Consider the following 57,671-nt stretch of genomic DNA (forward strand, 5'->3'; position numbering starts at 1 on the left):
CAGGAAAATGCTCAGCAGATGCAGCAGGCATTGCCTACAGATTTTATCCAGGTGAAGTCCGGAGATGCAGACGTGTCTACAGGATATCCCGGAAGCATAGAAGGACAGGATAATGTAGATATTAAAGCACAGGTAACAGGATATCTGGAAGCAGTATATATCAAAGAAGGACAGTATGTAAGCAAAGGACAGACCCTTTTCAGAATAAATCCATCCGTGTATAATGAGCAGGTAAATACCAATGAAGCCGCCTTGAAATCTGCTATTGCAGCACAGGAAACAGCAAGACTTGAAGTGGAAAAACTAAAACCCCTTGTGGAAGGGAAAGTAGTTTCAGATATGCAGCTGAAAACAGCACAGGCAAGTTATAAAGCAGCATCAGCACAGGTAGCACAGGCACAATCATCATTAGGATCATCAAAGATCAATGCCAATTTTACCTACATCAAAGCTCCGGTTAGCGGATATATTGGGCGAATTCCGAATAGGGCAGGAAACCTTATCAGCCCGTCAGATGCCTCTCCGTTGACAACCCTTTCAAGCATCAACAGCGTGAATGTATACTTTTCAATGAATGAAGCGGATTTTATTGCCCACAGCAGAGCATCGGCATCAGGAAATACTGCAGAAAATGTTGAGCTTATTCTGGCAGACGGCTCCACTTATTCTCTTCAAGGGAAACTGGAGAATGCCAGTGGAAACTTTGACAGAAACACCGGAAGTATTCAGATGAAAGCTGTTTTTCAGAATCCTGATAAATTATTAAGAGCAGGAGGAACTGCAAAAGTTATGATTCACAATGCTCTGAATGGAGTGATTAAACTTCCGAAAACATCTGTAAAAGATATTCAGGACAGATTCTTTGTCTATAAACTGAATGGTAAGGATAAAGTAAAAATGACACAGATTACCGTTTCAGGAAGTACTTCTCAGGATTACTTTATCAAAGAAGGAGTGAATGCAGGAGATAAGATTGCCATCAACAGAATTGATGCCCTTACAGACGGAGCACAGGTGGTGGCACACACAGTTCCTTTGAAATAGTTGTATAACCATTCTTAGAAAATTCAAAAATGTTAAAAAAGATAATAGACCGTCCGGTACTGGCGACGGTAATATCCCTGATCATCGTCATTTTAGGGATTATAGGATTAAACCAGTTGGCGGTGACCAGATTCCCGGACATTTCTCCGCCTACGATTACCGTTTCAGGATCGTATCCCGGAGGAAACAGTGAAACCGTGATTCGTTCCGTGGTAACTCCGCTGGAAGAACAGATCAATGGAGTGGAAGATATGGAGTACATGAAGTCTACCGCAAGTAATGACGGTACATTTTCCATCTCCATTATATTCAAACAGGGAGTGAATGCCGATCAGGCTGCTGTGAATGTACAAAACAGAGTGCAGCAGGCCACTCCGATCCTTCCGCAGGAGGTCGTAAGAATGGGATTGACCACTTCAAAGCAGCAGAACAGTATGGTATTGATTTTCAATATTTATACTGAAGATAATAAACAGTACGATGAAACTTTCCTTCAGAACTATGCGAATATCAACCTTATCCCGCAGGTTAAAAGAGTAAAAGGAGTAGGACAGGCCATGGTATTCGGATTGAAAGATTATTCCATGAGAATATGGCTTAACCCTCAGAAAATGTCCTCGTACGGACTTGAACCGGCGGATGTTTCCAGAGCCATTGCAGACCACAGTTTGGAATCTGCTCCGGGTAAACTGGGAGAAGAATCTGATGCTGCTTTAGAATATGTAATCAGATACAAAGGAAAAAAGAACAAGCCTGAACAATATGAAAGTATTATCGTTAAAAATACAGGAAGCCAGGTTATTAGGTTAAAAGATGTAGCCCGTGTAGAATTCGGAGCCATTTCAAATACGGGAGACAACCTTTCCAATGGGAAAAATGCGGTTACTGTAGCCATCATGCAAACCACAGGATCCAATGCCAATCAGATTGAAATTGGGGTAAACAAAGCGCTTGATCAACTATCAAAATCATTCCCTCCTGGTATCAAATACACAAAGGTAATGAGTACCAAAGAAAGATTGGATGAGGCTACAGGACAGGTGAAATCTACTTTGATAGAAGCATTTATTCTGGTATTTATCGTGGTATTTATTTTCTTGCAGGATTTCAGATCAACAATTATTCCGGCAGTAGCAGTTCCGGTAGCGACTATTGGTACCTTCTTCTTCCTTCTGGTTTTAGGATTTACGATCAACGTACTGACCCTTTTTGCCCTTGTACTGGCCATCGGTATTGTAGTAGATGATGCCATTGTAGTGGTGGAAGCCGTTCATAGCAATATGGAAGGAACAGACCTTTCAGGAAGAGAAGCTACCCACAAAGCGATGAGTGAAATTACAGGAGCGGTTATTTCTATTACATTGGTGATGTCGGCAGTATTCATTCCCATCGGGTTTATGTCCGGTTCTGCAGGATTGTTTTATAAGCAGTTTGCCTATACATTAGCCATAGCAATTATTATTTCTGCAGTTAATGCCTTGACTTTAACTCCGGCTTTGTGTGCCGTGTTTTTGAAAAACAATCACTCAGGAGAAGGTAAAAAAACAAAGGGATTCGGGCAAAGATTTGCGGTAGCATTCAATGCTGGATTCAATAATATGACTAACCGTTATGCAAAAGGAGTACGCTTTTTAATAGGAAGAAAATGGATTGCAGGAGGATTAATTGTAGCCGTTATTGGTGTTGCAGGATGGCTGATGTCAAGCACGCCTAAGAGTTTTGTACCAATGGAAGACGACGGATTCTTCATGTACACTTTAAGCATGCCTCCTGGGACAGCATTAACCAAAACGACCGAAGTTTCCAACAAGATCAATGAAATCTTAAAAGGAGTAGAAGCCGTGCAGGAAAATACTTCCATTACCGGATATAACCTGCTTAGTAACAGTGCGGGACCTGCTTATGCAATGGGATTCGTTAAACTGAAACCCAAGAAAGAAAGAGGTGAGATTCAGGATATTCAGGAAGTGGTTGACATGGCGAATGCAAAACTGGGAGTGATCAAAGAAGGAAGTGTAATGACCTTCAGAATGCCTCCGGTAGAAGGATACGGAATGACGAATGATGCCGAAATCGTGCTTCAGGACCGCATGGGAAGAGATCCTCAGGTTCTTAAAGCCAAAGCAGATGAACTGATCGGTCAGCTGATGCAGGTTCCGGAAGTAGCATTTGCCTACACGATGTTCAGAGCAGATTATCCCCAGATGGAGCTTGAAGTGAATGAAGACAAAGCAAAACAACTGGGAGTAAGCATTTCAAATCTGTTGGGAACTGTTCAGACCTATTTCTCAGGAGACCAGTCTCAGAATTTCTCAAGATTCGGGAAGTTCTACAGAGTGAATATTAAAGCAGATGGAGTTTTCAGAATGGACGAGCAGGCGTTCAATGATATTTTCGTAAAGAATGAAAAGGGAGATATGGTTCCGGTGAATACATTGATTACTTTGAAAAAAGTCTACGGTCCGGAATCCGTTCAGCGATACAACCTTTACAATTCATTAAATATCAACGTGTCTCCAAAACCTGGAGTAAGTAACGGAGAATTGATGGGTAAACTGGAACAGACTTTAAGCAAATTACCATCTGATTACAGTTATGAATGGACAGGATTGAGTCTGGAAGAAAAGTCCGCAGGAAATCAAACAATTGCCATCTTCGGGCTGTGTTTACTTTTTGTATATCTGCTACTGGCAGCTCAATATGAAAGTTATATTCTTCCTCTTGCGGTAATGCTTTCTATCCCAACGGGTATTGTAGGAGCATTCTTAGGAATAAAAGCAATCGGACTGGATAATAATATCTATGTGCAGGTAGGATTGATTATGCTTATTGGTTTGCTGGCTAAAAATGCGATTCTTATTGTAGAGTTTGCCATACAAAGAAGAAAAGCAGGTCTTTCGATTCTGGATTCTGCATTGGAAGGAGCAAAGGCGAGATTACGTCCGATCATCATGACTTCATTAGCATTTATTGTAGGGATGATTCCACTGATGATTTCCACAGGAGGAATGGCTTCCGGAAACAAATCCATCAGTACAAGTGCAGCCATGGGAATGCTGAGCGGAGTGGTTTTAGGAGTTTTTGTAATTCCTGTACTATACATGTTCTTTCAGTATCTGGATGAGAAATTCTCTACCAAAAAGAAGTATAATACAATAGAAAATCAATTGACAAATGAGAATATTTAATATAAAGAATTTCCTTATTTCAGGCGCAATGGTATCACTACTGATGTCATGTGCCGTAGGGAAAAAATATACAAGAACAGATCTTCAGCTTCCTGAAACTTACAAAGAACATGTGCAGGTAACGGGAGATACTGTGGTACTGCCGTGGAAGACATTCTTCAAAGACCCAAAATTGATAGGCTTAATAGATAAAGCCCTTTCAAGAAATAATGAAGTAAATGTCGCTTTGAAAAATATAGAACAGCTGGATCTGATTTATAAACAAGCTAAGCTGGGGCTGATGCCAACATTAGATCTTACAGCAGGAGCCAACAGAAGCTGGGCTTCCACCAATACGCTTAACGGCTCTTTGAACGAACAGTTTGTCGGTACAAAATATATGGATGATTTCAGCGCTGCCCTGAGGCTTTCCTGGGAAGTAGACATTTGGGGTAAAGCTAAAATGCAGAAAGAATCTGCAGCAGCAGAATATTTTGGACAAAAAGAAAATTTAAATGCCATCAAAAGCAGAATCGTAGTCCAGGTAGCTCAGGCTTATTATAATCTGATCAGTCTTGATGAACAGCTGAAAATAGCCGAACAGAATATTGAATTGAGTGACAATACACTTAAAATGATGAATCTTCAGTTTAAAGCAGGGCAGATTAATTCATTAGCTGTTCAGCAATCGGAAGCGCAGAAAAAAACAGCCGAATTGCTGATTCCTTTAGCAAAACAGAATATTTCTATCCAGGAAAATGCTTTGAGTATTCTTTGTGGAGAATATCCTACCGGAATAGAAAGAGAAGGAGATCTGAAAACAATGATTCCTGAAAACAAATTGTCAGAAGGATTACCTGCACAATTGCTAAGCCGTAGACCAGATTTAAAAATGGCAGAGTTTAACGTAATTAGCCTCAACTCAAAAACCGGATTGGCAAAAGCCGCAATGTATCCAAGTATCAGCCTGAGCCCGCAGATAGGAGTGAATTCCAATAAATTCAGCTCGTGGTTTGATATTCCCGGATCTATTACCAAAGCAATTGCTGCCAATCTTGCTGCCCCGATTTTTCAGAAAAAACAGTTGAAAACAGCTTATGATACTGCTTTAATTGAACAGGAAAAAGCGGGCATCAACTTTAAACAGTCAGTAATGAATGCGGTGGGAGAAGTTTCCGATGCTATGGCGAAATCTAAAGGTTCTTCAGAAAGATTACACCTTTTAGAACAGAGAACAGCTATTCTTGACAAAGGAATCAATGATGCGCTGAAGCTGTATAAAAGTGGAATGGCAACCTATCTTGAAGTCATTACTGCCCAGAATAATAAACTTCAGAATGATCTGGAAGCCATCAACGTCACCCTTGAAAAATTAAATGCTGAGGTAGATCTTTACAGAGCACTTGGCGGTGGAGTACAATAAAATACAACAGGTAAATAACGAAAAGGAAGCTATATCATATAGTTTCCTTTTTTGCTGTTTATAAAAGACAGATAGAGCTTCATTTTTATAACAGGTACGGAATTTGCAATGAGATGATGAAATTTTATATTCACAAAATCAAGGTGTTATGATTTTTTTTATTCTTTTTTAAAAAAAGTACGCAAGATTTTCAGAAAACAGGATTTATATAGATGAGTACTCGAAAATAATTAATGTTTAACGAAAATGTAATGCAATGAAAAAATTGACAGTACCCCGATTTTTTATAACAGTTTTAATGGTTTTAGTAGGATTTACCCTATACTCATGTAATGATAATGAAGGACCGGATATTCCACCTGTAAAAATAGAAAACTTACCAGGTAACTATAAAGGAAAACTGATTATTGTACAGGGAAATATCAAAAGAGAAGGAGTAAAAGAGTTCAAAGTAAAGAAAGACACCATCTCATTTGCAGAATTTCCAATAAGTGAAATTGTAAAGACTGTGGTGAAAGATCCTGTAAAAGCAGAAAATGCCATAAAAACACTTGGAAAAGTGAAATATGAGGTTAAATATGCTGCAGTAATCAATACTTCGAATAATGTGATAGAGCTTACTTTGACCCCAAAAGCAATGGAACTTCAGATTCCTGTAGACGGTGTGAATAAAAAGACAGTGGTAGAATTTGTTTCTAAGCAGAAAGGATATTATGTAGGGTTGGATCAAACGCTTAGATATGCTCTCACAGCAGAAAAAATTACAGTAGATGGTACATTGATTACTCCTTATGAGGTGATTGATTATAATTTTCCATTCTGTATAAAAAATTAATTAATAGATATTATCATCAATGGATTGCGCCTTATTAAAAAGATGCAATCTATTTTTGCTTGACAGTTTAACATCCCAGTGGATACGGAGGCAGCAGCATTATATGGAAGAAAGTAAAGAACAGATTTTGGTAAAGCACCTTCTGATGAAGGAGGAAGCTGCCTGGAAAGAGCTTTTTGGAGCTTATTCCAGAAATCTGTCCTATGTATGCTCTCGTTATCTGACAGAAAAAGAAGATGTTCATGATGTGCTCCAAAACAGTTTTATTAAAATGTTCCGTTCGATAGAATCTTTTGAGTACAGAGGAAACGGTTCTCTAAAAGCCTGGATGACCCGTATCACAGTCAATGAATCGTTGAAGCATATAAAGCAGAAAGGAAACTTTAAATCTGCTGTAGAAGTAAATGACCTTCCAGATATTTCTAATGAAGAAGAACCGGATTTTGAAGAGATTCCCCGTGAAGATATTATGATGATGATCAGAGCACTTCCTGATGGCTACAGAGCTGTTTTTAATCTGTATGTGTTTGAGAAAAAAAGCCATAAAGAAATTGCCGTACTGCTGGGGATTGCAGAAAACTCTTCTGCATCTCAGTTTCACAGGGCAAAAGGAATGCTTGCTCAGAAAGTAAAAGAATTTAAAATGTCAAGAAAAGCACAATATGAATAACGAATGGCTAAATAATCTGCGAAGCAGAATGGATGACCATGAAGAGGACGTTCCGGAAGGGTTGTGGGATGACATTAAAGATGAATTATTTTCCGGAGAAGAAAATAACAGTATTCCCGGATTTATTCCTGAGGTTCATGAAGAGGGAGCAAAGAAAGAAATGAGAACAAATGCAGGAAACAGATCCATATTTTATCGCGTTGGAGGGATTGCAGCGGCCATTGCATTATTGTTTTTGCTGACCAAAATACTACCCCAGAATGATACCGGAAAAACTCTGTCTCAGAAACCGGCAGATGTGAAAGGAGAAAAGGGAAAAAGTTATGTAAAAACTACAGAAAATGAGAATATTTCAGGCAGTGAAATAAAATCAAAAATAGATGATTTTTTAGCTGAAAATATATTGAACACCAGTGCTTCGGAGAAAACGTTGACACAAAGATATGCTGATAATGGAGCAGAAAATCAGGCTGGAAGCAATCAGAAGATCCAGGATGTCTTCAAGCTTCCGACAGCATCGGAGTCTTTTGAGCAGGAAAGTAAGATCGCCCAGAAAACATCAGTTATTGATGATACCGTGAAAGAAACTATAAAAGAAAAGGTTTCTGATGAGGTTCTCTTTAATCAGGAAAAAGTAAAGGAAGCCTATGCAGAAAATACACAGCGTAAAGCCACAAAATCCAGGGATAAAAAGTCCTGGATGTTAGGTATGCTTACAGGAAATATGGGTTCCAATTCTGCAGAACAGCAGTTTCCCGGCTATGCTTCAATCACTGGAAAAGCAATGAATGTTGATCAGGTATGGGCTACTTCTGAATATCATGATGATCCTTTGACGGCCATATTACTGGCCAATCAAAGTCAGCCGGTAGAAGCGAGAATCAGACATAAAGTACCGGTGACGTTCGGACTTTCTGTTTACTATAATTGGGGAAAAAGATGGGGAATAGGAACAGGGCTGAATTATACCAAGCTGTCTTCAGAACTGCATTCGGGAAGTGACAATAATTATATTAAAGGAGATCAGACAGTTCATTATATAGGAATTCCTGTTCAGGTTAATTATAACGTCATTCAAAAAGGGAAATTCACAGGATATATTACAGCTGGAGCGCTGGTAGAAAAACCAATAGCAGGTAATATTACAACAACTTATGTTGTCGATGATCAAATTAAGGAGTCCTCAAAAGAACGTGTGGAGCCCAAACCTTTGCAATTTTCTGTCAATACAGCTGTAGGATTTCAGTTAAAACTTATTGATAAAGTCGGAATTTATGCAGAACCGGGAATAGGGTACCATTTTAAAGAAGAAAATGCTCCCAATACCATTTACAAAGAAAAACCTCTTCAATTTAATATGAAATTCGGAATCAGAGTGCTGCTGGATTAAGGCACACCATTTTTACAACACCAAACTTAATAATCTATATATATGAAAACAAAACTAATTTTTTTAGTGGCTGTACTATTCAGCATTCTGAATATTAAAGCACAATGTACACCCACAATTACCAGTGCAAGACTTGGACAAAAGTATCCGGGAACGATTTTATTCTGTAGTACTGAAGATGAGGTTCTTTCCACGACACAGATGTATACAACGTATCAGTGGTACAAACAGGAATGGACATGGCAGACACCTAATAATAACCCATGGGTAGCTATTCCGGGAGCAACATCTCAACAGTTAACTATTAGTGGGAACGATCAGTTGAATTATTTTAAAGTAGTGGTTTCTGAGGGCGACTGTACAGCAGAAAGTCCTACGGCATTTGCAGATGGTTTTGTATATGGTCTGCCGGCTATGATGACCACTTATACGCCTGGAACATATCAGGAAAATGCGGGAACAGTGAATGTCTGCAACGGAGCTTCTGTACAGTTTGATAATATTTTTCCTGTTGTATATGGTAAACATACCTGGTTCAGATGTGTGCCGAGCAGTAATCCGCCGGTAGTGGGGGATCCTTGCATTATCCCGGGAGTAGTAGGAGATACTTATGTGGCAACCAGCTCAGGCAAATACGGATTTTATGCCTGTACGGAATATTGTCCGGATCAGTGTGAGATGTTAGACCCGTTTGCATTTGTAGAACTGAATTTCGGAGATTGGGAATTCTGCAGCAATTTGGGAACAGGAGAGACAAAAATAAAAGATAATAATCTGAAAATTTATCCTAATCCTACGGCGCAGCATCTTTACATTGGGAAAGAATCGGATAAAGTCTATAAGGAAGTTATCATCATTGATATGTCTGGAAAACTTGTCCTGAAGAAAGCGGATCACAGATATAACCAGGCGATTGATGTAAGTGGTCTGGTACCAGGAAATTATATCATTGTTTCTAAAAGCACAGATGGAACAGAATATAAAAATAGATTTATAAAGAAATAATAGGATTATACAATCTGAAGAGGTTAAAAATTGATTGTGGGAAGGAAGAATGGATATCAGAGGAGGGATGTTCCTTGTATTGAAGAAGAACTGAAGTGATTTATTTTAATACTTTACGCTCATAGATACATTTCATCCTTGTTAATCTAATGACGGTCATAATTACCCCCAAAAGGAGCTTTCTCTTTCTGGCATCCGGCTTCCTGACTCACACTTATTTTTTTCAGTATTCAGACCAATAATCTTTTTCGTTAGTTTTTAATAATGGTTGAGTCGGTACAATTTTTTTTGTACCGGTTTTTTTTATTCTATGATGAGATAAATTCCTTTGTTGCAAGCTTTCCCTGAGGAATTTTCTTTTCAGGGATACATTGTGTTTCTTATAAATAATATAAACTTGCAGAAAATTTTATAAAAATTATTTCATAAAAAAAGATATAAATCATAAATGTTGTAACTTTGTTTGGTTGAAACCTTATAACAAACATATCGGCCACATTCTTATCCTGTGTCTGGTGCTTTTCTTAGTACCGAACTTAGGCTTTGCGTGCACAAAGAAAGATATCAAAAAGGATCAAACCTTAGGTTATAAGTGTCAGACCAGCAGCTTATCAGATAAATTCTGCTGTAAACCCGGTTTTTGTAAAAAAGATAAAAACCATAATGACTGCAATGGCAAATGCAAACATAATTCCTGCCGATGCGGAACTGTGATCTCATTAACAGGACTTCCTGTTATGGCCGATCTGAAAATCAAAAATCATTTCAGAGAAGAAATGAAACTTAAATTTAGTTTTACTCAAACCTATTATTCTTCAGGGTTTTCTTCTATCTGGCAACCTCCCAAAATAGGATAATTACCTGGCCGTACAGCCAGAAATAGGTCTTGTCGAAAGCAAACTTTTGTTTTCGGACAATCTGTTGTATTCCAATTATCAATTTTTAAAAATCAAAAAATGAAATCATTATCAAAAATATTGATGGTAATCACTGCATTACTATCATACACCATAGGCTTTGCACAGATAAAAAATGCAAAGACAGAGACGGTAAAAATATACGGCAACTGCGATATGTGTAAAACCAATATCGAAAAAGCCGGGAATCTAAAAAATATTTCATCTGTAGAATGGAATGAAGATACAAAAATGGCTACCCTGAATTATGATGCCCAAAAAACAAATCAGGAAGAAATACTAAAGCGAATTGCATTAGCTGGTTATGACAGTGAAAAATTCTTAGCTCCGGACGATGCTTACAGTAAGCTACCAGGCTGCTGCCAATACAAAAGAGAGCTAAAACCTGCCAGCATGAATAAAGATCAGGGAATGAATATGAATAATGAACACGCCAATCATGATCACAGCAAAATGATTCAGGCCAACACTTCTGAAAATAAAAACGAATCTCAGCTTAAAGCAGTTTTTGACAATTATTTTTCTTTAAAAGATGCACTGGTAAATACTGATGCAGGAACCTCATCTGCTAAAGCTTCCTCTCTGGTAAAGTCCATTCAGAATGTTGAAATGGGAAAACTTTCCAATGAAGAACATACCGTTTGGATGAAAGTTTTAAAAGAACTGACAGCACAGGCAGAAAAGATAGCAACTACTAAAGACATTGAAAAACAAAGAGGCACTTTTGCACTTCTGTCCGAAAATATGTATGCCCTTACCAAAATTTCAAAACAGAGCGAAACGGTGTATTACCAGCATTGCCCAATGTTTAATAATGGAAAAGGAGCAAACTGGCTTAGCAAAGAAGAAGCTATCAAAAATCCGTTTTACGGGTCCAAAATGCTTACCTGTGGCAGTGTTCAGGAAACGATTAACAATAAATAATAAAATTTTTAATAAGTAAGTATCAAAACAATGAAACATATAATAGTATCAATCATCATATTAACAGCCGTAATTTCCTGCAAAAGATCTCCAAATAAAAACACTGAGCTAAAAACACAGGACAGCGCATCCGTATCTGAAACAAAGACATCATCATTACAGGATTCAGTTGTTTCTGCTAAACCGGTAAGTGCTCAGTCTCAGAAAACTGAACCGGTTAAAACAGAGACTCAAACCCAAAACTTTAGCATTGAACCTATTGTTAAAGATTATTTAGCCCTTAAAAATGCACTTGTTGCAGACAATGACAAAGGAGCTGCCAATGCAGGAAAAAAATTGCTGGCGACTATCAAGAATGTGGATGTGAAAAGTATTCCTTCCGGGAAGCAGAAAGAATATCAGGAAATAGCAGACAACGCAAAGGAAAACGCTGAACATATCGGTGATAATGCCGGAAAAATTGATCATCAGCGTGAGCATCTGGCTTCATTAAGTAAGGATGTTTCGGATCTTATTGCCTTATTTGGCAGTTCACAAAAACTGTATCAGGATTATTGCCCAATGTATAATGACGGGAAAGGAGCGGTATGGATCAGTGAAACCAAAGCCATCAAAAATCCTTATTATGGAAATCAGATGTTGAGCTGTGGTTCTGTGAAAAAAGAGTTCTGAGAATGAAACAAATACTGAAAAGAGTTTTGGTATTTGTTCTGTCTCTTTTTATTGCAATACAACTGTATCAGCCCGCCTTTAATATGGATAAAGGAAAGGCTGTTACAAAAGATTTTACAAGAGTATATAAAATGCCGGCTGAAGTACAAACGTTGTTTCGGAATTCCTGTTATGACTGTCATAGTAATAACACCGATTATGTCTGGTACGATTATATACAGCCTGCAAGATTACTTGTAGAAAACCATATTAAAGAGGCGAAAAATGACCTGAATTTCAGTGAATGGGAAACCTATTCCAACCGGAAGCAGGAAAGATTGTTGAATTCAATAAAAGAACAGATTATAAACAGACAAATGCCATTGTCGTCTTACACTCTAATGCACAGAAAAGCAAAACTGAGTGATAACGAAATTAAAATAATGACCGAATGGTTAAAAGAGCAGAGCAAAGTTTATGAATAAAAATAATACAATGAATATACCTCAGAATATCACCATAAGATTACTTCAGGCGGTTTTGATTTTCTTTTGCTGGCAAGGGATTTTAGCACAGAAAGTAGTACGATATGAGTTGTATGTAAAAGATACACTGGTCAGCTACGCCGGAAAAGAAAAAAGAGCCATCGCTGTTAACGGACAGATACCAATGCCTACGCTTACCTTTACAGAAGGAGATACCGCAGAAGTTGTAGTCCACAATCAGCTGAAAGAAAGTACATCACTGCATTGGCATGGAGTATTTTTACCCAATAAAGAAGATGGAGTGCCTTGGCTGACGCAAAAACCTATAAAGCCAGGAGCTACTTATACCTATCGTTTCCCGATTATTCAACACGGAACACACTGGTATCATTCCCATTCCGGGCTTCAGGAGCAGATTGGAATGTATGGAAGCTTCATCATGAAAAAAAGAGAAGATGACAAGACCTTCAGAAAAGGGATTGATGATCTGCCGACCGTTCCTATTATTCTAAGCGAATGGACGAACCTGAATCCGGATAATATCAACAGAATGCTGCATAACGCAAATGACTGGGCGGCCATTAAAAAAAACGCTACACAGTCTTACGTGGAAGCCATTAAGGAAGGTCACTTTAAAACAAAATTGACTAATGAATGGAAACGCATGCTGGCCATGGATGTAAGTGATGTGTATTATGATAAAGTGTTAATCAATGGAAATAACAGTACAGATTTAAAAACTGTACACGGCAAAAAACTAAAAGCAGGAGATAAAGTACGTTTAAGAATCTCAAACGGAGGAGCCTCTTCCTATTTTTGGTTACGTTATGCAGGAGGTAAAATTACCGTTGTGGCCAATGATGGTAACGATGTGGAACCGGTAGAAGTAGACAGACTGATTATTGCTGTTTCTGAAACCTATGATGTCGTAGTAACTATTCCTCAGGATGGTGTTGCCTATGAATTTTTAGCCACTACAGAAGACAGAACCCAATCTGCAAGTTACTTCGTTGGTAATGGAATCAAACAACTCATTTCTCCTCTTCCCAAACTTAAATACTTTGAAGCAATGAAAATGATGAATGACATGATGAAAATGAATGGAGACCTGAATGATATGGGTATGAAAATGAGCCTTAATCAAATGGATATGAATGTGGTGATGTACCCTGAGATCACAGGTGAAGGGAAGAAGAAACAGGATCACAGCCAGCACAATATGAGTGCAGATAAAGGAATGGATAAGGAAATGAATATGGATAGCAACAGGTATAATGCCAATGCTTTAGGTAGTATTAAAACCCTAAATTATGCCATGCTGCAATCTCCTTATAACACAGAACTTCCTAAAGATGCTCCCGTAAAGGAATTAAAATTTACCCTCACCGGAAACATGAACCGCTATGTGTGGAGTATGGATAATAAAATCTTATCTGAAACCGATAAAATTCCTGTAAAAAAAGGAGAGATATTACGGATCACTATCTATAATAATTCCATGATGAGGCATCCGATGCATTTACATGGTTTTGACTTCAGGGTAATTAATGGCAAAGGAGAAAAGTCTCCTCTGAAAAATGTACTGGACGTTATGCCAATGGAAACCGATACAATTGAATTTCAGGCTAATGAAGAAGGAGACTGGTTCTTCCACTGCCATATCCTTTATCATATGATGGCAGGAATGAACAGGGTTTTTGCGGTAGATGATTATAAAAATCCTTATTTACCAGACAAAAAAGAAGCCTATAACATGCTTCAGAGAGAAAGCAATATGCCTCATTTTATGATTCAGAATGACTTTGCAACCAATGGAAATGACGGGGATGCAATGCTTCAGACCGCAAGATGGAACCTCTCTACAGAATGGCGTTTAGGTTATAATGATATGCACGGATATGAAGTGGAAACGCATTTGGGAAGATACATCGGGAAGATGCAGTGGTTTATGCCATTTGTAGGATTCGACTTCCGTTATAGAAAAATGGGAATTGATGAACAGGAGAAAAATATCTTTGGACAAAAGAACGAAAAAGATACCCGAAGAGCGGTCAGCTTAGGTTTTGTGTATACTCTTCCGATGCTTGTGAACTTTCAGGCAGAAGTATATCATGACGGTATTGTTCGTTTACAGTTGATGAGGGAAGACATTCCAATCTCAAAACGTTTGAGAGGAGGTTTTATGGTCAATACCGACAAAGAATACATGACCGAATTGAAGTATATTCTTAATAAAAATGTAAGTATTCGTACCCACTATGACAGTGATATGGGATGGGGAGCAGGAATTTCTTTAGCTTATTAAATGATAGAGGAAAAGAAAGATTAATAATTACTCAATTACAAGAATCAGCTATTTAATAGCTGATTCTTTCTTTTAGATCTATAGGACGAATATGCTTTAGCGGAATGTTTTGCTTTCCACATGACTTTTTTCATGCAGACAAAAATAAATTATAGAATGCTTTTATATTTATATCTGAATGTAAGCCTGTTACAATTTTAAAAAGGATTTATAAGTAAAATGATATTAATTATAATTAGAACAATTAAAAATAAAATCCTTTTTCCTTTGGGAGTTTACAAGTGAACCTTTAATTTTGCTATTTATAATAATTATAAATAATGAAATTGTATCAGCGTATTTTTATCTTTCTCATTTTTACCCTTACAATTTCCCTCATTAAAGCACAGGATGCTGATTTTACAGTTCAGGGAGCTGTACAGAATCACGCAATGCAGGGATTAAATGGAGTAAACATTTTTGTTGAAAACACAAAAATAAATACAAAAACCGATCAAGACGGAAATTTCAAGTTGAGTTACAAAAAAGGAGAAGCTACATTGGTCTTCAGCCTGGATGGCTACAAAAAACTCAAAAAGAAAATAAACTTCGGTAGCAAAGTATCTCCGGTAATTATTCAGTTAGCTGATGATCATGCGGCTGTGCAAGAAGTTGTAGTACACGGCAAAGGTAAAGTAAAAGCACTGCAAGACGGTGCTTTTACGGTTAATGCTATAGATGTTGCCAAATTGGCCAATACCACGGCAGATCTTAACCAGGTTCTGAACAGAACAACAGGGATTAAAGTTCGCCAACAGGGTGGTATAGGTTCCGATTATAACTTCTCTATCAATGGAATGTCTGGTAAAGCTGTGAAATTTTTTATCGATGGTGTTCCTTTGGAAATGCTTGGAAAAGGAGTGGATCTGAGTACGTTACCTGTAAATATGGCTGATCGTGTAGAGATCTATAAAGGCGTAGTTCCTATCCATTTAAGTACAGATGCTATGGGTGGAGCGGTCAATATCATTACGCCGTCAAGCAGCAAAAATTACCTGGATGCAAGTATAAGTCTTGGTTCTTTTAATACACAGCGTATCAATCTGAATGGACAGTTTAAAGATGACAAAACCGGAATTATCATGCGTATCAACAGTTTTTATAACCATTCGGATAACAACTATCTGATGAAAGATATGAAAATCTGGAATGCTGCTAAAAACGAATATGAGTTAAAAGACCTGAAACGTTTTAATGACAGATATCAATCTGTTTTTGGGATGGCTGAAGTAGGGTTGGAAAACAAAAGCTGGGCAGATTCTTTCTTTGTAGGAATGTCACAATCCGTTTTTGATAAACAGATTCAGACCGGTTCCAATCAGGAAGTAGTATATGGTGGGGTAAAGCAAAACGGACAGGCTCATAATTACTTTATGAAGTATAAAAAAACAGGTCTGTTCAATGATCATCTGGATGTGAATGTGTATGCCGGTTTCTCAAAAAGTGTTCAGAAAGCAACAGATACGCTTATGCGTAAATACAGCTGGGATAACACTTTTGAACCTTCAGCTACAAGTGAAAAAGGAGGAAGAACGATCATCATGCAGCATGAAGACCGTCTTTACTCACAGGTAGGAGCTACTTACAAAGTAGTTGAGCATCACAAGCTCATTTTCAATTATGTACTAGACTATCTTAAGAATACCACATTCAATCAACTTGAAGAGGAAAAAAAGAATGTACCTCCGGCAAAGATGACCAAACAGATCTTGTCTATGGCTTATCAACAGGAGTTTTTCAATAAGCATTGGACTAATATTTTCTTTGCTAAATACTATCAGGTAGGACTTCAGAAAATGATTTTCGATCCGGTAACCAGAACAGATAATCCGGCAAAAGACAATTTTAGCAGCTGGGGCTATGGTTTTGCTACCACTGTGAAAATTACAAAAGGATTAGGAATAAAAGGATCTTTTGAACGTTCTTATCGTTTGGTAGAACCACAGGAAATTTTCGGAGACGGGGTTGCTGTAACCAGTAATATGGATCTGAAGCCTGAAACCAGTAATAATGTAAACGTGGGTTTGTACTATGGCCACCATTGGGGGCAGCATGCGTTTCGTATAGAAGGGGCAGGGTATATTCGGGATACAAAGGATTTTATTTATACCGTTCCCAATTTATATAACAGTACTTTCAAATATGAAAACCTGTCTAATATCTTTACACGAGGGCTTGAAGGAGAGATCAGTTACCAATATAAAAGACTCCTGAACGTGTTAATGAATGTGAGTTACAACAAAGCTTATGACAATACAAAATTTGCCAACAATAGTGAAGATGTCGTTTCGGCTACTTATAAAAAAGATGTTCCCAACCAGCCCTGGTTATTTGGAAATGTAAATGTAAGCGTGGGTAAAGACGACTGGTTTCAGAAAGACAGCAGGATAGAGCTTTACTACGGACTGCAGATGACAGAATGGTTCTACAAAAACTGGAAATCTTATGGAAATCCACGCAACATTCCGATTATTCCAAGACAAACGCTTCATAACATAGGGATAAGCTATTCCATGAAGAACGGGAGGTATAATCTGGCGTTCGATGTAAGCAACGTTGGGGATGCACTGGCATATGACAACTTCAAACTTCAGAAGCAGGGACGTGCTTTCTATTTAAAATTCAGATACCTACTTAAGTAAAAGATCATGACAAAATATTTCAAAAACAGTATACTTTTAATGCTTGCATGTTTAACCATTTTTAGCTGCGAACGCGAACCTGGTTTCGGTGACTCTGAAAGTGGCGAAAAAGACTATAAATATTTTTTACTTTCCGCTCTCGGAAGCTGGCCCAATACTGTACATTACATGACAGCTACCAATGACCTGACAAAAGGTGAAATGGATATTACCAAAGAAGGAGATGAAATTAACTCCAAAGGAACTTACTCCTATATTGTAAAAAATGGCTTTATCTACAACTATAAAACCGATCAGGGGATCTTCAAAAAATTTAAATATACACAGGATAGGCTGACAACTGTAAAAGAAGTGCCTTATACCTATATCAGTGACATTACCAGCTATGTTTGGATAGATAATAATACTTTGGTTATTGTTGGAGATACAGGAGATGGTCAGCATATACGATATACCGTTTTCAATGCTGCTGACCTTAGTATTATCCGTCAGGGTGAGATTGAAGGATTTCAGCCTTTCCCAAATGCTTATAACTTTTATTCACTGGGCGCTATGACCTATATGGATGGACAGATCTATTTGCAATACAGCTTCCGCGATGGCAAATGGCTCACTCCTGAATATTACAATTTTGCTGTAATAGATTATAACACCTTCAAAGTAAAAAATTCCATAACGGATAACCGAAGTTCTGGAGTAGCCAATGGTTCTCCTTATTTCAAAACAACTTTTACAAAAGATAAGGAAGCTTTTTATTATACATGTTTTCCTCGTGCAGGAGCTGGGACAAGTGATATTTTCCTTTTCAGGGCTCTCAAAGGCGCAACTTCGCCGGATGCAGGATATCAGATTAATCTTACCAATCTTGTAGGGAACAAGCCCCTGGAAACAGTTATCGATTACATTGGGAACAATAAAATGGTAGTGCTGTATCGTGATCCTGCATTAGGAGGCAGCTACAATGGTCGGTATGCTATTATAGATATCGAAACGAAGCAGTTGGTAAGGGTTCTGGACGAATTGCCGGGAGACGAACCTTACGAACAAGGGATGTTTGTTCAGAATAACAAATTATACATCGCTGTAAATGCCAGTAAAGGAGGAAACTATGTCTGGATTTATGATCAGCAAACGGATAAAATAACTAAAGGAATGAAGCTTCCCAACAGTATTTCCGGATTTGCCCGTTTCGATAAATTATATGACTGATTATAGCATATAAATTTCGTAGAAAATATAGAATATTGATTTGATTAAAAGCCGGTTCTCAAAATTTTTGAGAACCGGCTTTTTGTTAAATGATTACCGATTATTCTAAGCCGTCTAAGAGGTTTTATTTCTTTTAAAGCTTATAATTGAATGACAGCGTTACCACCCGGCTGTCCAGATTGTATTTTTGTCGGATGGTAGAGCTGAAGTTATTTCCTGTTACACGGTAATTATTGGTCTTTAATAAATCCGTTACTGCAAGTTTTACGGTTGCTTTATCCTTTAATAATGTTTTAGAAACCCCTAGTGTCAGGTCAAAATAAGCATCACGGATAAACAGGCCAATATTAGATTTTGAAAAATACTGTCCATTAGCCTCTGCTTTCAATCCTTTTGCAATGCTGAAGCTATTTTGTGCGTTCAACGTAAATGCCAGTTGTGAACTGTTGACAGAGTAATTCTGATAATTACCCTTATATTCACTATTGAATACATTCAGCATAGAAGTAAGCGACCACCATTTAAAAAGCTTTGTAGTGGCTGTAATATTGGCACCATACACATAAGACTTGTTTAGATTGTCCTGTGTTTTTACAAGGATTCCTGTGTCTGGCTGATAATTGTATACTTCCGTCATGACATCATTTGTAACACTAAAATAAGCTGATGCAATAATGTATTTGCCCCAGGTATATCCCAATTCTGTTGCGTGGGTAAATTCCGGATTCAGATTCGGGTTTCCTTGCCAGTAGTTGAAAGGATCATCATAAAAACGAAACGGATTCAAATCGAAGTGGCTTGGTCTGTTGATTCTTTTACTGTATGAGGCATAAAATCCATGTTGATCATTCATCTGGTATTTGATGGATGCGCTTGGGAAAAGGTTGGTATAATCTCTTTTTCGTTGTTCCTGGGAAGTTTTCTGGTTGATATCTGTATGGGTTATTTCTGTTCTCAACCCCAGCTGAAATGTCCATTTCGTCAGATTAAGTTTGTAGTTGGCATACAATGCATGTATCTGCTCTTTGTATGCATATTCATTACTTGCTTTATCATCATTAATCCATTCATTATCCTGTTGTATAAAATACTCCGAAGGATTATTATTAGACTTTATAGTTGACTTTAATCCTGTTTCCAGATTATGCATTTCGCTGAAAGGCAACGTAAAATCTACCTTAGCATTGAAAACTTTCAGGCGGGAAGCAATGTTGCCTCTTCTGTTGTTGAATTTCTCTGTTCCCAGATTCACCAATACATCTGAAATCTGATTCTGACGGGAAGAAAAACGTGAAGTTTCGTATTCAAGATCCACATCTACCTTATAATCCTTGTCATTGAAGATATGCGTACCTTTTAAATTATAGGTATAATCGTACCAGTTTTCCTTGCTTTTATTATCTGAAAGTATATGAGCAAACAGGTTATCTGTTGGCTGAAATATTCTGTTTTCTCCCTTCGAAAAATCTTCATATCGTCCTATCTTAGCATCAAATAAAGCCCCAATAGTTGTTTTGTCACTAAAAGCATAATCAGCACCAAACTTAAAGTTATTAGAAGTTAAAGGCTCATTGGTCATGGAGTTCTGATCTGTTCTCCGGGTCATTTGCTGAGGTTGTTTTTCATCGAAGAAAATCTGACTAAAGTCCCGTTTTTCTTCTTCCCCACGAAAAGTATAGCTGTAATCTCCGTGCAGAGAGAGTTTATTGTGAGTATAGTTCAGACTTAATCCGGTATTTATCCTGTTTTTACGGCCTCTTCCTCCGTTCAGATAATAGTTGCCGCTCAGTCCTTCTGATGAGCTTTTTTTCAGTACAATATTAATGATGCCGGCATTTCCCGCAGCATCATATTTAGAGGAAGGATTGGCAATTATTTCAATATTTTTTACCAGTGTGGAATTGGTAGAACGCAACAGGTTAGCAAGTTCCTTTGCAGAGAGCGAGCTCAGCTTACCATTAATCATTACACTTACTCCTTTTTTGCCCCGTAATGACAGTTCACCTTCTTGCGAAACTACCACACCAGGGGTTTTTCCAAGCAACTCCAAAACTGTTGTACCATCAGACAATACACTATTCTCTACATTAAAAATCATTTTATCAGCTTTTTGCTGAAAAACGGCTTTACTTCCTTTTACTACAATGCCACTAATCTCTGAGATTTTATCTGTCTGTAAAGAATCGTTTTGACTTTCTGTCTGTCCGTAAGCATTCAGGCTCGCCATTAAAGGGAGCCATATATAGTGTTTCTTCATGATAATAGATTTAGGTTGTTGGTTTTTTTTTATTTTTTCTTCCCCACCAGATCATAAATCCGGTTATGGGCAATGAGGCACAGAATAAACTCATGATAAAGGCCAGAATTTTTCCGGGCATTCCGAAAAAAGCTCCTACATGAAGATCATACGTAGCATCTGTAGCTCTTTCAGCCATAGGTTTGTCTTCGTGGGGATGGTTAAATAAAAGCTTCCCGGAATGCTCATCGAAAATCATCATCGAAGACTCGGCATAAGTAAACTCTCTATCCTTGATCCAGATACTTAAATTATCGTGTTTGTGATCTGCTTCAGCATGGTCTTCCAGATCAATTCCAAAAGAATAAGCTTGAGGATAATGAGTTTTTACCTGTTCTATAATACGGTCTATAGTTGTTGCAGTCTCCACAGATTCCGGAGCGGTTGTTTTATATTGACTGTAATCTGGGGTAGCAGTGGAAAAGCCATTCAGTAATGCATATACCCAAACTTGCGTAATACGAAATGAATACATAATGCCCGTGATAGCTACAACAATCGCAAGAAAAGAGGCATAAAACCCAAGGATATTGTGTACATCGTAATTTTTACGTCGCCAGCCTTTTACCTTCTCCCAACGGAACCATAAACGCTGTTGACGCATTTTTTTATTCTTCGGCCACCATAGGATAATTCCCGTAATCAGCATTATGACAAAGATGATAGTAGATATTCCCACGATAGTACCGCCAATTTTATTGCTTAGCAGCAATGAGCGGTGCAGAGTCATGCATATGAAGAAAGGATTATTTTTTACATCATATATGGCGAGCACCTTTCCTGTGTATTGATTTACATAAACGTTTTTATAAACAATAAAGGTATTAAAGTGATTCCAACCTTCTTCATTGACTTTAATCAGTCCGAACTGATAAGAACGGGCAGGATCTATAGGAATGGTGACTTCATCTGTTTTTACGATTTCATTTTTCAGCTGGGCATTCACAATATCTTTTAACTCGCGTATAGGAATTGGCTTCTTATGCTGAATATCTTTTTCTCCATGAAAGGTCGTTTTCTTGCGCAAGGCAGCGGTAATATCTTCATTGAAAACAAAAAATGCACCTGACAGCGAAACTATTAGTACAATGATACCTGATAATAATCCGAGCCATAAATGAGCTTTCAGAATATATTTTTTGAAGGTTCCTTTGGTTTTTTTATGACCGATCTGCTGCATTTTATGTCTATTTAGTCTTATTAAAAATAAATAAGCCACAAATATAACTTTATTTATATTAATTCTAAACAGAGAGATAACTTTATTTCTCCCTTAAAACCTGATTTTTATTAGGATGTATGCTATCTGAACAACATAGACATCCTAATAGCTTTGAAGAAGATACCTCAATGCTCTTTTATTAATATGTTTTTAAATATGCTTATTCTTATAGAAAATAATTCTTGTAACTTTCAGATTTTCAAAATATTATATTGTTTATTTTTACTTCAAAAACACACCATGCTGATCAAAATTTATGGAAGTGCCATTCATGGAGTGGCTGCACAGACCATTACTATTGAAGTGAATGTAGATACCGGAGGAGTAGGATATCATCTCGTAGGGCTTCCTGATAACGCTATTAAGGAAAGCAGTTATAGAATTTCTGCAGCCCTGAAAAATGTAGGATTTAAAATTCCTGGAAAGAAAATTACCATTAATATGGCTCCTGCAGACCTTAGAAAAGAAGGCTCTGCCTACGATCTCAGTATTGCTATTGGTATTTTAACTGCTTCAGATCAAATACTCGCTGAGAATGTTAAAGACTATATTATTATGGGAGAGCTTTCACTGGACGGAAGTTTACAACCTATTAAAGGTGTTTTACCCATTGCGATCCAATCCAGAGAAGAAGGCTTTAAAGGAATCATCCTGCCCAAACAAAATGCAAGGGAAGCAGCTATTGTCAATGAACTTGAAGTGTACGGAGTTGAAAATATCAGAGAGGTTATTGATTTTTTTAACGAAGGAAAGCCTCTTGAGAAAATGATTTTGGATACCAGAAAAGAATTTCATGAAAGGATTAATGATTTTCCTTTCGACTTCTCCGAAGTTAAAGGTCAGGAAACAGCCAAAAGAGCAATGGAAGTGGCTGCAGCTGGTGGACACAATATTATTCTGATCGGTCCACCCGGAAGCGGAAAGACAATGCTGGCCAAAAGAGTTCCCAGTATTTTGCCTCCATTGACATTGAAAGAAGCTTTGGAAACAACAAAAATTCATTCTGTAGCCGGGAAAATAGGAACAGAAACATCATTGATGACAGTTCGTCCTTTCAGATCTCCACATCATACCATATCGGATGTTGCACTGGTGGGAGGAGGAAGTTATCCGCAACCAGGAGAAATCTCTCTTGCTCATAACGGGGTTTTGTTTCTGGACGAGATGCCCGAATTTAAGAGAACAGTGCTGGAAGTCATGAGACAGCCTTTGGAAGATCGGGAAGTAACGATTTCAAGAGCCAGATTTACGGTAAACTATCCCGCAAGTTTTATGTTGGTAGCTTCTATGAATCCCAGTCCAAGCGGATTCTTTCCCGATGATCCTAATAATACCTCATCTGTTTATGAAATGCAGCGGTATATGAACAAACTTTCAGGGCCGCTTTTAGATAGAATAGACATCCATATCGAAGTTCAGAAAGTAGAATTTGAGCAACTTTCCGAGAAAAGAAAAGGAGAGAAGAGCAAAGATATCAGAGAGCGGGTTTTGAAAGCAAGGGATATTCAGAATAAAAGATATCAAAGCCTCAATATCAGCAGTAATGCCCAAATAGGACCTAAGGAAATTGAAGCCTATTGTGAACTGGATGAAACCTCTTTCAGCCTCATCAAATTAGCGATGGAGAAACTCAATCTTTCAGCAAGAGCTTATGACAGGATCCTTAAAGTAGCCCGAACAATAGCAGACCTTGAAGAATCCGAAAATATTCTGTCCCATCATATTTCCGAAGCCATACAATACAGAAGTTTGGATCGTGAATTCTGGAACGCTTGATTTTTGTTCTATTTAATTGATTTAAAACTAAATACTCAGTTTTATTTTCATAAGTTTAATTCTTATATGTGAAGTTAACATAGTAATTATGTAACGCATAAGTTAAAATATTATGTTAAGTTTGATTACCAAATTATTTAAAATATTATATTATGGAAATCAAATTCATAAATACTACGTAGGAAGTGTATCCCACTTATAAAGGATAGATGAAACAAACTCTTCCTTCTTTTTCGAATAGATACATAACGTTTGAATACGGCCTGCCGTCCCTCTCATAGAGAGGTAGGTTTATACCCTATATCATTCAGTTTTGATAAACTAACAAGAAACACATTTAGTAAATAAACGGTGGTTATCCCTCATGTCTTTATTTTTTTAGATGTTTTCTATAATTGAAATCCCACTTTACAAATTTTTAACCCAAACCAAATCAAATTATTATGGCAAACACCATTCCCTCATTAGAAAGTCTGTCATCAGGTTCAACAGTATTATTGTCCTCTGAAGACAGAGAAAAATTACTCAACAGGTTCAATAAAACCGGTTGGGATTATCATCATGAAGATACTTTGGAATCTCTTTTCCGGAAACAGGCTATCTTCCATCCTGATAAGACTGCCGTGGTTTACCAGGATCAAGAGATTACTTACGGAGAGTTGGATCATAGAAGCAATCAGCTCGCCAACCTGTTATTGAGTCGTGGTATCAAAGAAGGAAAATATGTTCCCATCTGGCTGGACCGTTCTTTGGAATGGGCCATTGCGATACTTGGAGTTATCAAAACAGGTGCAGCCTATGTTCCGATAGACCCTGCTTATCCTGTGAAAAGAGTAGAATATATTCTTTCTGATACCTCTGCTGAACTTATTATTACCAATCAAATTCTTGGAGAACTTTTATCAGAAACTGAAAAGATAAAAGTATTTGATCTAAGTAATATGGAGAATCTTAATCATTTATCATCAGAATATCCAGGAATTAATATTCATCAGAATGCCCTGGCATACACAATTTATACTTCAGGCTCAACGGGTAAGCCCAAAGGTGTGATGGTGGACCATCAGGCTATACAACATCTGGTAACATGGCATAATCATCATTTTCATGTGGATCATAGCTCAAAATTAACTCTTGTTGCAGGGTTAGCATTTGATATCTCTGTATGGGAAATGTGGTCTGCTCTTGCTTCCGGAGCCACTATTTTTATTGCTGATAATGAAGACAGAACGGATGCACTTGCTTTACTTGATTATTATAGAAGAAATCAGATTACCCATGGTTTTGTACCCTCTGTTCTGGCTCCGTCTGTCGTTAATTATTCCGGTAATTATTATGATCTGAAACTGAAATATCTCTTTACTGGAGGAGAAAAGCTAAAACCAGTGCTTACTTCAGAATTAAGCTACGAGCTGGTAGATTATTATGGTCCCACAGAATGTACTGTATATGCTACTTATAAAAAAGTGAAAGATATTAGTGGGAAATATGTTTCATCTATAGGCAGGCCGATTGCCAATGCAAAAGCATTTATTTTGGGAGAAAATAAGGAATTGCTGCCTGTAGGAGCTGTAGGAGAACTCTGTATTGGAGGAAATCTTTTAGCAAAAGGATATCTTAATAATAAAGAACTTACTGATGCTAAATTCATAACTAACCCATTCAATGAAGCAGAGAAAATCTACCGTACAGGAGACTTGGCCAAATGGAATCCGGATGGTGATATTGAATTCTTGGGAAGGATTGATAATCAGGTAAAAATTCGTGGCTTCAGAGTGGAACTCGGAGAGATAGAACGTTCATTGATCCAGCATGAAAACATTAAAGAAGCTATGGTTATTGGTAAAGAAACGGAAGGAAGTACCAAATATCTGATTGCCTTTATTGTATTGGCTCCTGGAGCAATAGCAGATATTTCATCAGTCCGAAATGCGTTGAAAGAAGAGCTTCCGGGCTACATGATTCCCGCACAAATTATTTTTATAGATAAAATTCCGTTAACAGCAAATGGAAAAACAGATACGCAGGTCTTAAAAGATCTGGCCGACAAAGAAGCTAAAGAATTGATTTCATTTGAGCCACCAACCAACGAAACCGAAAGAATTATTGCAGATGTCTGGTCGTCTGCATTGGAACGCCCTGTCATCAATATCACAGATAATTTCTTTGACATTGGAGGAAACTCTCTGTTGGTTGCAACGGTAGCGGTTGCTTTACAAAGAAAGCTGGATGTAAAAGTGTATCTGCGGGATATATATCAGTATTCCGTATTGCAGCAACTGTCAGAAGTTCTTATTAACAGGTCCAAAGAGACAAGGGAATCAATCCCCATGGAAGATGTAGAACCATATGTTGAGCTCCAGAAAGATGTTTATCTTGCTCCAGGAACTGTTTTTGCAGGTGGATTTGATCCTCAGCAGGTGGAAAATCCAGCAACAATATTTTTAACAGGTGTCACAGGTTTTGTAGGAATTCACCTGTTACAGGAGCTTCTTGATACGACAAATGCTGATATTTATTGTCTCGTAAGGGCTCAGGATGAGTTTTATGCAATGGAAAAAATTGACAGGTGTTTTAAACAATATCATATTCCTCAACATGTAGAACAGAAATCAAGAATTATTCCTGTTATTGGAGATCTGGCTTTACCATCTTTAGGGCTTTCAGAAGAAACATTTACAAAACTGGCTCAACAAACTGATCTGATTTACCACTCCGGAAGCTCAGTTAACTTCATCGAACCCTATTCTTATATGAAAGCACCGAATGTAGAAGGACTAAGGGAAATCATCAAACTGGCAGGAGCAGAAAGAACAAAATGTCTCGCTTTGCTGTCAACCATTTCCGTGTACAGCTGGGGGCATGTATTTACAGGAAAAACAGTAATGTTGGAATCTGATGATATTGAACAAAACCTGATGTCTGTAAGTAAAGATATTGGTTATGTAAGAAGTAAATGGGTGATGGAAGCCGTTGCTGATTTAGCCGCAAAAGAAGGACTGCCATTGATTACTTACCGTCTCGGATATGCCATGTGTCACAGTAAAACAGGCGCAAGTGCATCTTATCAATGGTGGTCCGGATTGGTGAAAAATTGTATAGAATTCAAATCTTATCCCGCGCTCACTGAGCTTAGAGAAGGTCTTATTACCGTAGATTATATGACGAAAGCCATGGCTCATATCACGAAAAATAAAGAAGCAATAGGGAAGAAATTCAACCTGATTGCCCGTCCTGAAACCAATCTTACTTTGGAAGACTTCTTTGGACTCATGAAAAAATATTATCCTTTCACACTCAAAGACCTTCCTTATAAAGAATGGAGAAAACAATGGGAAGATGACAGTAAAAACCGTTTGTATCCGTTGACCAGTCTTTTCAGAGACAATATGCATGAAGGATTATCTACTGTAGAGCTTTACCAGAACACTTACGTATGGGATTGCTCCAATGTTATTCAATATTTGAAGGGTTCAGGCATTCAGGAACCGGTATTTGATAAAAAACTGTTGGATTCCTATTTACAATATCTGGGAATTCCGGTTGAATAGTATTTTAATAATTGAAAAGCTCAGGCAGAATATGTTTGGGCTTTTAATTTTTGGCGAGCAAATACGTCAAGTTTTGTCGTAGTGGAGAATGACATTTGTATCAGGGCAATGAGAAAGTATTGCTCAGCTTTTAATTAACCGAAAACCTGAGAAAAATAAATGAATAATATTATTGTATTGTCTAAAGATTTTGCAGCAAATGAAAGTGCAGTGGTAGATCTTAGATCCGAGGGATTTACAAACTCATTGAAAGCTCTTACATTTCACAATAAAACAGGACAGTCTGCAAAATTTCTTTGGCAGGGAGATACAATCTATAACAAAGAAAAAGCTGGATATTTTAAGGAAATAAACAATGATCTGGGTGTGAAGGTAAGCCAATATGAAGGTTTTATAACGGTTACCAATGGAGGAGGAGAACAATATTTGGAAGGCCAGCTAAAGCTATAATCAGGTATAGGTTTCTATAAAGAAAAAAGATCAGACAATAAGGTCTGATCTTTTATTTATCTGCAGATTAATTGATTGTTACTTTAATCACATTCTGTACCGCAGGAACAGGATAAAAGTTTCCTACCTTGGAAATAGTCTTATTTTCACTTTGTGGGGTTCCACCAAACAATGCCTGATGATTTCCCGCACCCGGATATTGGTCAATACCAGTCCCGGAATCAAATAATGAAGTTTTTAAGCTGAGGTCTCCTTTAGTATTAGCATCAATACTTTGTTCATTGGCATAGAACCAGTCATTGGAAAAGCCAAACATGGTTGCATAGGCAATTTTATCACCTGGCTCAGCATTAAAGTTGGTGGTTACCTTACTTCCAGGAGTTACAGGCGCATTTCCTGCAACATATACTCCTTTTACATTAGGTAAAGATTTTAAACTGTTTTGAAGTTTGGCTACATTTCCAAACTGGGCAATATCTTTCAGTCCCATTCCACTGTCTAATTTGCCTAATTCATAAATTGGATTTTTATCACCACGATAAACAACCACCAGAGCAGGAGAAAGCCCCGTCATAATTCCTGTATTGGCATTCAGTTTTGTCATCATTTTACTGATATTTCCCATTTGAGCAATATCTGTGATTTCAGGATTGGATAAAGCGTTAGGTGTAAAAAACGGAGCGTTGTTCAGCAGTTGAGATCCATTATAATTGGAAACTGCCCATACACCGGGAGAAAAAGGAGTTTCGTTGGCTGTTCCGCCGGAGGTATTGGTAATTGTCAGGGTAAATTCTGAAGTTACGTCATTGTAAGTAAGATTAAGCTTCATAAGTTGTGAAGCATTGACATTAGGAACCTGCATAATGGGCTTGCTTTCAACCTGCCCTGTGGTGTCATCTTTACTTCCGTTATCCCACAATCGGACACTTGAAGAAACATCTCCGGTAATAGCATTTCCATTAGCATCAAACAATTTGATACCCGGCTGCTGGGATGCAAAAAACCAGTCTTTTGAAGCTCCATACATCGTTGCAAACATTAAAGCCTGTGCTTTTCCTGCACTGAATTTAATAGAAACAGATTGACCGGGTAAAATAATAGGAGGCGTTCCTGTTCCCTGAAAACTTCCGCTTTCTACAAAATCTTTGGGAGTTACAACGTTTTCAAAAGTAATGGATCTTTGAAAACCGATGTCCATCATCATGTCGTTATTAGAATCACTGCATGAAGTTAAGGAAAATGCAGCTAGAGTAGCTGCAGCTAAAATTGATGTTCTGAAAATAAATTTGTTCATAAAAGTAAATTTTTATAGTTACAATTGATATCTGTAACTATAGTCGGCTACTTTTTGAGATCCTGACAAAAAATATTTTCTTAATTCAATTTTTTTTAAATGTATCGTTTTGAGAGGGAAAAGTAAAGCGGTCTATATCCCCTTTTTCCCATCCAGAATCATCTGGATCATTTTTATTTTTCTGTTCTCTCTTGTTTCCGTTTTCTTGGCTTCTTCAATCCAGCGGATGTATTCTTTTTTGTGAGTATAGCTCATCTTGTCAAATAAGGCTTTTGCTTCCGGATTTTCATTAAAAACAGAAGCGATATCATCTGCAATTTCAACCACTCTTTCCTCCTTATCTTCAGTAAGAGCAACAGAGACTTTATCTCCGAAAGTCTTACCCAACATCTTTCTTACTTTCTGAGTCAGTCCTAAAATATGACAGTCGGATTTCATTTTGACAAGGCTTCCGCGGTATTCAATCTTATCATCAAACAGGGCTTTAATTTTTACCTGTCCTTTTGTATGAAACAATTCCTCTGTAGAAAATGGAAATTCTACAAATGCAGCATTCATTTCTCCGTTCTGCTGAATAATGGCTATGAATTCAATAGGGTTAAGCTTCATGATGAAATATTTTAAGAATCAAAAATAAAAAAACCGTGAAAGTAAATTTCACGGTTTCAAAAATATATCAAATGAGATAATTATTTTTTAACTTTTTTAGGTGTTGTTGTAGTACCTGAGTTTTTAGTTTTTGTATCAGCTGGAGTGTTTGCATCTCTTACAAGCTTCAATTCGTCAACTAATCTTCTTGCACCAGCATATTTATCGATTGTCCAAAGAACAAAACGAACGTCTACGTTGATGGTTTTCTGCCATTCAGGCTCGAATACAATATCACCGCTTAATGCTTCACTGTTACCATCGAAAGCAATACCGATAAGGTTTCCGTCTCCATCAATTACCGGAGAACCAGAGTTACCTCCTGTAATATCGTTGTTAGAAAGGAAGTTTACAGGCATATATCCTGCAGCATCAGCATACTGTCCGAAATCTTTAAGGTTGTAAAGATCAATCACTCTTTGAGGAAGATCGAATTCTTCGTCACCTTTCTTGTATTTTCCAACAAGACCAGTCATATCCGTATAGTAGTTATCCGTAATACCGAAATAGTTTCTGTCATTTCTGATAGGTAATTTATCTACTGTACCGTAAGTTAATCTCATAGTAGAGTTAGCATCCGGATAGAATTTTTTCTCAGGCATAGCCTTCATTAGACCTGCTAAGAACATACGGTTGTTTTTTGCAAAATTATCATCTATTTTAACAAATCTTTCCATGCTTATTTTTTGATCAGCAACAATTCCGTTAGCTGCTTTCCAAAGTGGATCAGCATCAAGTTTCAAAGCATCCGGGTTCAATAAGAAGTTTGTAGCAGAAGTCTTATTAGCAAAGATTGAAGAGTAAGCTAAATTTGAAACTGTTTTAGCATCTAACCCTAAAATAGTAGCAGAAGCAACGTCAGGGTTTTTAACTCTCGCCTGATAAAGACTGGTCATAGCAGCAAGCATTTCTCCTTCCAAAGATGGATTGAAGTTTTCATAAGCAGCTTTGATGGCCGCTTCAGTTTTAGCTTTCATTGCTAATCTTCCCTGCATATCCTGTGCAGCATAAGCTTTAAGTGCAGAACCTACTTGTAATGCAAGGGTAATATATTTTGCATTTCTTGAAAACTGAGAAGCATAGTTTCTTTCAACATTTCTATCAGATACTTGCTTATAATAAGTGCCAATATCTTCTAAAACGCCATTGTATTGATCGTTTCCTGGCATTGCAGCCCACTTATTGTAAGTTTCTTCGATCTTTTGCTTGTCTGAAATTGTTCCGTTTTTCTCTACTGCGTCGATAGTTCCTTGTCTGTTTTTCCAGTAGTTAGCTACAGAAGCATATTGAGAAGCATAGTTAAGCTGAGTTGCTTTATCCTTGTCCATGTACTTTTTCATTACATCCATAGCCAATTTAGAAGCTTCAACCCATGCCGGGTAATCTTTAGTTACCATTTGCTGAATTCCGTAAGAAGTCAGGTAACGGTTTGTTCTTCCAGGGTATCCTAAGATCATCGAGAAGTCACCAGGCTTAATTCCTTTAAGAGAAACCGGAAGGAAATGCTTAGGCTTCAAAGGAGTATTGCTTGGAGAATATTCAGCAGGGTTTCCTGCAGCATCAGCATATACTCTGAAAACTGTAAAGTCAGCAGTGTGTCTTGGCCATTCCCAGTTGTCTGTATCTCCCCCGAATTTTCCTAATGATGAAGGTGGAGCACCTACTAATCTGATATCTTTATAATCCTGATATACGAAATAGTAGAATTCATTTCCATTGAAGAAATCTCTTACTACTACAGTATATTTCCCGTTTTCAGAGTTTTCTGTCTGGATTGCTTTTGTTTCAGCATCAATAACAGCTTTTCTCTCTGCTCCGGTCATATTGTTGTTTAGTTTAGAATTGATTCTTTGCGTAGCATCATCCATTCTCACTAAAAATCTTACATAAAGATCCTTTGCATTGAATTCGTCTTTCTGTTTCATTGCCCAGAAACCGTTCTTCAAATAATCTTTTTCTGGTGTAGAAGCCGCAGCAACTGCACCATAACCACAGTGGTGGTTGGTAAATATAAGTCCTTTATCAGAAACAATTTCACCTGTACAGAATCCACCGAAACTTACGATAGCATCCTTTAAACTTGAATTGTTTACAGAATAAATTTCTTCAGGCGTAAGGTGTAGACCCTCTTTTTGCATATCAACACCGTTAAGTCTTTTGATGAGCATTAGCAGCCACATCCCCTCATCCGCCCTCATCTGAGCAAAGCCCAGTAAGAAAGTGAATAGTAGAAATAGTCTTTTCATTTTATAAAATAATTTTTGTGTCGCTAATTTACTAATTTTTACGAGATTCTGTCCCCGAATGGTATGAAAATGGGATGATAATCCGAATGAAAAAGATACTATTCTCACTTTTTGCAGTTTTACTTTTAGGTGTTGTTTTGAATTGCTCTGTAATGTCGGATAAAAATCCTGCCCTTCAAAGACAATGGATGCTGGTTTCACTGGATGGTTTTTCAAGAGATCAACTGATCGCCAATAAAGCCGAAATGAATCTTACAGGTAATATGATGAAGGGTAAAATTCAGGCAAATGCTTACATGGGATGTAACCGGATGTCTTTTGTTTCTGAATTTAAAAAAGGAGGAAAAGTAAAGTTTTCAAAAGGAGTAAGTACAATGAAAGCCTGTCAGGATATGAATCTTGAAAGCTATTTTCAGAAAAAGATTGAGACCATGACTCATTATTCTATCGAGGGACATTTTCTTACGTTATCCGATGATCAGGGGAATTCAATGAAATTTGTAGCTGCTGACTGGGATTAATAATGGCCTATTATCATATAAAAAGTCCGCATTGCAGCGGACTTCTTTGTTTGAAAAATCTAGTTTGGTTATCAGCTTTTTGCGGTTATTAGCTTTTGAGAGTCATTAGTTTTTTGGAATCGTTTTTTTTATTTCTTCCAGGGTTGCTGTGTTAGGCAGCCCGGTAACTGTCATTTTTGTGTTCCTAGAATTTATAGTATTGTGATATGCCTGTCTGTTGGGGATTGTTTTTTTAATGTCTTCAAGACTTGCTGTATTGGGGAGAAGCTTTCCTGAATTATCTGCAGCTGCTTTAGGCTTGGATTCCTGTTTTTTTACCTCCAGACCTTGATCAGAAGCCAAACCTGTACTTCCTGCATTTTTTTCAGCTCTTTCCTTAGCGGCCTGAATTTGGGCAGCCTGTTGTTCTTTTGCCTGTTTTACAACCAGAGCCTGATCTTCTTCTACAGGAACCGTTTTTTTACTTTCCTGAGCATAAATAAAAGTGCTTAGAAATAATAATGGGATAATATATGCTATTTTCATGACGGTTTATTTTATGTTGACTAATACTTGAATTTTTCCAATCTCTTTTTGGTCATAATCCTGAAGCGCTTTTCCGATTACCTGTCCAATTTTTACCATTTTGATATTGGCTTTCATTGCAACACCTGGTTTGGATGAAGTTACCAACAGGTCACCTCTTTTTATTTTTCCATTCTCAAGGCATACTTTGGTAGGGATTACCCCAATGACTCCCATTGGAGCTTTATCTGAAATGTCAGTGTCAATATGCTCTTCTGTAAGCAGTACACCCGGTTTAGTGGCATATACACCTGCAACAAGAGTGGAATAAGGAGTTGAAGATTTTTCAACAGTTCTGTCTGCTTTCGTTGAGATGACAAGAATATCACCAGGCTCATATTCAGAAATATGACCATTGACATCAAATGCTTCAGCAACGTCAGCACCACTGTTTTGAGTTCCTCCATTAAAAAATCCACGTCCCGCAGAATTGATTCTTGCCACATTCACTGCACCCGGATTTCCGGATCTAAATACAGCAATAGAGCCGTTACTGCGGGTTTCTACTGTAAGAGGAGGGTTGGTATTGGCAGTATTGTAATTCACAAATCTTGCAGCGCGTCCTTCTCCGAAATTAGGAACCCATGCGTAGATCGCACTTCCTGTTCCATCTGCAGTGGTTTCTACACCATCTCCGGTATTGGATGCGTTGGCTGTTATACCATTCCCGTTACCATCTGCAATAGCAATCAGAGCAGGGCCGTTTCCGGCAGGATTACTGGCATGAAATAAACCTGCATATCCTCCTGTACCGGAAGATATTCCATAAATCCCTGCAGTACCGAAGTTGGCAAACTGTGAATTTACTTCTCCCCTCACTGCTGCTGAAGTTCCTGTGGTTCGGTCTACTTTAAAATTCCCTGCAATACCATTTCCAATTGTGTTTACTGTTATAACATCACTGGTATTATTCTCATTGAAGATTTCAAATCTTCCAGCTCGTCCGGTAGAAAAAGAAGGAACCCATGCATAGAGAGCATTTCCTGCTCCGTCAATATTGGTTTCAACACCATTTCCGTCTTTTCCTGCATTGGCGGTGATAGCATTTCCGTTACCATCAGTAAGGGCAATCAATGAAGCTCCGTTTCCTGAAGGATTTGAGGCATAAAATAAACCTGCGCGTCCTCCCGTTCCTGAAGAAATTCCAAAAATTGCGGCGGCACCAAAGTTTCCGAAAATAGTATTTACTTCTCCTCTTACTGCTGCACCAACGCTATTGGTATTGTCAACTAGAAAAGAGGCTGCATTTCCCTGGGTATTGTCCGGAATATTTCCATTTCCATTCGTTTCTACCTCAAAAGTATTCCCTGTAGTATTTGTTTGGTTAAAATTTTCAAATCTTCCGGCACGACCAGTACTGTTATTTAAGCCTACCTGCCCGTAAACACCGATACCAGTTCCGGATGTATTGGTAGCAACAAAACCTCTGACTCCATATCCGCCTCCGTCATTACGGCCTACTACAGCTCCGGCGATATCACTGGTAGTTCTACCCACTACTGCTTCACCACCGCCGTTGTTGTCACCTATAACACCCGCGGATGTCTGTGCAGAAGTTATTCCGTGTACCCCAAATCCTGCTCCGGTAGAACTTCTTACTCCGGCTCCGTTTCCGGTGGTAGTAACATTTACAACCGTACCATTTCCTACACTTGATGCACTAAGAGCAACATTATTATTCGCGTTATTGAGGATTGAAATGCTCGCAGGGATTCCGTTATTACTGGTAGCATTAAGACCTGTTCCTGTATTGCTGTTTGCATATACTCCAAAACCATTTCCGGTGGCGTTTCCATAAACTCCTAAGCCATTAGGTGTTGTACCATAAACACCCCATCCGCTTCCGGCCTGGCTTCCGTATACACCTACTCCAAGTCCGCCGGTTCCGTTATTAATACCACGAACCGCTGAAGAAAATCCTCCGGGAGCTACATTGGTAACAACTCCTCTTACTGCTGCAATATTGGAGGTTGTTGTGTTGTTATTACCTTCTAATGATGTTCCATCGCCATCGTTGGTTAATGAAAATAAAGTAGAAGCATTATTAACGGTGTTAGTATAGGGAATTGTAAAACTTCCGCCTCCACCACCAGCGGATTTGGCATACATCGCATAAGGAACACTTAGCAACTGGCTGGTTCCTACTATGGTGTAGCTGGTTCCTCCTGCAGGGTCAGTTTCTGTTTTTAAGTAATAGCTTCCTGCAGGCCAGTCGATGGTGGCAAATGTTCCGGTGAGTACAGTTCCTGTTCCTATTTCAAGGCTGATAAGTCCGTTGGCATTGGTGTTTCCGGTAAGTCTTTCAGAATAGACTGCGGCTCCGGCAGGAGATCCCTGTAATATGCTTGCTCTCACGGCAATTCCTTGATTGACTAGGAGTTGTCCGGAACCATTTCTCATGACAGCCTGATAGCTCATTTTTTCCGGAGCCTGAGAAAGCCCCATAAAGAAACCTGTCAGGATCCAAAACAGTGATAATATTTTTTTCATGGCATTTTATTTTTTAATGATTTTAAAAGTTTTAATATTTTCTCCATTTTGGGTAATCCTGATGATGTACATAGCAGAAGGAAGTGAGGAGAAATTAAGTTCAGATTTTGATTGTGAGATCTTATCTTTTTTTACCAGTTTGCCTTGGGAATCGAATAACTGGTATTCTGATCCTTTGAAACTATTTGACGTAAAATCTAAATACAAATAATCTCTGAAAGGATTAGGATAGAGCAAAATGCCATTCTGTTCAGAAGGGTTTTCAATAGTGGTAAGGGTGATGATTTCGTAAGGCTGCTGAACGCCTTCCAGAACTTGTCCTGTTCCTTTTTCCAGATAGGTGGTCTGACCTACACTGTACGAAACAAAACCATTAACTGCTGATGCATCCAATCCCGCTGCTAAAACTGCAGATTGAGCGTGTAGTATGGGGATGGAGAAGACAGACAGAATAATACAATAAATAGATATTCTTTCCATGGATAACAGTTTTGGTGATTAATAGATATGTGTTTTTCTTGGGGAATTTGGGAAGACTAAATTACCACCTATCTCAATCAATTGGAAAGAAAATAGACCAACGGCAGAAATAATCGACCAATGGCATTTTGTGAATTATAGTTAGGTTTTTTAAGGATTAAAAAAAGACAGATTGTCTTTGTAAGTACGGCCAATAGGGAGTTTTATGTGGTGTGTAAGCTCTATTTCATGACAGCTTTTCCCTCGGATAAGATGGCGCGGAACGGCATAGCTTCTGTGTATTCTTACAAAAGAATCAAAAAAGTTTTTTTGCAGAAGATTTCCCAGAGAGTTTAAAATACAGTGATTTTTTTCAAGAGTGATAATTCTTGTATAATCTTTCAGAGCTTCCAGATAGAGAATATCTTTCATTTTAATCTGATGAATATGGCCTCCTTCTTTTATTTTGATACAGTTTTCTCCCACCATAGCATCATAACATTCACATTTTTCCTTTACTTCAAAAAAATCCAAAAGCTTTTCCATGGAATGATGAAAGCGTTCTGCTGTAAGAGGTTTGGTAATAAAATCTAAAGTATTAATCTCAAAAGCTCCGGCAGCCAGCTCAGGATGTGAGCTTACGAAAATACAGGCAGGGATCTTATGGGCTAACGTGCGGAGTTCAAGACCACTCATACCCTTTAAATTGGTTTCAGTAATCAGGAGATCAACAGGAAGGTCAAGATAGGAAACCGCCTTTTCTGCAGAGTCAAAAGTGGCAACAATTTCAATGTTTTGATATTGCCTGATATAATGCTGAAGAACCAGCCTGTCCAGTTCATCATCATCAATAATCATACATCTGATATGCGTAATCATGATATTCCGGAGATTAGTTTTTAATTTAAATATTTAAAAATCAGAATTTTATTACATAAAGTTATTGATTTTTTATATATCATTCGCCAGTAAACTTAAATTTATATTAAAATATGTTATTAAATAAAAATTGATTTTGTTTTTTTTCTGAAAAATATTAACTTGTAAAAATCATAAACATAGACAGAACTTAATGTTAGAAAAGAAAGAACATAACTATGAGAAAGCAGTCTTGGTGGGTGTTATTACCCAAAATCAGGACGAAGAAAAACTGACGGAGTATTTAGATGAACTGGAGTTTTTAGCTTTCACAGCCGGAGCAACCGTACAAAAGCGTTTTACCCAAAAATTAACTCAGCCTGATTCCAAAACCTTTATCGGAAGCGGAAAAGCCATTGAGATAAAAGAATATGTAAAAGAAAATGAGATCGGAACTGTAATTTTCGATGATGAACTCTCTCCTTCACAGCTTAAAAACCTGGAAAGAGATATGGAAGTTAAGATCCTGGACCGTACCAATCTTATTCTTGATATTTTTGCCCAAAGAGCACAGACTTCTTATGCAAGAACTCAGGTGGAATTGGCACAATATCAGTATCTTTTACCACGATTGACAAGAATGTGGACCCACCTTGAGCGTCAGAAAGGGGGAATTGGGATGAGAGGTCCCGGAGAAACGGAAATTGAGACTGACCGTCGTATTATCCGTGACAGAATTACCTTGTTGAAAGAGAAACTGAAGACGATTGACAAGCAAATGGCTACTCAGCGTAACAACCGTGGAAAAGTGGTTCGTGCCGCTTTGGTAGGATATACCAACGTAGGGAAGTCTACTTTGATGAATTCTATTTCAAAATCTGAGGTTTTTGCTGAAAATAAATTATTCGCAACCCTTGATACCACCGTAAGAAAAGTGGTGATTGGAAATCTTCCGTTTTTGTTGACAGACACAGTAGGATTCATCAGAAAACTACCTACTCAGCTGGTAGAATCATTTAAATCTACGTTGGATGAGGTTCGTGAAGCTGATCTTTTGATTCATGTGGTGGATATTTCTCACGAAAGCTTTGAAGACCACATAGAATCCGTAAATCATATCCTGATGGAGATCAATGCTCATCAGAAACCAATGATTATGATTTTCAACAAAATTGATGATTTCAGCTATGAGAAAAAGGATGAAGATGATCTTACGCCTTCTACCCGTAAAAATATTTCTCTGGAAGAGTGGAAAAAGACCTGGATGGCAAAATCTAAGTATCCAACAGTTTTCATCTCTGCATTAACGAAGGAAAACTTCCCGGAAATGAAGAAAATGATCTATGATGAGGTGATGAAAATTCATATTTCCAGATTCCCATACAACGATTTCCTTTTCGAATATTTCGACAACGACGAAGAAGAAAGCAACGATTAATGAAATACCATTTTTTTCTTTTAGTCATCCTGTTTTCGGTTTTTGGATTCAGCCAGAAATCCAAAATTGATTTAAAAGCTATTGAGAAAAGTCTCAGGACTTCCGACTCTCCGTACAATTACGACAAGCTTATTTTCAAATTTAAAGGATATCCTAAAGCTCTGGACAGTATAGAATCTCAATATCTGTACTACGGAAGAAATTTTAGAAACGATAAAATAAGTACATCAGATGATCGCTTTAAAAGTCTGGTAGAAGCCTTTAAACAAAACAATTTTGCGGATTGTATCAAACAGGGAAAAGCTTTGTATGATAAAGATCCTACCAACCTGGATGTACTGCTGATTCTTCTCAGGGCTTACGATTCTGTAAAGGATGGAAATAACTTTATCCATCATCTGAACCAATTCCGTACCCTTACTGAAGGGATAAGAAGTTCAGGAGACGGAAAGTCAGAAAAAACAGCTTATGTCGTCAATTCTGTAGGAGATGAATACATTCTGCTGAATATTCTGAATATAGGACAAGACTACACAAGACGTTCGAAAACTTCTAAAGATGCCATGTTTGACATCTGGGAAAAGGATGGGAATCAAATTTATATCAAAATACTCTATTTGGAACTAACCAATTAATCTTAAAATAAAAACACTTAGTGGAATTATATTATTCATTTTCAGCATTAATCGTATTAGCATCAATATTTGCCTATCTTAACTATAGGTTTTTAAAACTTCCAAGTACCATCGGAATTATGGTAATCGCCATTGTAGTATCAATTTTTCTGGTACTGTTTGGAGAAACGGTTCTTCCGAGAACTTTCGGACATCTTCACAACCTCATGAATGGTATAGACTTTACGGAAGTGTTGATGGGTGCTATGCTTAATTTTCTACTCTTTGCAGGGGGAATCCATATTAATATTAATGATCTGAAAGAACAGTTCAGACCTGTAGTGATATTTTCCACAGTAGGTGTTGTGATTTCTACTTTTGTGGTAGGATTCGGAATGTTTTATCTGCTTCCTTATGTAGGGGTAAAACTTCCTTTTATCTATTGTCTTGTTTTTGGAGCTTTGATTTCACCTACCGATCCGGTAGCAGTTCTGAGTGTACTGAAACAAGCTAAGGTATCCAAATCACTGGAAACAAAAGTAGCTGGAGAGTCTCTTTTCAATGACGGTATGGCAGTTGTGGTCTTTACGGTGATTTTACAGCTGGCGATCGGAAAAGAAGTGGATCTGAGTGTTGAAACAATCGGATTGCTTCTGCTTAAAGAAGCCGGAGGAGGTCTTTTACTTGGAGTTCTGTTAGGATGGGTTACTTCAAGATTGATGCGTGAAGTGGATGATTATATTATTTCCGTATTAGTAACACTTTCTGTTGTAATGGGAGGGTATCTTATTGCCCGTCAAATGCATATTTCAGGGCCATTGACGATGGTTGCTGCAGGATTGTTTATGGGAAACTTCAACAGAAGTTTCAAAATGAAATCAGTTACTCAGGACTATCTGATTAAATTCTGGGAATTGATTGATGAAATTCTGAATGCAGTATTATTCCTGTTCATCGGATTTGAACTTTTGATGATTAAAGATCTCAGACATTTCATGATTCCGGGCGTAGTTGCCATTGTGGTCGTTCTGTTTGCAAGATTTATTTCTATCTGGGGGCCTACAAAATTTACTTCCCTGAGAAGAAGTTTCAGTCCACAGACGGTAAAAGTTCTGGTTTGGGGAGGAATTCGAGGAGGAGTTTCCATTGCATTGGCGATGTCTATTCCTAAAAGTGAATACAGTGAAATTATTTTAAGTATTACCTATTGCGTTGTAGTATTCTCGATCATTGTTCAGGGACTTACCATTGCTAAAGTGGCGAACCCTAATAAGATTGCCAAAGAAGAGGAAGAGCAGGAAAATATTGTTGTAGAAGAAAACGCTTAAATTGTCATATGAGCATCGTTAAAGAAATACAGGAAGCACTCGCTGTTTTATCCATTCCTGAAAAGGCTGAATTTTTTCCAAGATTCTTCAAAACAGGAAAAGGTGAATATGGTGAAGGCGACTTGTTTCTGGGAGTGAAAGTTCCGGATCAGCGCTCTGTTGCCAAAGAATATTATTCGAAAATAGATTTAAAAGAACTCAGTACATTACTTTCTTCAGAATACCATGAGCATAGGCTGACGGCTCTTTTTATGCTGATTTCAAAGTTTGAGAAAACAAAAGATAAGGCGGTAAAAGAAAAAGTGGTCACTTTTTACCTGGATCATCTTCCTTATGTGAACAACTGGGATCTGGTAGATTCTACCTGTTATAAGATTTTAGGAAGGTATGCTTTTGAAAATCAGAAAGAAAGCCTTCTTGTGGAACTTTCGGAATCTGAGGAAATGTGGCATAAGAGAATTGCTGTAGTGGGAACTATGCACTATATAAAAAAGGGTTCATTTAATCTGACCAAAGAATTCGTAACCAGAAATCTTAAACATCCCCATGATTTGATGCACAAGGCAAACGGTTGGTTGCTAAGGGAAATGGGAAATAAAAATGAAGGCGAGCTGATCAGCTTTCTGAATCAGTATTACAAAGAAATGCCGAGAACCTGTCTTCGGTATGCTATTGAAAAACTGGATGAAGATCTTCGTCAGGATTATCTTAAAGGACGAGTATAAAAAATAATATACGGAATAGCACCGTATTTTCCCCTGAAAAAGTACCGGGAAACAGCTATTTATGCCCAAAAAATCAAAGATTATAAGGATTTAAGGTCAGAATTGAGTAATTTTGTGCTTTTAAACCTAATCATGAAAAAAAATCTCAGATTATTTCTTCTATGTATTCCTTTACTGTTTCTGACAAGCTGTTTTGATATTCTTGATAAAGTGAATATAAAAGCTGACGGAACAGGAGAATATACTATTATCCTTAACGCCAGCAAGAGCAAAACAAGACTGGCCTCTATCTCTAAGATGGAAACCATCAACGGAAAAAAAGTTCCTAAAAAGGCAGAAATTGAAAATAAAATCAATGAAGCTGCCAAAATTTTTAAAGCAACACCAGGAATCAGTAATGTGAAAACATCTATGGATTTTGATAATTACATCATCAAGCTGAGCTGTAATTTCAAAAAAATTGAAAACATCAATGCAGGCCTGGAAAAACTGAAAACCCAGAAAATATTGGGTAAAATGGTTCCAACTCAGGTGTACAGCCAAAATCTTGAGAAAAAGACCTTGACAAGGAATAAAGTCAATACTTTCAAGGCTGATTATGACAAGATGAGTAAGGGTGATAAAGAAGTTTTTAACGATGCTCGGTATACTTCCATCATGCAGTTTGAAAATCCAGTGAAATCACAAACTAATACTAATTACGTGCTTTCTCCCAACAAAAAGGCTCTTAAACTGGAAGCAGATATCCTGGATGTAATCCTTCAGAAAAAACAAATACAAAACACCATTCTTTTTCAATAAATTTCTAAACTATAGTCATGAAATCTATCTTTTTAAAAACGCAAACAATTATTTTCGTTCTCTTTGGCTTTACATTGATTTTAGCCCAAAACAGCATGAAAATTCCTTCCGATGCCGTATTTTATATGGAAGTTAACGGAAAACAACTTAATAATAAAATCAACTGGAATAAACTGAATCCTTTGCTGCATGAGCTCAGCAAAAAGAGCAAAGAAAATCTTTCATGGACAGATTATTCCAAAACAGGAATCAAATACGATGCTGTTCAATACCATTATGCAAGTTTTAATGACTCTATTAAAGCCTATAATACCCATTTTATCATTGACAATAAGGAAAAGTTTCAGGAATTCATTAATTCTGTAAAGAAAAAAGGACAGGAAGTTTCCAGCAGAAAGAACTATTCTTATGTAGATATCAACGATGATATTTTTGTAGCGTGGAACGGAAGCCGTGCTGTTCTGAGCATGATCAGCTATACAAAACCTTATAAGAATCTTTGGGCAGAGGAAGCAGTTGCAGACAGTACTGCTGTTGCAGTGGTTGACTCCGCTTATGCAGAGCCGGGAGATACAGTGTATACAGAAGAACCGGAAAAACCTTTTGATTATAAAGAAGAAATCAAAAGTCTGAAGGATGATATCAAGTATCTGAAAGAAAGTATAAAAGATAACAACAACGAGATTGCAAGAATCCAGAAAGATATCAAATACCTGGAGAAACATCATAAATATCCTGCAGAGAAAGAAACTGCTGAAAATTCTGAAAACGGAGAAGAAATGCCTGAAGACGCTTATGATGAGGAAGAAGAAAAAGCTTTTCAGAAAGAACAGGATTCTATCCGCAGAGAAAACTTCAGGGTTGTTAAAAAGAACGCAGAAGATCGTTTTGACCAATATTTCAGTTCAAATTTAGAAATTGAAGTGCCTAAAGAAATGCTGTCATTCCGAGATGCCAATTCCGATGTTTTTGTATACACAGACTATGGAAGGATTGTAAACGAAGGAATCTACGGAAAGATGACGAAGTACTACGGCTACGGACAGTTTTTCAAAAACATGTACAATTCCAACTATGCATACAATCTGTACTTTGACAAAGATAAAGTAAGACTGGTTAACAATTATCAGCATAAAAATGCTGACATTCAAAAGAATATTTCCGCCATTTATAAAGGTAAGAAAAACAAAAAGCTGCTGGAGCTGATCAATGAGAAAAGTGTTGGTTACTATGCCATGAATGTAAATGGGGCAAAATGTTTTGATATGATGTACAGTCTTCTTCAGAACTCTGGAGAAAATGAGTACAAAAAAGAAATGGAGCTGATTATGGAAACCATGAAAATTGTACTGGATGAAGAAGCAATTGCCAAAATTGCACCAGGAAACGGAATCTTTGTTTTGAATGAATTGAAATCCAAAACCGTAGAATACACCGATTACGAATACGATGCTGATTTCAATGAAAAAGAAGTAAAGAAAACAAAAGAAATCGCTGTTCCTAACTTCACTTTCGCTTTTGCAACAGAGAATGAAGGGTACTGGAATCGTATTTTTGATTTGCTGACAACCAACAAAAAACTGTCTAAGAGATTCTCTAAAAAAGGAAACCTTTACACCTTTAAAGAAGAGAAAAACGGAGGATATGTAGATCAGTTGTTTTTTACTGTGAAGGATGGAGTAGTGTATCTGATGAGTGCAGCAGATAATAATTTGCCGGTAAACCAATCTGATATTTCCAGAAAATGGGCCAAAGATTCCGCTAAATATCCATTGTCCGGCAGACTGGATATCCAGAAGCTTTTAACAGGATTAGATAAAGAATTCAAAAGTCCGAAAGAAAGAAAAACATTAGAAGCGATCAAAAAAAATGTAGGAGAGTTGTATTATAAAACTGAAGTAAAAGGAGAAAGTATCCAGACTGAGATGAACTATAACATCAAAGATTCTTCAGAAAACAGCTTAATGTATTTCTTTGATATATTCGATCAGGTTTTTAAAGCTAAAGAAACAGAAAAGAAGCCTCAAATTTTATAGATGAACAAAAAGAAGATTATTGTCCCGTTATTTTTATTACTGGCTGTTGCAGTATATTTTGTAGCTTTTCACAAAGATAAAAGCCTTCAATATATTCCTGATAATGCAGATGCAGTCGTCTTAATCGACACAAAGAAATTAACGGGGCAATACCTCTTCAGCTTAGTAACCCATCCTTCAAAATGGTCCGGAAGCAAAGCAAAAAGTAAAACCTCCGGTTCATTGAAAAATTCAGGGATCAGAATTCCGGATTTTCTGCAGATATTCCACGTTAAAGACACTGAATTTTCAGAATGGTACAGCGTTTTAGAGCTTAAAGATTCGCAAAAATTCATCACCTATTTAAAGAAACAAAGTTTTGTTGCTAAAGGAAATAACCGTTTTCAGAAGGAGCAGTTTTTCTTTATGATAGAAGGAAATTATTGTATTGTAGGAACTTCAGATCATGCTTTTGAAAACCTTCAAAAAAAGCTTCTTCAGAATTCTGTACACCATGTTTGGGAGGCAGACCGTTTTATTCAAAATACATCGGGAAGTATTTCATTCATTTCAGGCAAGAAAATTCACAGCTTTTCTATTGAGTTAAATGATGACGAAATTGAGATCAGAAATAACTCAGATCTTGAGACTTTTAATATAATTGCTTCTAAGCTTCAGAAAGGAAATCAATTTCTGGAACTGGAGCTGGACAGGGAAAACATCAGAAACTTTACCCGTTTTTTCAATAAGAGTATCGCAGATTCATCACAGGCTGTTTCCTTAAAAGCCACTGCAAATCTAGAGCAGGCCAATGATACTATTATCAGTTATGAATATGATGATAATTTCAATGAAGTTGAAAAGAAGACTTTCCAAAAAATTACCCAACCGAATTATACCATTGATATTGTAAGTAGTGATCCCGAAAAGACCTGGGAATACTTTCAGTCTAAAAAGTGGATCAATGAAGATAATCAATTCACGGCAATTCCTTTTCAACCCAACGAAATCAAAAAGAATAATAAAGGGGTTATCATAAAGTCAACCCGAAAATCCGTATCATTATCTCCCCAGCTCAAAGAAAATTACCTGCTAATCAGAAATAATGCTTTGTTATATTCCTCTTTGAAAACATTGAGTAACACTGAGAAAAGGATCATTTCTGACATCGATTACGTATTGTATGGGAACAAGGCTCAGAATTATTGGATAAAAATAAAAGCGAAGAAAGGAGAATTACCATTAATTTTACGGTGGTAAGCATAGAAACCGAATAAAATTTTCATTAATGGCTCCATCAGACATTGCATTGCTCAAAACTTTTACTCATTATTTTTTACATCTCGTTTTTCCGGTCTTTATTGCATTGGTTTTTTATCGTAAAAATTGGAAAAAGGCATATTTTATTCTTCTTGCTACCATGCTGGTAGATCTGGACCATCTTTTTGCCAATCCTATTTTTGATCCGTCAAGAGGAAGCATAGGTTTTCATTTTTTACATTCTTATTATGCCATTGCGGTGTATTTTTTGCTGCTGTTCTTTAAAGGAAATATAAGGATTATAGGAATTGGGATTCTGTTTCATATGTTTACAGATTATCAGGACTTTAACTTCTGGCCTCATTAAAATATCATTAATATTTTCTTTTAATATTGAAATTATTATAGATTTTTTGTATTTTGTAGTCAAGATATGAGACTAAAAGAACTTTTACATTATACCTATATTTTTCCTATTCTGGCGGTAGGATACTACTTTTCCGGATTGATGGGAAGTGGTGTTCTTTATGATATCATTGCCGGTATTTTATTAATCGGAAGCGTTTTGTCAGCAGTGCATCATGCTGAAGTTGTAGCTCATAAAGTAGGGGAGCCTTTTGGAACCATTATTCTGGCACTTTGTATCACCATTATTGAAGTGGCACTTATCATCTCGCTGATGGTTGCCGGCGGAGATCAGGCGATCACGCTGGCCAGAGATACCGTTTTTGCTGCCGTAATGCTTATTCTTAACGGAATTTTGGGAATATGTATTTTGGTAGGTGGCGTTAAATATCATGAACAGTTCTTTGCAAGAACTTCAGCAACTACTTATCTGGTGAGTATTGTTTCCATTCTGGTACTTACCCTAGTTCTTCCCAATTTTACTTCAAGTGTCAACGGACCATTCTACAACGAAGCTCAGCTTATTTTTATATCCATTGCATGTCTTGCCATTTATGGGGTTTTCCTGATGGTGCAGACTGTGCGCCACAGAAGTTATTTTATTGTTCCTGATGAGCATCCTGAAGAGCATTATATTCCTTCATTACCTAAAACACTTATCAGCTTTGTCTTTTTGGTGATTTGCCTTGTTATTGTTGTACTTATGGCCAAAGGATTGTCTGATACAATAGAAGGAATGGTGCAAAGTCTTGGAGCTCCAAAATCTCTGGTTGGTGTAATTATTGCTGCTGTAGTTCTTCTTCCTGAAGGCGTAGCAGCGATCCGTGCAGCAAGAGCCAATCAAATTCAATCCAGTTTGAATCTGGCATTGGGTTCAGCTCTGGCAAGTATCGGTCTCACTATTCCTGCGGTTTCAGCGGTATGCATTATGTATGATATCCCACTTGTATTAGGATTGGATAAAAAAGACATTATCCTGCTTTCTTTATCCGTATTTATTGTGATGCTATCTTTAAGTCGTGGAAAAACAAATATCCTGTACGGGACTGTTCTGTTGGTGAATTTGGCAGCCTATATCTTTACGGTAATCGTTCCTTAAAAAAGCAATTATTATTTGATCAATTCTGGAATTTTTTAACTCGTATCCCCACTCCCCACATTGCATTATAATCTTCTCGCCAACTCCATTTTGAAAGCCATCAGTTTGGCTATATTCTCGGATTTATAGATTGCCATATCGGCATTTTCTCCTACGAAATTTTCCTCAATAGTAGTACGCCAAAGCAGCAGCCATCTGTCAAAGTGTTTCTGCTCCATAGCCTGTATCTCATTAATCGGGAAGTGGACACCAATTGGATTTCCTTTATAGCTCATCTGCCCAAAAAGAATAGATTCCCAGAAAGAATACATTTTAGGAAGATGTTTGTCCCAATCTACTTTAGCAATATCATTAAAAAAGAATCCAATGGTTTCATCTTTAACAACTTTGTTGTAAAATGAATTGACAAGGTGTTCAATATCTTCTCTTGATTCAAGCTTTTTCATAGTTCAAAGTTAGTACAATTCGTATTAAAAATTCCAGTCGCGAAATTGATAAATTTCATGTAAACAGTATTTTAGAGTACAACGTATTATAAAATAATGGAAAATTGGGAAAGATTAAAATTTGATTAATTCGCAAAAAAATACCTCAAAGGAATTCATTTTTTGTAAATTTAATTATTAAACACTAAAAAAATTATTAAAATGATCAAAAAAATCAATTCTATTTGTATTCTCTTACTGATGTTTTCAGTATCATGTTCAAGGGATGAAGTGAGTGCTATGAATGATGATTCAGAAAAAGTAAATTATTCTGAAGTAAAGAAATCACAGTTTACTGAGACAGAGATGCTTCAGCAAGGCTGGAAAATCGTAAATGACTTTCAATTGCCATGTAATAATAGTTTTAGGACCAATTACAGTTCATCTAATGAAGAGCGCGAAATCCCTTTCAAATCCAATCATCTGAAGGATATGGGATATGATATTAGTTATTCCGGTGAAAGGACGAGATTGAAAAATGTTTTTGCTTATTCTGGTCAGGTTCCGGACGGAATTATATTTAATCCTGACCTTTCTGTAGACGGAGATGTACGGAACACGGCTCCTAATCCTGATGTTTCCATTGTTTTAGGAACTCCTGAGGTATCCATAAAAACTGACGGAGTAGATTTACCGGATAATGCTTATACTACAGAAGCCATTAATAATGGGGACAGAGAAAGTGAAATTACAGTAACCTATTCTTATAAAAAAGGATATTCTACTTCCTGGAAGCGGACTGTTTCAGGTTCATTTGAAGTGGCAGCATCAGTATCCGTTGATATTCCGTTAGTGGCAAAAGCTTCTGCAAGTACAAAAGTAGTTGTGGGAGGAGATACAACGGAAGGTACAGAAAATTCTGAAGAAATTACTGAGACCAGCAGCTACAAAACCATTGTTCCTGCTCATTCTAAAAAATCAATTTCTGTCCTGACGAAGTTAAAAGGATCATCTGTTGAATACTTTGTACCTATGAAATTAAAGGGAAGATTGCAGGCCAATTTTCCTTCTCCGGTAGATGGACATTATTATTGGGCTTTTCCTATTGAAAGCTTCCCTAATTTTCTTTCTAATATACATGGAGAATCAGGAGTAGTAAAATCTGTCAGCAATGTAAGTGTTACTGTACTGGAATCACCGGCACAAAAGATATAGAATTACTCTTATCAAAAAAGGAAAAGTAGAGTGTTACTTTTATTTTTTGTCATTTTAGCAGCTTAATGTATAGCGGATTCGGGACAGAATAATTCAACTGGTGGTGTATAATTAAAAACAGGTAGGTATAAATTTTTGCAATTATTTTAATTCTTAATTTTAGAAATAAAACTTTTAGTATGATGTATAAGTATTTGGTAAAGCTATAATAGAAAAATGATCTGGCAGCTAATATTTGCCCTCAAGATGATTTTCACCGAGAGTTTTTTGATGAAATTTTTTATAGAAATAGAATAGGATAGGCTATAGAAAGACGCGACAGCTTTCGTTCTTTACTCAATCATTTTGACACAGCAATATCACGTTGGAAATCTTTCTATTACATGGCTTTTATGGTAATTAGCTTTGAATAAATTTTATTAATCAAAATTACAACAAGATGAAAAAAAATTCTTTTACTCTTTTATTTCTATTCTTTTTACAGATAGTTTTTGCTCAGCAATATAAAATGCCAGTAGTTTATGCAAGTTCATTACAACCAGCAGAACCTGGACAGGAAGCAGGAATGTGTAATGATAATAATGTAAATACACTTTATCATTCCCGGTATAATTTGAGTACAGCACTGCCGGATCAGTTAAATTTCAAATTTTCCAGTCGGGTAAAAAGTGTAAAAAGGTTGGTATACAAACCCAGAACAACAGGCCCTAATGGAATATGGACCAGTGTGAAGATTTCCTATTCTACGCAATCCAATCCTTCTGTTTTTATAACAGCAACCGGAGTTATTTCCTGGGCATCTGATAATATGGCAAAAACAATAGATTTGCCAACAGCAATTGTTCATCCAGATGTTATTAGGATTGATGTTCTAAGTGCTCAAAATAATTTTTCAAGTTGTGCAGAGATGGAGTTTTATTCTGAAGAACAGATGGATCCTATACAAACAGAATGTACACTTCCAACCAATGAGTTTTCAGCGTATGCGGATATCCCTGTGTTGCCGCAAGTGGCAGGGTCTTCGGCTTCAAGTTTCCAATCGGGAGAAAATATAGAGAAATCCTTTGATGGTGACGTCAATACGCTTTATCATTGTAGCTGGAGTGCAACAGCAGCCACTTTTCCTATTTCTCTGATTTATAAGTTTGATGGGCTGACATCTATGAATTATTTAAGGTACACCCCAAGACAAGATGGCGGGCCAAATGGCCTTTTCGGAAATATAAAAATAAGTTATAATACCATTTCTAATCCTGCTTATGTTGATATTGCTACTCAAAATTTTGGACAAACGAGTACCATTAAAACTGTAGTTTTTCCTTCTGCAATTACTCCTTTAAATATAAAAATTGAGGTTCTGGATGGCAAAAACGATTTTGCCAGCTGTGCTGAAATGGAGTTTTTTCAGGCCAGTCCTAATAGTTTTAATCCTTCAGCTTATTCAAATATTTTTAATGATACTATTTTCAGTACTTTAAAACCAACTGTAACCCAACAGGATATTGATGCAATTTCCTCACCTTTCATTAAAAGGTTAGCGCAGTGCTTATTTAATAATACCTACAATAGAAAATACAGAGTTCAGACTTTTAGCGCATATAAAACAATTGAATCAATAAACAATCAGTACAAAATAGCAAATTACAACGGCTATGAAAACCCAACAGGAATTACGTTTCAGAAAAATACAACAGCCATTATTTTTGCAAAAGATATTACAACTACAAACAAAGTTTATTTAAAAGTAAGAGATTTTGCTACTGAAGGTTCTTCTCCTGAAAAATCTTATGAATTGAAAAATGGGCTGAACATTATTAATATTATAAATGCCGGACTCGGGTACATTTCATATTATACGGATGATGTAAATGCATTGCCCATATCGGTAAATATCACAGCAGGGATTGTAAATGGCATATATAAAAAAGGTACAACGTCTGCAGAATGGATTGAAATGCTAACTAATGATGTATATCCAAAAATTGATATAGAAGGGTATTATACGAAACTGCTAATTGATAAGTCTGTCGTAAGCAATTTCCATTTCACCACAGCTCAGCCTTTAATCGATAAATACGATGCAATTGTTAAATCTGAGAGAGAAATGATGGGCTTTTTTAAATTCAATAAAAATCTTAAAAACAGACAGCTTGTTTATACAGAATCTTTAGGAGGATGGTATGCAGGAGGCTTAGGAGCTCATCTAGATCTTACTTGGGGACTTTCAAACTCTACTTCAGCAACCGGACTGGATTTTTGGGGTGTAGCTCATGAATTAGGCCATATCAATCAGGTAAGACCCGGCTTAAAATGGGTTGGAACAACAGAAATCACAAATAATATATATTCACTATGGGCATATTACAATTTGTATTCACCAACAGGAGCCAACAGATTTACTAGATTAGAAGGTGAAATTGCTGATAAAACGGCCTTTCCTAAAGTGGTAGGAAACAGATTTGGAGAAATTATTATTCAAACCCAAATTAACGGGAAGAGTATTATGGATCAGTTCAGAACAGATTATGTGAATCCTGCTGACGCAAATTTCAGAAGCCTTATTCCGTTTTGGCAATTAGAATTATATTATCAATTGGCGGGTGCCTCAAAAAGTGCTTCCACGCTTGCATTTGATTCAGATATGTCGGATGAAGAGACACCTACGGTTACACCTGCCGTTCCCGGAGTAGATTATGCACATTGGTTTGCTATAGTAGCCGAGAAAGTAAGAAATACAAACGAAACCCAGCTTACCCAAGGGCAAATGGTTATGAATTTTGTGAAAAATACCTGTGACGCTGTGCAGGAAGACCTTACAGATTTCTTTACCAATACAGGGTTTTTAAAGCCTATTAATGCCACAATTTCAGATTACTCAAACGGTCAGCTTACGATTACACAAAGTATGATTGATGATGTGAAAACCTATGTTTTAATGAAGGAATATGCAAAACCGGTATCTCCTGTAATTAATTATCTTTCGGCAAATAGCGTGAATGCATATAAGAATCTTCTGCCTGTTTCAGGAATTACAGGAATTGGGGCTCAGGTTGTAAACAATGCACAAGGTCAATTTTTATTGGTAAATAATTCTAAGTGGAATAATGCGGTTGCATTTGAAACTTATGATGCAGGTAACCAGCTCATCAGTGTTTCTATTGTGGGAACGGGAGATACTACATTGGCAAATACATATGTTGATTTCCCTTCTAATGCTTTGAAAGTTTATGCAGTAGGATATAACGGACAAAAAATTCTTGTGTATCCGGCAAATACTTTAGCTGTTAAGGATAGTAAGACAAATAATAATGAATTTATTGTTTATCCGAATCCTTTAAAAAATGGACAAAAACTGGTTATTCATATTAAAAATTCAAGAGAAAATTTGAATGCAGAATTATATGATATGGCAGGAACATTATTGATTTCAGCAAAAGGTTCTTTAAGTGAAATAAATAAGGAAATTAATGATAAAATAAAAGATTTGAAAACTGGAATTTATGTTATTTCAATAAATGATGAAACCAATAAATATAACTCTAAGATTATTAAAGAATAATATTTGTAATTAATTTGCCGAAATTTGATATTATCCAATTGGACGCACATTAAAAACTATTACGTAATTGAGATTTAATTAAGATGATATAAACAGCAGGAAATTTTGAATTTCTGCTGTTTTTTTATTCATTTTGAGTAAAAATTTTATAGAAAGTCCATAGTAAATCATCTATCATCTAACAAGTAATTTTAAAAAATGATTACTTAAAAAATTAAGCATCATAATGCGTTCTATTCTTACCTTTACCTTTTAAAATATCTGTATGCTGAAAGAAAGAGCTGATCATCAACTGGCTTATTGGTAGAGGAAAATCATAATATAACAAAGTCAAAATGATTAAAAAATGACAGGAGGATTCAGAAAAAAGATCCGTCAGAAAAATGCGGAGAACAGTGGTTTCGGAACCAATGCCTCAGGAAGGTTCATCAATAAAGATGGTCTCCCGAATGTTCAGAGAAGGGGTGTGAATGTGTTCAACAGGTTAAGCTGGTATCACACCATGCTGAATTTATCCTCATTTCGATTTATTTCTTATTTGGTTATCGCTTATATTCTCATTAATCTACTGTTTGCCATGATCTATTACCTGATTGGGGTAGAGCACCTTACAGGAATAGATAAGAGTGATCCACTCAATGAATTTATTGATGTCTTTTTCTTCAGTTCTCAGACATTCACAACGGTTGGATATGGGAGAATCGCTCCGGTAGGATTTTTGGCAAGTCTTGTAGCAACTTTTGAAGCTTTTCTGGGATTGCTTACCTTTGCCATTGCAACAGGACTTTTTTATGGAAGATTTTCAAGACCGCGGGCATACCTTAGATTTTCTGATATTGCAGTTATTGCTCCTTTTCAGGAATCTTCAGCATTGATGTTCAGGCTTGCTCCCTATAAAAATAATGCATTGACGGATGCAGACGTAATTGTTTCTGTAGCCATTGAGGTTATGGAAAATGGAGTTGCCAAAAGTAATTTTTACAGACTTACCACGCAGATGAGTAAGATCAATACTTTGGCTCTCAACTGGACTGTAGTGCATAAAATTGATGAAAACTCTCCGTTTTACGGTTTTTCTGAAGAAGATTTTAAAAATACAGATATTGAGCTTATCGTACAGGTACGCGCATTTGACGAAGTCTTTTCAAATACGGTGGTTCAAAGATCGTCTTATACTACAGGAGAAATTGTATACGGAGCTAAATTTGTTCCGATGTATTATCCAAACAAAGAAAATCTTTCAACGGTACTGGATCTGGATAAAATTAACGAGTATAAAAAAGAAGAACTTCCGGAGTCCGTGAGAAACAAAGAATAAATGGATTTAGATTTTTATAAAAAACAGGCGATACAAAAGCAGAAAGAACACAAGAAATTTCTGGACGGATTAAAGAAAAAACCGCCCAAAAATCTCGATTATATAGTGCAGGAAACACATGATGAAGTTTTTGAAGAAATAGACTGTTTGCAGTGTGCCAATTGCTGCAAAACAACGGGACCTCTCTATACCGAAAAAGATATTGAGAGAATTTCCAAACATCTTCGAATGAAGTCTGCAGACTTTGAAGCAAAGTTTTTAAGAGTAGATGAAGATAATGATAAAGTATTACAGAATCTTCCCTGTTTTTTTCTGAACAACGATAATACATGTTCTATCTACGATGTAAGACCAAAAGCCTGTCGTGAATATCCTCATACAGACCGTAAAAAGATTTATCAGATCAATAATTTGATGCTGAAAAATACTGTTATCTGTCCTGCAGCATTTGAATTCGTAGAAAAAATGATGAAGAATGTGACGAAGTAAACCTAAGGCGGGGAGCTGGATGCTGGAAGCAGGAAGTCTTGATAATAGACCATTTCAGCTAATATTTTCACTGAAATAAACTTCCAGTTTCCAGCATCTCGCTTCCAGTCCAATCATCTGAACTGATTTTTGCAAATTCCTCTTAAATAATTATAAAGTACGTTAAATAAGTCTTTTACACATAATTTTATAAATGATGCCTCGTTTAAGTTAAACAATCATTTAAATATTACATTATGAAAAAGTTATTTTTAACGGCAGCGTTTACATTAGTCGGAGTAATCGCAGTATCAGCACAATCAACACCACAAAAGCCGGCCGATACTTCTACTAATAACACTACGACAACTCAAACTCAACAACCGAATACACAGACTACAAGTCCTTCGGATCAGAAGAATCAACAGGAAAAATCACCTGCAACTACAATGGAAACTGCACCTGCAACGGATCCATCAGTAAGTACAACGCCTACTGATGCCACTAAACCTGCAGATGCTCCTAAAGAAGAGAAGAAAGACAAAAAGAAGAAAAAGTAAAAGCACTTTAGCAAACACTAGTCGGAATCCTGAAATCTTGTATTTCAGGATTTTTTTTGTTCGATTTCTTTTGTTTTGAACCGGAGGATCTTAGTGATCAGATCCAGTGGCAGATTTTCAGTGATTGGAAATTGAACGGCCCCTTTTGAAAATTTATATTTTCTTTCTTTAAAATCTTTTTCAAAATTACGGATACCTTCAGCTCCGGGATAGAATCCGATATGTTTTTTATATCCCGCAAAATAAATTAATGGTTTTCCTTTGTATCGAAAAGCAGGCATCTGATATCCAATATATTCTTCCAAATCCGGAATCTGTAAATGGATGGCTTTTCTGAGTTCAATCAATTTTTTCTGTACTTCTATCGGGAACAGAAGAATGTATTCATCAATATTTTTAAAGGTGTTTTGCATGATATAAAAATAAAAAAAGCACTGCATATAGCAGCGCTTTCTCCTTTCACTTTTTACTTTTTTCCCATTATCCCGGGAACAGGCTATATCAAAAAAGGTCGGGAGTTTTTCCCAACCTTTGTTTTTTTTGTTACACAACTCCTTGAGCCAACATTGCTTCTGCTACTTTTACGAAGCCGGCAATATTTGCACCTTTTACGTAGTTTACATAACCGTCTTCGTCTTTTCCGTAGTCTCTACAAGCTTTGTGGATACCGATCATGATTTCCTTTAATCTTGCATCAACTTCTTCAGAAGTCCAGTTAAGACGGATAGAGTTCTGAGTCATTTCTAATCCTGATGTAGCAACACCTCCAGCGTTGGAAGCCTTACCAGGAGAGAATAATACTTTATTGTCTAAGAAATAGTTGATGGCATCTAGTGTAGAAGGCATATTAGCCGCTTCAGTTACACAAACACATCCGTTTTCAACTAATTTTCTTGCATCATCTAAATCTAGTTCGTTTTGAGTTGCAGAAGGGAAAGCAACATCACACTTCACATCCCAAGGACGTTTTCCAGCATGGAACTCAGCTGAAGGATATTTTTTAGCATAGTCTTCAGCTCTGTTATTTCCTGAAGATCTAAGCTCCAATAAATAATCGATCTTTTCTCCGCTGATACCGTCTTTATCATAGATGTATCCGTCTGGTCCAGAGATTGTTACTACTTTAGCTCCTAGTTCAGTTGCTTTTTTGATAACTCCCCAAGCTACGTTTCCGAAACCTGATACTGTTACGATTTTATCCTGGAAATTCTGTCCGATCGTTTTAAGCATCTGCTCTGCGAAGTATACTACACCGTATCCTGTAGCTTCAGGACGGATTAATGAACCTCCATAAGCAAGACCTTTTCCTGTAAGAACTCCGGTAAACTCATTTCTGATTTTCTTGTACTGACCGAATAAATATCCGATTTCTCTTGCTCCAACACCGATATCTCCAGCAGGTACGTCTGTTTCAGGGCCGATGTGCTTACATAATTCGGTCATGAAAGCCTGGCAGAAACGCATTACTTCCATATCAGATTTTCCTTGTGGATCGAAATCTGAACCTCCTTTACCACCTCCCATTGGAAGAGTTGTCAAAGAATTTTTGAATACTTGTTCGAACGCTAAGAATTTAAGAACAGATAAGTTTACAGTAGGGTGGAAACGGATTCCTCCTTTGTATGGTCCAATAGCAGAGTTCATTTGAATTCTGAAACCTCTGTTAACCTGAATTTCTCCTTTGTCATCAACCCATGGAACTCTGAAAATAATAATTCTTTCAGCTTCAGCCATTCTTTCAAGCAGCTTCATTCCGGTATATTCTTTTTTAGTAGCAATGAATGGAATTACGGTTACGGCAACTTCTTTTACAGCCTGTAAAAATTCCGGTTCGTTAGGATTTTTTGCTTCAATTTTTGCAATAAACTCTTGGATTTTCTGGTCAATATTATATTGTTCCATATATTAAGGTTGAATATTATTGTCAACAAATTTAATTTTTTTTTCAAGATTCACAACACTATATTTTAACATTGTTAAAAATTAAATAATAATGTTCCGTAATATTATTAAATTGATAATTTATGTTCAAATTTTATTAAAAATGAAATGTTATATGTGAAATAATGCAATATTAAGAAATCGTTAAATCTTAAATTGCGATGAATTGCCTCCCGGAAAATGATTTTACTTTCCCTAAAAGTTCCAATTCTAAAATTATTGGTAAGATTTTATGGGTAGGGAGATCAATTCTCAGTGAGAGATCGTCTAAACAAATTTGAGGATAAGATTGAATAGATTGATATATTAATTTCTGATTGTCAGATAATTGTGGTTTTGTCTCGCTATAAGGAAATAACTCTTCTATTTTTTCTTTAGGATCATTTAATCCAAGGAGTCCAATAAGATCTTTTATGGTAGAAATAGCGGTTGCTTTATTATGGAAAATCAGCTGATTACATCCCTGGCTATTGCTTTCCGTAATTTTTCCAGGCAGAGCAAAAACATCACGGTTATAATCATTAGCAAATGTTGCTGTGCTCACAGAACCTCCTCCAAAACCTGTTTCCACTACAATAGTTGCCGGAGATATTCCTGCCACGATTCTGTTTCTTTGGATGAAGTTTTCCCGATCTGGCTTTCTGGAAGAGCTGAACTCCGTTATTAATGCACCTCCTTCCTGTAAAATTTTCTCAGAAAGTTTTCTGTTTGTTGCCGGATATAAATATTGAAAACCATGTGCAAGAACTGCTACAGTGGGTTTTTGATGACAAATAGACTGTTCGTGAACTTCTTTGTCGATGCCTAAAGCAAGACCGCTTACAGATGTATATTTTGAAGATTGTGTTGCTTTGAAGAAGTCTTCAATAAACTGTTTTCCATAAGTTGTCATATTTCGAGTTCCTACAATACTTACCTTGGGCAGTGCATTCTCAATATTCCCTTTTTGATAAAGAATAGCCGGAGCATCATTACATTCATTAAGTAGAGAAGGGATTTCTTTGAGATGTTTTAACCTGATTTGAATATTATTTTTTTCGCAAAAATTTAATTCTTCTTCTGCGAATTTCAAATGAGACTTATTTCCAATATCCGAGACTGTTCTTTGTCCTATTCCTTCCAGTCTTTTATATTCTTTTTTTGCTCTTTTCCAGGCTTCCTGAGCGCTTCCAAAAGTACGGACAAGTTTATGAAAATGAATATCACCAATCTGGCTGCATTCGTGGAGGGCGATGGCATAAAAGTATTCTTCGGAGATCATGTGTGTTTTTTTTCAAATGTAATGAAATAAGTTTTATCTTTTTCTCAATTCATCCAAATGATCCCATATATCATCCTTTTTCTTGTAAGGAAGTTCCATAAAGTCTTCAGGATGATTTTCTTTGTATTCCTGCCACAATTTATCATCCTTTTCGCTGT

Annotated in this window: 46 protein-coding genes (2 of these 46 only partly in view); 32 read left to right on the top strand and 14 right to left on the bottom strand. The window is 36.9% G+C overall.

The window, feature by feature from the left end:
• The 14 genes from BUE84_RS23780 to BUE84_RS23845 all read left to right on the top strand — a co-directional run.
• Positions 1-1,044 carry the 3' portion of an efflux RND transporter periplasmic adaptor subunit gene (locus BUE84_RS23780; protein WP_079243775.1) on the top strand. It extends 78 nt beyond the left edge of the window, so 1,044 of the gene's 1,122 nt are visible here — the last part of the coding sequence; its start codon lies off the left edge, out of view; the stop codon is at positions 1,042-1,044.
• A gap of 29 nt (positions 1,045-1,073) precedes the next feature.
• On the top strand, positions 1,074-4,232 hold the full coding sequence (locus BUE84_RS23785; RefSeq protein WP_079243776.1) for an efflux RND transporter permease subunit: 3,159 nt from the start codon (positions 1,074-1,076) through the stop codon (positions 4,230-4,232).
• Entirely contained in the window at positions 4,219-5,634 is a 1,416-nt protein-coding gene (locus BUE84_RS23790; protein ID WP_079243777.1) for a TolC family protein, read from the top strand. Before BUE84_RS23785 ends, BUE84_RS23790 begins: the two co-directional genes overlap by 14 nt.
• A gap of 256 nt (positions 5,635-5,890) precedes the next feature.
• On the top strand, positions 5,891-6,469 hold the full coding sequence (locus tag BUE84_RS23795; protein ID WP_079243778.1) for a DUF4840 domain-containing protein: 579 nt from the start codon (positions 5,891-5,893) through the stop codon (positions 6,467-6,469).
• 103 nt (positions 6,470-6,572) lie between these two features.
• Positions 6,573-7,139 (top strand): RNA polymerase sigma factor, encoded by a 567-nt coding sequence (locus BUE84_RS23800; RefSeq protein WP_079243779.1) that lies wholly within the window; start codon positions 6,573-6,575, stop codon positions 7,137-7,139.
• Positions 7,132-8,529, top strand: coding sequence for an outer membrane beta-barrel protein (locus tag BUE84_RS23805; RefSeq protein ID WP_079243780.1), 1,398 nt, complete (start codon positions 7,132-7,134; stop codon positions 8,527-8,529). Before BUE84_RS23800 ends, BUE84_RS23805 begins: the two co-directional genes overlap by 8 nt.
• 42 nt (positions 8,530-8,571) lie before the next feature.
• Positions 8,572-9,534: a T9SS type A sorting domain-containing protein gene (locus BUE84_RS23810; RefSeq protein WP_079243781.1), complete on the top strand. Its 963-nt coding sequence runs from the start codon at positions 8,572-8,574 to the stop codon at positions 9,532-9,534.
• Between the two features lie 467 nt (positions 9,535-10,001).
• Complete coding sequence (locus BUE84_RS23815; RefSeq protein ID WP_079243782.1) at positions 10,002-10,391, top strand: hypothetical protein; 390 nt, start codon at positions 10,002-10,004, stop codon at positions 10,389-10,391.
• Positions 10,392-10,490: 99 nt separating this feature from the next.
• A complete protein-coding gene (locus BUE84_RS23820) occupies positions 10,491-11,375 on the top strand; it encodes a DUF3347 domain-containing protein (RefSeq protein WP_079243783.1) in 885 nt (294 codons plus the stop codon).
• Between the two features lie 30 nt (positions 11,376-11,405).
• On the top strand, positions 11,406-12,047 hold the full coding sequence (locus tag BUE84_RS23825; RefSeq protein ID WP_099049869.1) for a DUF3347 domain-containing protein: 642 nt from the start codon (positions 11,406-11,408) through the stop codon (positions 12,045-12,047).
• Positions 12,048-12,049: 2 nt separating this feature from the next.
• The gene (locus tag BUE84_RS23830) at positions 12,050-12,511 is read left to right on the top strand and encodes a heme-binding domain-containing protein (protein WP_079243785.1); all 462 of its coding nucleotides are present in this window, start codon (positions 12,050-12,052) and stop codon (positions 12,509-12,511) included.
• A gap of 10 nt (positions 12,512-12,521) precedes the next feature.
• Entirely contained in the window at positions 12,522-14,816 is a 2,295-nt protein-coding gene (locus BUE84_RS23835; RefSeq protein WP_079244033.1) for a multicopper oxidase domain-containing protein, read from the top strand.
• Positions 14,817-15,136: 320 nt separating this feature from the next.
• Positions 15,137-17,497 (top strand): TonB-dependent receptor, encoded by a 2,361-nt coding sequence (locus BUE84_RS23840; protein ID WP_079243786.1) that lies wholly within the window; start codon positions 15,137-15,139, stop codon positions 17,495-17,497.
• Positions 17,498-17,503: 6 nt separating this feature from the next.
• Positions 17,504-18,706: a hypothetical protein gene (locus tag BUE84_RS23845; RefSeq protein ID WP_079243787.1), complete on the top strand. Its 1,203-nt coding sequence runs from the start codon at positions 17,504-17,506 to the stop codon at positions 18,704-18,706.
• Positions 18,707-18,839: 133 nt separating this feature from the next.
• Here the strand turns inward: BUE84_RS23845 and BUE84_RS23850 are convergent, their stop codons facing one another.
• Together BUE84_RS23850 and BUE84_RS23855 are read right to left on the bottom strand one after the other, a co-directional pair.
• Positions 18,840-20,963: a TonB-dependent receptor domain-containing protein gene (locus BUE84_RS23850; RefSeq protein WP_079243788.1), complete on the bottom strand. Its 2,124-nt coding sequence runs from the start codon at positions 20,961-20,963 to the stop codon at positions 18,840-18,842.
• A 10-nt stretch (positions 20,964-20,973) separates the two neighbouring features.
• Positions 20,974-22,182, bottom strand: coding sequence for a PepSY-associated TM helix domain-containing protein (locus BUE84_RS23855; protein ID WP_079243789.1), 1,209 nt, complete (start codon positions 22,180-22,182; stop codon positions 20,974-20,976).
• Between the two features lie 282 nt (positions 22,183-22,464).
• Here BUE84_RS23855 and BUE84_RS23860 point away from each other — a divergent pair, with 282 nt between their 5' ends.
• The 3 genes from BUE84_RS23860 to BUE84_RS23870 all read left to right on the top strand — a co-directional run bounded on the left by BUE84_RS23860 (position 22,465) and on the right by BUE84_RS23870 (position 28,001).
• Positions 22,465-24,000: a YifB family Mg chelatase-like AAA ATPase gene (locus tag BUE84_RS23860; RefSeq protein ID WP_079244034.1), complete on the top strand. Its 1,536-nt coding sequence runs from the start codon at positions 22,465-22,467 to the stop codon at positions 23,998-24,000.
• 443 nt (positions 24,001-24,443) lie between these two features.
• On the top strand, positions 24,444-27,551 hold the full coding sequence (locus BUE84_RS23865) for a non-ribosomal peptide synthetase (protein WP_079243790.1): 3,108 nt from the start codon (positions 24,444-24,446) through the stop codon (positions 27,549-27,551).
• A gap of 159 nt (positions 27,552-27,710) precedes the next feature.
• Positions 27,711-28,001 (top strand): hypothetical protein, encoded by a 291-nt coding sequence (locus BUE84_RS23870; RefSeq protein ID WP_079243791.1) that lies wholly within the window; start codon positions 27,711-27,713, stop codon positions 27,999-28,001.
• 67 nt (positions 28,002-28,068) lie between these two features.
• On the opposite strand, the gene BUE84_RS23875 is transcribed toward BUE84_RS23870, so the two are convergent.
• The 3 genes from BUE84_RS23875 to BUE84_RS23885 form a co-directional block, all read right to left on the bottom strand.
• Positions 28,069-29,295: a spondin domain-containing protein gene (locus tag BUE84_RS23875; protein ID WP_079243792.1), complete on the bottom strand. Its 1,227-nt coding sequence runs from the start codon at positions 29,293-29,295 to the stop codon at positions 28,069-28,071.
• 132 nt (positions 29,296-29,427) lie between these two features.
• Complete coding sequence (locus BUE84_RS23880) at positions 29,428-29,904, bottom strand: YdeI/OmpD-associated family protein (RefSeq protein WP_079243793.1); 477 nt, start codon at positions 29,902-29,904, stop codon at positions 29,428-29,430.
• Between the two features lie 80 nt (positions 29,905-29,984).
• Positions 29,985-32,189: a S46 family peptidase gene (locus BUE84_RS23885; protein WP_079243794.1), complete on the bottom strand. Its 2,205-nt coding sequence runs from the start codon at positions 32,187-32,189 to the stop codon at positions 29,985-29,987.
• A gap of 86 nt (positions 32,190-32,275) precedes the next feature.
• Here BUE84_RS23885 and BUE84_RS23890 point away from each other — a divergent pair, with 86 nt between their 5' ends.
• Positions 32,276-32,710 (top strand): META domain-containing protein, encoded by a 435-nt coding sequence (locus tag BUE84_RS23890; protein WP_238594323.1) that lies wholly within the window; start codon positions 32,276-32,278, stop codon positions 32,708-32,710.
• A 105-nt stretch (positions 32,711-32,815) separates the two neighbouring features.
• Here BUE84_RS23890 and BUE84_RS23895 read toward each other — a convergent pair whose 3' ends face one another.
• The 4 genes from BUE84_RS23895 to BUE84_RS23910 form a co-directional block, all read right to left on the bottom strand.
• The gene (locus BUE84_RS23895) at positions 32,816-33,235 is read right to left on the bottom strand and encodes a hypothetical protein (protein ID WP_079243795.1); all 420 of its coding nucleotides are present in this window, start codon (positions 33,233-33,235) and stop codon (positions 32,816-32,818) included.
• Between the two features lie 6 nt (positions 33,236-33,241).
• On the bottom strand, positions 33,242-35,764 hold the full coding sequence (locus BUE84_RS23900) for a beta strand repeat-containing protein (RefSeq protein ID WP_079243796.1): 2,523 nt from the start codon (positions 35,762-35,764) through the stop codon (positions 33,242-33,244).
• 6 nt (positions 35,765-35,770) lie between these two features.
• A complete protein-coding gene (locus BUE84_RS23905; RefSeq protein WP_079243797.1) occupies positions 35,771-36,244 on the bottom strand; it encodes a T9SS type A sorting domain-containing protein in 474 nt (157 codons plus the stop codon).
• A gap of 150 nt (positions 36,245-36,394) precedes the next feature.
• Entirely contained in the window at positions 36,395-37,102 is a 708-nt protein-coding gene (locus tag BUE84_RS23910; RefSeq protein WP_238594324.1) for a LytR/AlgR family response regulator transcription factor, read from the bottom strand.
• Positions 37,103-37,295: 193 nt separating this feature from the next.
• Between BUE84_RS23910 and hflX the strand changes: the two genes are divergently transcribed.
• The 9 genes from hflX to BUE84_RS23955 all read left to right on the top strand — a co-directional run bounded on the left by hflX (position 37,296) and on the right by BUE84_RS23955 (position 46,766).
• Entirely contained in the window at positions 37,296-38,519 is a 1,224-nt protein-coding gene (hflX, locus tag BUE84_RS23915) for a GTPase HflX (protein WP_079243798.1), read from the top strand.
• Positions 38,519-39,154: a DUF4919 domain-containing protein gene (locus BUE84_RS23920; protein WP_079243799.1), complete on the top strand. Its 636-nt coding sequence runs from the start codon at positions 38,519-38,521 to the stop codon at positions 39,152-39,154. The genes hflX and BUE84_RS23920 overlap by 1 nt, the downstream gene beginning before the upstream one ends.
• A gap of 20 nt (positions 39,155-39,174) precedes the next feature.
• On the top strand, positions 39,175-40,461 hold the full coding sequence (locus tag BUE84_RS23925; RefSeq protein ID WP_079243800.1) for a cation:proton antiporter: 1,287 nt from the start codon (positions 39,175-39,177) through the stop codon (positions 40,459-40,461).
• A gap of 8 nt (positions 40,462-40,469) precedes the next feature.
• Positions 40,470-41,186: a DNA alkylation repair protein gene (locus tag BUE84_RS23930; protein ID WP_079243801.1), complete on the top strand. Its 717-nt coding sequence runs from the start codon at positions 40,470-40,472 to the stop codon at positions 41,184-41,186.
• Positions 41,187-41,318: 132 nt separating this feature from the next.
• Positions 41,319-41,987 (top strand): hypothetical protein, encoded by a 669-nt coding sequence (locus BUE84_RS23935; RefSeq protein ID WP_079243802.1) that lies wholly within the window; start codon positions 41,319-41,321, stop codon positions 41,985-41,987.
• Positions 41,988-42,004: 17 nt separating this feature from the next.
• Entirely contained in the window at positions 42,005-44,023 is a 2,019-nt protein-coding gene (locus BUE84_RS23940) for a hypothetical protein (protein WP_079243803.1), read from the top strand.
• On the top strand, positions 44,024-45,262 hold the full coding sequence (locus BUE84_RS23945) for a hypothetical protein (protein WP_079243804.1): 1,239 nt from the start codon (positions 44,024-44,026) through the stop codon (positions 45,260-45,262).
• Between the two features lie 28 nt (positions 45,263-45,290).
• On the top strand, positions 45,291-45,629 hold the full coding sequence (locus BUE84_RS23950; RefSeq protein ID WP_079243805.1) for a DUF6122 family protein: 339 nt from the start codon (positions 45,291-45,293) through the stop codon (positions 45,627-45,629).
• Positions 45,630-45,695: 66 nt separating this feature from the next.
• Complete coding sequence (locus tag BUE84_RS23955; protein WP_079243806.1) at positions 45,696-46,766, top strand: calcium:proton antiporter; 1,071 nt, start codon at positions 45,696-45,698, stop codon at positions 46,764-46,766.
• 65 nt (positions 46,767-46,831) lie between these two features.
• On the opposite strand, the gene BUE84_RS23960 is transcribed toward BUE84_RS23955, so the two are convergent.
• Entirely contained in the window at positions 46,832-47,212 is a 381-nt protein-coding gene (locus BUE84_RS23960; RefSeq protein WP_079243807.1) for a group III truncated hemoglobin, read from the bottom strand.
• Between the two features lie 201 nt (positions 47,213-47,413).
• On the opposite strand from BUE84_RS23960, the gene BUE84_RS23965 reads away from it, so the two are divergent.
• The 5 genes from BUE84_RS23965 (at position 47,414) to BUE84_RS23985 (ending at position 54,311) form a co-directional block, all read left to right on the top strand.
• Entirely contained in the window at positions 47,414-48,406 is a 993-nt protein-coding gene (locus tag BUE84_RS23965) for a hypothetical protein (protein ID WP_079243808.1), read from the top strand.
• 439 nt (positions 48,407-48,845) lie between these two features.
• Complete coding sequence (locus tag BUE84_RS23970) at positions 48,846-51,965, top strand: M60 family metallopeptidase (RefSeq protein ID WP_079243809.1); 3,120 nt, start codon at positions 48,846-48,848, stop codon at positions 51,963-51,965.
• Positions 51,966-52,311: 346 nt separating this feature from the next.
• The gene (locus BUE84_RS23975; protein WP_079243810.1) at positions 52,312-53,283 is read left to right on the top strand and encodes an ion channel; all 972 of its coding nucleotides are present in this window, start codon (positions 52,312-52,314) and stop codon (positions 53,281-53,283) included.
• Complete coding sequence (locus BUE84_RS23980; protein WP_079243811.1) at positions 53,284-53,772, top strand: YkgJ family cysteine cluster protein; 489 nt, start codon at positions 53,284-53,286, stop codon at positions 53,770-53,772.
• A gap of 236 nt (positions 53,773-54,008) precedes the next feature.
• The gene (locus tag BUE84_RS23985) at positions 54,009-54,311 is read left to right on the top strand and encodes a hypothetical protein (RefSeq protein WP_034691849.1); all 303 of its coding nucleotides are present in this window, start codon (positions 54,009-54,011) and stop codon (positions 54,309-54,311) included.
• Between the two features lie 44 nt (positions 54,312-54,355).
• Here the strand turns inward: BUE84_RS23985 and BUE84_RS23990 are convergent, their stop codons facing one another.
• The 4 genes from BUE84_RS23990 to BUE84_RS24005 all read right to left on the bottom strand — a co-directional run.
• On the bottom strand, positions 54,356-54,724 hold the full coding sequence (locus BUE84_RS23990) for an iron chaperone (RefSeq protein WP_079244037.1): 369 nt from the start codon (positions 54,722-54,724) through the stop codon (positions 54,356-54,358).
• 130 nt (positions 54,725-54,854) lie between these two features.
• Positions 54,855-56,213 (bottom strand): NADP-specific glutamate dehydrogenase, encoded by a 1,359-nt coding sequence (gene gdhA, locus BUE84_RS23995; RefSeq protein WP_079243812.1) that lies wholly within the window; start codon positions 56,211-56,213, stop codon positions 54,855-54,857.
• Between the two features lie 190 nt (positions 56,214-56,403).
• Positions 56,404-57,513, bottom strand: coding sequence for a DNA-processing protein DprA (dprA, locus tag BUE84_RS24000; RefSeq protein ID WP_079243813.1), 1,110 nt, complete (start codon positions 57,511-57,513; stop codon positions 56,404-56,406).
• A gap of 33 nt (positions 57,514-57,546) precedes the next feature.
• On the bottom strand, positions 57,547-57,671 hold the 3' end of the coding sequence (locus BUE84_RS24005; RefSeq protein ID WP_079240009.1) for a rhomboid family intramembrane serine protease. It continues 643 nt past the right edge of the window; the window shows 125 of its 768 coding nt (coding positions 644-768); the start codon falls outside the window, past its right edge — the gene reads right to left on this strand; the stop codon is at positions 57,547-57,549.

It is taken from the genome of Chryseobacterium indologenes (assembly GCF_002025665.1).
Classification (GTDB): domain Bacteria; phylum Bacteroidota; class Bacteroidia; order Flavobacteriales; family Weeksellaceae; genus Chryseobacterium; species Chryseobacterium metallicongregator.

Bases quoted from the DNA above. Each gene is read 5' to 3' on its own strand.
- BUE84_RS23990 (WP_079244037.1), bottom strand. From the start codon at position 54,724: ATGCAAAACACCTTTAAAAATATTGATGAATACATTCTTCTGTTCCCG.
- BUE84_RS23940 (WP_079243803.1), top strand. From the start codon at position 42,005: ATGAAATCTATCTTTTTAAAAACGCAAACAATTATTTTCGTTCTCTTT.
- BUE84_RS23855 (WP_079243789.1), bottom strand. From the start codon at position 22,182: ATGCAGCAGATCGGTCATAAAAAAACCAAAGGAACCTTCAAAAAATAT.
- BUE84_RS23900 (WP_079243796.1), bottom strand. From the start codon at position 35,764: ATGAAAAAAATATTATCACTGTTTTGGATCCTGACAGGTTTCTTTATG.
- BUE84_RS23830 (WP_079243785.1), top strand. From the start codon at position 12,050: ATGAAACAAATACTGAAAAGAGTTTTGGTATTTGTTCTGTCTCTTTTT.
- BUE84_RS23875 (WP_079243792.1), bottom strand. From the start codon at position 29,295: ATGAACAAATTTATTTTCAGAACATCAATTTTAGCTGCAGCTACTCTA.
- BUE84_RS23800 (WP_079243779.1), top strand. From the start codon at position 6,573: ATGGAAGAAAGTAAAGAACAGATTTTGGTAAAGCACCTTCTGATGAAG.
- BUE84_RS23920 (WP_079243799.1), top strand. From the start codon at position 38,519: ATGAAATACCATTTTTTTCTTTTAGTCATCCTGTTTTCGGTTTTTGGA.
- dprA (WP_079243813.1), bottom strand. From the start codon at position 57,513: ATGATCTCCGAAGAATACTTTTATGCCATCGCCCTCCACGAATGCAGC.
- BUE84_RS23880 (WP_079243793.1), bottom strand. From the start codon at position 29,904: ATGAAGCTTAACCCTATTGAATTCATAGCCATTATTCAGCAGAACGGA.
- BUE84_RS23840 (WP_079243786.1), top strand. From the start codon at position 15,137: ATGAAATTGTATCAGCGTATTTTTATCTTTCTCATTTTTACCCTTACA.
- BUE84_RS23965 (WP_079243808.1), top strand. From the start codon at position 47,414: ATGATCAAAAAAATCAATTCTATTTGTATTCTCTTACTGATGTTTTCA.
- BUE84_RS23970 (WP_079243809.1), top strand. From the start codon at position 48,846: ATGAAAAAAAATTCTTTTACTCTTTTATTTCTATTCTTTTTACAGATA.
- BUE84_RS23860 (WP_079244034.1), top strand. From the start codon at position 22,465: ATGCTGATCAAAATTTATGGAAGTGCCATTCATGGAGTGGCTGCACAG.
- BUE84_RS23930 (WP_079243801.1), top strand. From the start codon at position 40,470: ATGAGCATCGTTAAAGAAATACAGGAAGCACTCGCTGTTTTATCCATT.
- BUE84_RS23810 (WP_079243781.1), top strand. From the start codon at position 8,572: ATGAAAACAAAACTAATTTTTTTAGTGGCTGTACTATTCAGCATTCTG.
- hflX (WP_079243798.1), top strand. From the start codon at position 37,296: ATGTTAGAAAAGAAAGAACATAACTATGAGAAAGCAGTCTTGGTGGGT.
- BUE84_RS23870 (WP_079243791.1), top strand. From the start codon at position 27,711: ATGAATAATATTATTGTATTGTCTAAAGATTTTGCAGCAAATGAAAGT.
- BUE84_RS23785 (WP_079243776.1), top strand. From the start codon at position 1,074: ATGTTAAAAAAGATAATAGACCGTCCGGTACTGGCGACGGTAATATCC.
- BUE84_RS23865 (WP_079243790.1), top strand. From the start codon at position 24,444: ATGGCAAACACCATTCCCTCATTAGAAAGTCTGTCATCAGGTTCAACA.
- BUE84_RS23910 (WP_238594324.1), bottom strand. From the start codon at position 37,102: ATGATTACGCATATCAGATGTATGATTATTGATGATGATGAACTGGAC.
- BUE84_RS23960 (WP_079243807.1), bottom strand. From the start codon at position 47,212: ATGAAAAAGCTTGAATCAAGAGAAGATATTGAACACCTTGTCAATTCA.
- BUE84_RS23985 (WP_034691849.1), top strand. From the start codon at position 54,009: ATGAAAAAGTTATTTTTAACGGCAGCGTTTACATTAGTCGGAGTAATC.
- BUE84_RS23935 (WP_079243802.1), top strand. From the start codon at position 41,319: ATGAAAAAAAATCTCAGATTATTTCTTCTATGTATTCCTTTACTGTTT.
- BUE84_RS23955 (WP_079243806.1), top strand. From the start codon at position 45,696: ATGAGACTAAAAGAACTTTTACATTATACCTATATTTTTCCTATTCTG.
- BUE84_RS23850 (WP_079243788.1), bottom strand. From the start codon at position 20,963: ATGAAGAAACACTATATATGGCTCCCTTTAATGGCGAGCCTGAATGCT.
- BUE84_RS23975 (WP_079243810.1), top strand. From the start codon at position 52,312: ATGACAGGAGGATTCAGAAAAAAGATCCGTCAGAAAAATGCGGAGAAC.
- BUE84_RS23895 (WP_079243795.1), bottom strand. From the start codon at position 33,235: ATGAAAATAGCATATATTATCCCATTATTATTTCTAAGCACTTTTATT.
- BUE84_RS23835 (WP_079244033.1), top strand. From the start codon at position 12,522: ATGAATATACCTCAGAATATCACCATAAGATTACTTCAGGCGGTTTTG.
- BUE84_RS23950 (WP_079243805.1), top strand. From the start codon at position 45,291: ATGGCTCCATCAGACATTGCATTGCTCAAAACTTTTACTCATTATTTT.
- BUE84_RS23980 (WP_079243811.1), top strand. From the start codon at position 53,284: ATGGATTTAGATTTTTATAAAAAACAGGCGATACAAAAGCAGAAAGAA.
- BUE84_RS23885 (WP_079243794.1), bottom strand. From the start codon at position 32,189: ATGAAAAGACTATTTCTACTATTCACTTTCTTACTGGGCTTTGCTCAG.
- BUE84_RS23805 (WP_079243780.1), top strand. From the start codon at position 7,132: ATGAATAACGAATGGCTAAATAATCTGCGAAGCAGAATGGATGACCAT.
- BUE84_RS23845 (WP_079243787.1), top strand. From the start codon at position 17,504: ATGACAAAATATTTCAAAAACAGTATACTTTTAATGCTTGCATGTTTA.
- BUE84_RS23820 (WP_079243783.1), top strand. From the start codon at position 10,491: ATGAAATCATTATCAAAAATATTGATGGTAATCACTGCATTACTATCA.
- BUE84_RS23790 (WP_079243777.1), top strand. From the start codon at position 4,219: ATGAGAATATTTAATATAAAGAATTTCCTTATTTCAGGCGCAATGGTA.
- BUE84_RS23795 (WP_079243778.1), top strand. From the start codon at position 5,891: ATGAAAAAATTGACAGTACCCCGATTTTTTATAACAGTTTTAATGGTT.
- gdhA (WP_079243812.1), bottom strand. From the start codon at position 56,213: ATGGAACAATATAATATTGACCAGAAAATCCAAGAGTTTATTGCAAAA.
- BUE84_RS23890 (WP_238594323.1), top strand. From the start codon at position 32,276: ATGAAAAAGATACTATTCTCACTTTTTGCAGTTTTACTTTTAGGTGTT.
- BUE84_RS23905 (WP_079243797.1), bottom strand. From the start codon at position 36,244: ATGGAAAGAATATCTATTTATTGTATTATTCTGTCTGTCTTCTCCATC.
- BUE84_RS23945 (WP_079243804.1), top strand. From the start codon at position 44,024: ATGAACAAAAAGAAGATTATTGTCCCGTTATTTTTATTACTGGCTGTT.
- BUE84_RS23825 (WP_099049869.1), top strand. From the start codon at position 11,406: ATGAAACATATAATAGTATCAATCATCATATTAACAGCCGTAATTTCC.